At 55.7% G+C, this 56573-nt stretch carries 56 protein-coding genes (2 of these 56 cut by a window edge); 21 read left to right on the top strand and 35 right to left on the bottom strand.

All coding sequences use genetic code 11. The annotated features are described in order from the left end of the window. Nucleotides 1-850, bottom strand: partial view of a YicC/YloC family endoribonuclease gene (locus tag QLG21_RS14735; RefSeq protein ID WP_042321337.1) — the 5' portion only. Its footprint begins 14 nt before the window's first position; 850 of the gene's 864 nt are visible here — the first part of the coding sequence; it begins with the start codon at nt 848-850; its stop codon lies beyond the left edge, outside the window. A 125-nt stretch (nt 851-975) separates the two neighbouring features. Here QLG21_RS14735 and rph point away from each other — a divergent pair, with 125 nt between their 5' ends. Both rph and pyrE read left to right on the top strand, forming a co-directional pair. Beyond that, complete coding sequence (gene rph, locus QLG21_RS14730) at nt 976-1692, top strand: ribonuclease PH (protein ID WP_006177715.1); 717 nt, start codon at nt 976-978, stop codon at nt 1690-1692. Nucleotides 1693-1757: 65 nt separating this feature from the next. Further along, on the top strand, nt 1758-2399 hold the full coding sequence (gene pyrE, locus QLG21_RS14725; protein ID WP_137273050.1) for an orotate phosphoribosyltransferase: 642 nt from the start codon (nt 1758-1760) through the stop codon (nt 2397-2399). A gap of 59 nt (nt 2400-2458) precedes the next feature. On the opposite strand, the gene slmA is transcribed toward pyrE, so the two are convergent. The 3 genes from slmA to coaBC form a co-directional block, all read right to left on the bottom strand. Next, a complete protein-coding gene (gene slmA / locus QLG21_RS14720) occupies nt 2459-3055 on the bottom strand; it encodes a nucleoid occlusion factor SlmA (protein WP_006177717.1) in 597 nt (198 codons plus the stop codon). A gap of 120 nt (nt 3056-3175) precedes the next feature. After that, complete coding sequence (gene dut / locus QLG21_RS14715) at nt 3176-3634, bottom strand: dUTP diphosphatase (protein WP_006177718.1); 459 nt, start codon at nt 3632-3634, stop codon at nt 3176-3178. Further along, on the bottom strand, nt 3612-4823 hold the full coding sequence (gene coaBC, locus QLG21_RS14710; RefSeq protein ID WP_102892105.1) for a bifunctional phosphopantothenoylcysteine decarboxylase/phosphopantothenate--cysteine ligase CoaBC: 1212 nt from the start codon (nt 4821-4823) through the stop codon (nt 3612-3614). The genes dut and coaBC overlap by 23 nt, the downstream gene beginning before the upstream one ends. 172 nt (nt 4824-4995) lie before the next feature. Between coaBC and radC the strand changes: the two genes are divergently transcribed. From radC to mutM, 4 genes are all read left to right on the top strand, one after another. Beyond that, a complete protein-coding gene (radC, locus tag QLG21_RS14705; protein ID WP_006177720.1) occupies nt 4996-5661 on the top strand; it encodes a DNA repair protein RadC in 666 nt (221 codons plus the stop codon). Nucleotides 5662-5879: 218 nt separating this feature from the next. Beyond that, on the top strand, nt 5880-6116 hold the full coding sequence (rpmB, locus tag QLG21_RS14700; protein ID WP_002436699.1) for a 50S ribosomal protein L28: 237 nt from the start codon (nt 5880-5882) through the stop codon (nt 6114-6116). Between the two features lie 22 nt (nt 6117-6138). Continuing rightward, on the top strand, nt 6139-6306 hold the full coding sequence (rpmG, locus tag QLG21_RS14695) for a 50S ribosomal protein L33 (protein ID WP_003024094.1): 168 nt from the start codon (nt 6139-6141) through the stop codon (nt 6304-6306). 71 nt (nt 6307-6377) lie between these two features. Further along, nucleotides 6378-7187 (top strand): bifunctional DNA-formamidopyrimidine glycosylase/DNA-(apurinic or apyrimidinic site) lyase, encoded by an 810-nt coding sequence (gene mutM, locus QLG21_RS14690; protein ID WP_282484691.1) that lies wholly within the window; start codon nt 6378-6380, stop codon nt 7185-7187. A gap of 42 nt (nt 7188-7229) precedes the next feature. On the opposite strand, the gene coaD is transcribed toward mutM, so the two are convergent. From coaD to rfaQ, 7 genes are all read right to left on the bottom strand, one after another. Continuing rightward, nucleotides 7230-7709, bottom strand: a complete 480-nt coding sequence (coaD, locus tag QLG21_RS14685; protein WP_006177722.1) for a pantetheine-phosphate adenylyltransferase — start codon at nt 7707-7709, stop codon at nt 7230-7232. Nucleotides 7710-7712: 3 nt separating this feature from the next. Beyond that, nucleotides 7713-8483 carry a glycosyltransferase family 2 protein gene (locus tag QLG21_RS14680; protein WP_137903421.1) on the bottom strand — a complete coding sequence of 257 codons (771 nt, stop codon included), beginning with the start codon at nt 8481-8483 and terminating at the stop codon, nt 7713-7715. Then, nucleotides 8483-9757, bottom strand: a complete 1275-nt coding sequence (gene waaA / locus QLG21_RS14675; RefSeq protein WP_137903422.1) for a lipid IV(A) 3-deoxy-D-manno-octulosonic acid transferase — start codon at nt 9755-9757, stop codon at nt 8483-8485. The genes QLG21_RS14680 and waaA overlap by 1 nt, the downstream gene beginning before the upstream one ends. Nucleotides 9758-9823: 66 nt before the next feature. Continuing rightward, nucleotides 9824-10813 (bottom strand): glycosyltransferase, encoded by a 990-nt coding sequence (locus QLG21_RS14670; protein WP_101736771.1) that lies wholly within the window; start codon nt 10811-10813, stop codon nt 9824-9826. 14 nt (nt 10814-10827) lie between these two features. Then, nucleotides 10828-11925 (bottom strand): glycosyltransferase, encoded by a 1098-nt coding sequence (locus QLG21_RS14665; RefSeq protein WP_282484690.1) that lies wholly within the window; start codon nt 11923-11925, stop codon nt 10828-10830. 2 nt (nt 11926-11927) lie between these two features. Then, a complete protein-coding gene (locus QLG21_RS14660) occupies nt 11928-13055 on the bottom strand; it encodes a glycosyltransferase family 4 protein (RefSeq protein ID WP_282484689.1) in 1128 nt (375 codons plus the stop codon). Then, a complete protein-coding gene (rfaQ, locus tag QLG21_RS14655; RefSeq protein WP_282484688.1) occupies nt 13055-14122 on the bottom strand; it encodes a putative lipopolysaccharide heptosyltransferase III in 1068 nt (355 codons plus the stop codon). The genes QLG21_RS14660 and rfaQ overlap by 1 nt, the downstream gene beginning before the upstream one ends. Nucleotides 14123-14272: 150 nt before the next feature. Between rfaQ and QLG21_RS14650 the strand changes: the two genes are divergently transcribed. Further along, nucleotides 14273-15229 carry a polysaccharide deacetylase family protein gene (locus tag QLG21_RS14650; protein WP_282484687.1) on the top strand — a complete coding sequence of 319 codons (957 nt, stop codon included), beginning with the start codon at nt 14273-14275 and terminating at the stop codon, nt 15227-15229. A gap of 23 nt (nt 15230-15252) precedes the next feature. On the opposite strand, the gene QLG21_RS14645 is transcribed toward QLG21_RS14650, so the two are convergent. The 6 genes from QLG21_RS14645 to rfaD are packed head-to-tail and all read right to left on the bottom strand — an operon-like array spanning nt 15253 to nt 21454. Next, complete coding sequence (locus tag QLG21_RS14645) at nt 15253-16464, bottom strand: O-antigen ligase family protein (protein ID WP_137903425.1); 1212 nt, start codon at nt 16462-16464, stop codon at nt 15253-15255. After that, nucleotides 16452-17360 (bottom strand): glycosyltransferase family 2 protein, encoded by a 909-nt coding sequence (locus QLG21_RS14640; RefSeq protein WP_282484686.1) that lies wholly within the window; start codon nt 17358-17360, stop codon nt 16452-16454. Before QLG21_RS14640 ends, QLG21_RS14645 begins: the two co-directional genes overlap by 13 nt. 5 nt (nt 17361-17365) lie before the next feature. After that, entirely contained in the window at nt 17366-18475 is a 1110-nt protein-coding gene (locus QLG21_RS14635) for a glycosyltransferase family 9 protein (protein WP_282484685.1), read from the bottom strand. A 3-nt stretch (nt 18476-18478) separates the two neighbouring features. Next, the gene (rfaC, locus tag QLG21_RS14630) at nt 18479-19462 is read right to left on the bottom strand and encodes a lipopolysaccharide heptosyltransferase RfaC (RefSeq protein WP_282484684.1); all 984 of its coding nucleotides are present in this window, start codon (nt 19460-19462) and stop codon (nt 18479-18481) included. A 3-nt stretch (nt 19463-19465) separates the two neighbouring features. Next, nucleotides 19466-20512, bottom strand: coding sequence for an ADP-heptose--LPS heptosyltransferase RfaF (gene rfaF, locus QLG21_RS14625; protein ID WP_101736779.1), 1047 nt, complete (start codon nt 20510-20512; stop codon nt 19466-19468). A gap of 9 nt (nt 20513-20521) precedes the next feature. Then, nucleotides 20522-21454: an ADP-glyceromanno-heptose 6-epimerase gene (gene rfaD, locus QLG21_RS14620; RefSeq protein WP_282484683.1), complete on the bottom strand. Its 933-nt coding sequence runs from the start codon at nt 21452-21454 to the stop codon at nt 20522-20524. A 215-nt stretch (nt 21455-21669) separates the two neighbouring features. On the opposite strand from rfaD, the gene kbl reads away from it, so the two are divergent. Together kbl and tdh are read left to right on the top strand one after the other, a co-directional pair. Continuing rightward, nucleotides 21670-22866, top strand: a complete 1197-nt coding sequence (gene kbl / locus QLG21_RS14615; RefSeq protein ID WP_282484682.1) for a glycine C-acetyltransferase — start codon at nt 21670-21672, stop codon at nt 22864-22866. Nucleotides 22867-22875: 9 nt separating this feature from the next. After that, nucleotides 22876-23904 carry an L-threonine 3-dehydrogenase gene (gene tdh, locus QLG21_RS14610; RefSeq protein ID WP_282484681.1) on the top strand — a complete coding sequence of 343 codons (1029 nt, stop codon included), beginning with the start codon at nt 22876-22878 and terminating at the stop codon, nt 23902-23904. Between the two features lie 26 nt (nt 23905-23930). Here tdh and QLG21_RS14605 read toward each other — a convergent pair whose 3' ends face one another. From QLG21_RS14605 to gpmM, 5 genes are read right to left on the bottom strand one after another with little or no spacing between them, the layout of a single operon-like run. Next, the gene (locus QLG21_RS14605) at nt 23931-24845 is read right to left on the bottom strand and encodes a hypothetical protein (protein ID WP_282484680.1); all 915 of its coding nucleotides are present in this window, start codon (nt 24843-24845) and stop codon (nt 23931-23933) included. Nucleotides 24846-24860: 15 nt separating this feature from the next. Further along, the gene (locus tag QLG21_RS14600; RefSeq protein ID WP_282484679.1) at nt 24861-26066 is read right to left on the bottom strand and encodes a glycosyltransferase; all 1206 of its coding nucleotides are present in this window, start codon (nt 26064-26066) and stop codon (nt 24861-24863) included. 9 nt (nt 26067-26075) lie between these two features. Then, nucleotides 26076-27023: a divergent polysaccharide deacetylase family protein gene (locus QLG21_RS14595; protein ID WP_137903432.1), complete on the bottom strand. Its 948-nt coding sequence runs from the start codon at nt 27021-27023 to the stop codon at nt 26076-26078. A gap of 3 nt (nt 27024-27026) precedes the next feature. Beyond that, a complete protein-coding gene (envC, locus tag QLG21_RS14590; protein WP_233500347.1) occupies nt 27027-28286 on the bottom strand; it encodes a murein hydrolase activator EnvC in 1260 nt (419 codons plus the stop codon). Nucleotides 28287-28319: 33 nt separating this feature from the next. Continuing rightward, a complete protein-coding gene (gpmM, locus tag QLG21_RS14585; RefSeq protein ID WP_202561464.1) occupies nt 28320-29864 on the bottom strand; it encodes a 2,3-bisphosphoglycerate-independent phosphoglycerate mutase in 1545 nt (514 codons plus the stop codon). 247 nt (nt 29865-30111) lie between these two features. Here gpmM and QLG21_RS14580 point away from each other — a divergent pair, with 247 nt between their 5' ends. The 5 genes from QLG21_RS14580 to cysE all read left to right on the top strand — a co-directional run bounded on the left by QLG21_RS14580 (nt 30112) and on the right by cysE (nt 33223). Beyond that, complete coding sequence (locus QLG21_RS14580) at nt 30112-30543, top strand: rhodanese-like domain-containing protein (RefSeq protein WP_006177745.1); 432 nt, start codon at nt 30112-30114, stop codon at nt 30541-30543. Nucleotides 30544-30554: 11 nt separating this feature from the next. Then, nucleotides 30555-30806 (top strand): glutaredoxin 3, encoded by a 252-nt coding sequence (gene grxC, locus QLG21_RS14575; protein ID WP_058610502.1) that lies wholly within the window; start codon nt 30555-30557, stop codon nt 30804-30806. Nucleotides 30807-30838: 32 nt separating this feature from the next. Next, the gene (gene secB, locus QLG21_RS14570) at nt 30839-31306 is read left to right on the top strand and encodes a protein-export chaperone SecB (RefSeq protein ID WP_006177747.1); all 468 of its coding nucleotides are present in this window, start codon (nt 30839-30841) and stop codon (nt 31304-31306) included. Further along, entirely contained in the window at nt 31306-32325 is a 1020-nt protein-coding gene (gene gpsA, locus QLG21_RS14565) for an NAD(P)H-dependent glycerol-3-phosphate dehydrogenase (RefSeq protein ID WP_006177748.1), read from the top strand. The genes secB and gpsA overlap by 1 nt, the downstream gene beginning before the upstream one ends. A 76-nt stretch (nt 32326-32401) precedes the next feature. Then, nucleotides 32402-33223 carry a serine O-acetyltransferase gene (cysE, locus tag QLG21_RS14560; protein ID WP_006177749.1) on the top strand — a complete coding sequence of 274 codons (822 nt, stop codon included), beginning with the start codon at nt 32402-32404 and terminating at the stop codon, nt 33221-33223. A 23-nt stretch (nt 33224-33246) separates the two neighbouring features. Here cysE and trmL read toward each other — a convergent pair whose 3' ends face one another. The 10 genes from trmL to QLG21_RS14510 form a co-directional block, all read right to left on the bottom strand. Continuing rightward, nucleotides 33247-33726 (bottom strand): tRNA (uridine(34)/cytosine(34)/5-carboxymethylaminomethyluridine(34)-2'-O)-methyltransferase TrmL, encoded by a 480-nt coding sequence (gene trmL, locus QLG21_RS14555; protein WP_006177750.1) that lies wholly within the window; start codon nt 33724-33726, stop codon nt 33247-33249. A 45-nt stretch (nt 33727-33771) separates the two neighbouring features. Continuing rightward, nucleotides 33772-35112 carry an aromatic acid/H+ symport family MFS transporter gene (locus QLG21_RS14550; RefSeq protein ID WP_282484678.1) on the bottom strand — a complete coding sequence of 447 codons (1341 nt, stop codon included), beginning with the start codon at nt 35110-35112 and terminating at the stop codon, nt 33772-33774. 180 nt (nt 35113-35292) lie between these two features. Further along, entirely contained in the window at nt 35293-36480 is a 1188-nt protein-coding gene (gene lldD / locus QLG21_RS14545) for an FMN-dependent L-lactate dehydrogenase LldD (RefSeq protein WP_006177753.1), read from the bottom strand. Beyond that, nucleotides 36477-37250, bottom strand: coding sequence for a transcriptional regulator LldR (gene lldR / locus QLG21_RS14540; RefSeq protein WP_006177754.1), 774 nt, complete (start codon nt 37248-37250; stop codon nt 36477-36479). The genes lldD and lldR overlap by 4 nt, the downstream gene beginning before the upstream one ends. Beyond that, on the bottom strand, nt 37247-38902 hold the full coding sequence (lldP, locus tag QLG21_RS14535; RefSeq protein WP_282484677.1) for an L-lactate permease: 1656 nt from the start codon (nt 38900-38902) through the stop codon (nt 37247-37249). Before lldP ends, lldR begins: the two co-directional genes overlap by 4 nt. Before the next feature lie 275 nt (nt 38903-39177). Further along, on the bottom strand, nt 39178-39603 hold the full coding sequence (gene nudI, locus QLG21_RS14530; protein WP_058610504.1) for a nucleoside triphosphatase NudI: 426 nt from the start codon (nt 39601-39603) through the stop codon (nt 39178-39180). Between the two features lie 508 nt (nt 39604-40111). Then, nucleotides 40112-40474, bottom strand: coding sequence for a YibL family ribosome-associated protein (locus QLG21_RS14525; protein ID WP_006177758.1), 363 nt, complete (start codon nt 40472-40474; stop codon nt 40112-40114). A 57-nt stretch (nt 40475-40531) separates the two neighbouring features. After that, the gene (gene mtlR / locus QLG21_RS14520) at nt 40532-41122 is read right to left on the bottom strand and encodes a mannitol operon repressor MtlR (protein ID WP_006177759.1); all 591 of its coding nucleotides are present in this window, start codon (nt 41120-41122) and stop codon (nt 40532-40534) included. Further along, nucleotides 41119-42267 (bottom strand): mannitol-1-phosphate 5-dehydrogenase, encoded by a 1149-nt coding sequence (gene mtlD / locus QLG21_RS14515; RefSeq protein WP_282484676.1) that lies wholly within the window; start codon nt 42265-42267, stop codon nt 41119-41121. Before mtlD ends, mtlR begins: the two co-directional genes overlap by 4 nt. A gap of 102 nt (nt 42268-42369) precedes the next feature. Beyond that, the gene (locus QLG21_RS14510) at nt 42370-44277 is read right to left on the bottom strand and encodes a PTS mannitol transporter subunit IICBA (protein WP_006177761.1); all 1908 of its coding nucleotides are present in this window, start codon (nt 44275-44277) and stop codon (nt 42370-42372) included. 647 nt (nt 44278-44924) lie between these two features. Here QLG21_RS14510 and QLG21_RS14505 point away from each other — a divergent pair. The 5 genes from QLG21_RS14505 (at nt 44925) to selB (ending at nt 50459) form a co-directional block, all read left to right on the top strand. After that, the gene (locus tag QLG21_RS14505) at nt 44925-45281 is read left to right on the top strand and encodes a DUF3302 domain-containing protein (protein WP_282484674.1); all 357 of its coding nucleotides are present in this window, start codon (nt 44925-44927) and stop codon (nt 45279-45281) included. 2 nt (nt 45282-45283) lie between these two features. Continuing rightward, nucleotides 45284-46420, top strand: a complete 1137-nt coding sequence (locus tag QLG21_RS14500; protein WP_137903441.1) for an HlyD family secretion protein — start codon at nt 45284-45286, stop codon at nt 46418-46420. A gap of 89 nt (nt 46421-46509) precedes the next feature. After that, nucleotides 46510-47118 carry a glutathione S-transferase gene (locus QLG21_RS14495; RefSeq protein ID WP_088209012.1) on the top strand — a complete coding sequence of 203 codons (609 nt, stop codon included), beginning with the start codon at nt 46510-46512 and terminating at the stop codon, nt 47116-47118. Between the two features lie 102 nt (nt 47119-47220). Then, the gene (selA, locus tag QLG21_RS14490; protein ID WP_282484673.1) at nt 47221-48606 is read left to right on the top strand and encodes an L-seryl-tRNA(Sec) selenium transferase; all 1386 of its coding nucleotides are present in this window, start codon (nt 47221-47223) and stop codon (nt 48604-48606) included. After that, nucleotides 48603-50459, top strand: a complete 1857-nt coding sequence (gene selB / locus QLG21_RS14485) for a selenocysteine-specific translation elongation factor (RefSeq protein WP_282484672.1) — start codon at nt 48603-48605, stop codon at nt 50457-50459. The genes selA and selB overlap by 4 nt, the downstream gene beginning before the upstream one ends. Here the strand turns inward: selB and QLG21_RS14480 are convergent. Next, a complete protein-coding gene (locus tag QLG21_RS14480; RefSeq protein ID WP_282484671.1) occupies nt 50456-51331 on the bottom strand; it encodes an ROK family protein in 876 nt (291 codons plus the stop codon). The genes selB and QLG21_RS14480 overlap by 4 nt on opposite strands. A gap of 165 nt (nt 51332-51496) precedes the next feature. On the opposite strand from QLG21_RS14480, the gene aldB reads away from it, so the two are divergent. Beyond that, on the top strand, nt 51497-53035 hold the full coding sequence (gene aldB / locus QLG21_RS14475; RefSeq protein WP_282484670.1) for an aldehyde dehydrogenase AldB: 1539 nt from the start codon (nt 51497-51499) through the stop codon (nt 53033-53035). On the opposite strand, the gene QLG21_RS14470 is transcribed toward aldB, so the two are convergent. After that, nucleotides 53032-53994, bottom strand: coding sequence for a LysR family transcriptional regulator (locus QLG21_RS14470; RefSeq protein WP_282484669.1), 963 nt, complete (start codon nt 53992-53994; stop codon nt 53032-53034). The genes aldB and QLG21_RS14470 overlap by 4 nt on opposite strands. A gap of 119 nt (nt 53995-54113) precedes the next feature. On the opposite strand from QLG21_RS14470, the gene QLG21_RS14465 reads away from it, so the two are divergent. Further along, nucleotides 54114-54854: a MipA/OmpV family protein gene (locus tag QLG21_RS14465; RefSeq protein ID WP_282484668.1), complete on the top strand. Its 741-nt coding sequence runs from the start codon at nt 54114-54116 to the stop codon at nt 54852-54854. Between the two features lie 63 nt (nt 54855-54917). Here the strand turns inward: QLG21_RS14465 and QLG21_RS14460 are convergent, their stop codons facing one another. Then, nucleotides 54918-56573, bottom strand: the 3' portion of a protein-coding gene (locus tag QLG21_RS14460; protein WP_282484667.1) for a glycoside hydrolase family 127 protein. It continues 300 nt past the right edge of the window; only the last 1656 of its 1956 coding nucleotides appear in the window; its start codon lies off the right edge, out of view — the gene reads right to left on this strand; its stop codon occupies nt 54918-54920.

Below are 56573 nucleotides of genomic sequence, written 5' to 3'. Positions count from 1 at the left end.
GAATCTGCTCGCGCATCTGCTCGATGAGCACCTTCAGCTCAATCGCGGAGTTGGTCACGTCAGCATTAATCGACTTAGAGGCCAGCGTGTTTGACTCACGGTTGAACTCCTGCATCATGAAGTCGAGGCGACGACCCACAGCTTCTTTCTTCTTCAGAATGTTGTAGGTCTCTTTAACGTGCGCGCCAAGACGGTCCAGCTCTTCGGCAACGTCAACACGCTGCGCCATCAGGACAAGCTCCTGTTCCAGACGGGTGTTTTCGAGCTGGACTTCTGCTTCTTCAAGTTTCGCCACCAGACGCTCGCGCTGCCATTGCAGCACTTCAGGCATATGGCTGCGAACTTTAGCCACTTCGGCGCTCACGCCTTCAAGACGCTGCTCAATCATGGCTTTCAGCGCCTGGCCTTCTGTTTCGCGGGCAACGATAAAGTCGTCCAGCGTGCCGTCGAGGGCGGAGAGAATTTCAGCGGTAATGGCGTCCAGATCCTGTTCACCGGCAGCCATCACGCCAGGCCAGCGCAGGATATCCACCGGGTTGATTTCGCCTTCGTCGCTCTGCATCTTGACCCAGTTGGCTGCGTTCACCAGCTGGCGAGCCAGTTTTTCGTTAAGGATCAGCTCACCCTGAGCGCTGGCATCGGGTTCAAAACGCAGGTTGCATTCCACTTTGCCACGCGTCAGACGAGCACGAATACGCTCACGCACGACTGGCTCCAGGCTGCGGAACTGCTCCGGCATACGGAAATACGTTTCCAGATAGCGCTGGTTTACCGAGCGCATTTCCCAGGTAGCGCTACCCCAGCTACCCTTGATTTCACGCCGGGCGTAGGCGGTCATACTGCGGATCATAGACATTCCCGTTTTTAAAAGAGAGATGGGGGGATTATAGCTTTCGGGGGCTTCTCAGGATAGGAATAAGCGCCCTTTATCCGTATAATGCGCAGCCACATTCGTTTCAAGCCGGAGAATTCATCATGCGTCCATCAGGCCGTAGCGCCAATCAGGTGCGTCCCGTCACCCTGACCCGTAACTATACAAAACACGCTGAAGGCTCCGTGCTGGTTGAGTTTGGTGACACCAAAGTGCTGTGCACCGCGTCTATTGAAGAAGGCGTTCCTCGCTTTCTGAAAGGTCAGGGCCAGGGCTGGATCACCGCCGAATACGGCATGCTGCCGCGTGCGACCCATACTCGTAACGCCCGTGAAGCGGCAAAGGGTAAACAGGGTGGACGTACCATGGAGATCCAGCGTCTGATCGCGCGTGCGCTGCGTGCAGCCGTTGATTTGAAAGTGCTGGGCGAATTCACCATCACGCTGGACTGCGATGTGATTCAGGCCGATGGCGGCACGCGTACGGCGTCTATTACCGGCGCCTGTGTTGCGCTGGCGGATGCGCTGAACAAGCTGGTTGCGGCCGGCAAGCTGAAAACTAACCCTATGAAAGGGATGGTTGCGGCGGTTTCCGTGGGTATCGTTAACGGTGAAGCGCTGTGCGATCTGGAATACGTTGAAGATTCCGCGGCGGAAACTGACATGAATGTGGTGATGACCGAAGACGGACGCATCATTGAGGTGCAGGGCACCGCAGAAGGCGAGCCGTTCACCCATGAAGAGCTTCTCTCCTTGCTGGCGCTGGCCCGAGGGGGAATCGAATCTATTGTCACGACGCAGAAAGCGGCGTTAGAAAATTGATTTTAAAGGCGACCAATGAGTCGCCTTTTTTTTGCCTGTAAGACAGAAAATAAAGGAGCGAATCCATGAAACCATATCAGCGCCAGTTTATTGAGTTTGCGCTTAACAAGCAGGTACTTAAGTTTGGCGAGTTCACGCTGAAATCCGGGCGGAAAAGCCCCTATTTCTTCAACGCCGGGCTGTTTAATACCGGGCGCGATCTGGCTCTGCTGGGCCGTTTCTATGCCGAGGCTCTGGTGGATTCAAAGATTGATTTTGACCTGCTGTTTGGCCCGGCCTACAAAGGCATTCCAATTGCGACCACCACGGCGGTCGCCCTGGCAGAACATCACGATCGCGACGTGCCGTACTGCTTTAACCGTAAAGAGGCGAAAACTCACGGTGAAGGCGGGAACCTGGTCGGCAGCGCGCTGCAGGGCCGCGTGATGCTGGTGGATGATGTGATCACGGCAGGCACCGCGATCCGTGAATCGATGGAGATTATCCAGGCGAACGGCGCAACGCTTGCGGGCGTGCTGATCTCTCTGGACCGTCAGGAGCGCGGACGCGGCGAGATCTCGGCTATTCAGGAAGTGGAGCGTGATTACGGCTGTAAAGTGACGTCAATCATCACGCTGAAAGACCTGATTGCGTATCTGGAAGAGAAGCCAGAGATGGCGGACCATCTGGCGGCGGTGCGTGCCTATCGGGAAGCGTTTGGCGTGTGATTTTTTGCCCGGTGGCGCTAGCGCTTACCGGGCCTAAGGGTTACGCAGGCCGGATAACGTTACTGCAACTGCGAAGCCACTAACGGCCAGCGGGCGTCAAAATCGTCCGTTGGGCGATATTTGAATTCACTGCGCACGAAGCGGGAGAGCATCCCTTCGCAAAACGCCAGGATCTGGCTTGCCAGCAGCGTCTCATCGGTGATGTACCCTTCGCCTTCACGCATCTTCTTCTCACGCAGGACCTGGCGCAGCTGCGCCTCTATGCGCTCAAAAAGCTGATTGATGCGGCCCTGCAGACGATCCTGCTCAAACATCAGGGCGTGTCCGGTCAGGATACGGGTCAGGCCAGGATTACGCTCGCCAAAGCCCAGAATCAACTGCACAATCAGACGCAGACGCGCGCTGGTGTCTTTCTCATCTTTCAGAATCAGGTTGATACGCGTGATCAGGCTGTCTTCAATAAACTCAATCAGGCTGTCGAACATCCGGGTCTTGCTCGGGAAATGGCGATACAGCGCCGCTTCCGACACGCCCACGGAGGCCGCCAGTTTTGCTGTGGTAATGCGTTGACTGCCATCGCTGGATTCAAGCATCAGAGCCAGAGACTGAAGTATTTCTTCGCGACGATTCCTTTTCGCGGTTTGTTTTTCTGCCATGTTACAAAATACCCCTGAAAATAAGCACTTGCCAGGCTGGCATCCACACAGCGACCGCAAACTGACGTTTGCGGTTTGTTATTGCATTATGGCGCTGTGAGATGCGTGTCTAACGGGCGACTATTTACGCCCTGAATGGCCGAAGCCGCCTTCGCCACGGTCGGTGGCGTCAAAGTCGGCCACCAGGTTAAATTCGGCCTGCACAACAGGTACAAACACCATCTGCGCGATCCGCTCGCCGGGTTCAATGGTGAAGCTATCCTGGCCACGGTTCCAGACGGAGACCATCAGCTGGCCCTGGTAGTCAGAGTCAATCAGGCCGACCAGGTTGCCCAGCACAATACCATGCTTGTGGCCCAAACCAGAACGCGGCAGGATCACCGCCGCCAGCGACGGGTCAGCAATGTGAATCGCCAGACCGGTCGGGAGCAGGGTTGTCTCGCCCGGCGCCAGCGCTACGGCGTCATCGAGACAGGCGCGCAGGTCAAGACCGGCAGAGCCGGAGGTGGCATAGGTTGGCAGCGGAAATTGCTCGCCAACGCGCGGGTCCAGAATCTTAACGTCGATTTTTTTCATCATAACGGGTAACGATCTCGTCCAGTAATTGTTGGCCCAGGAGTTCCTTGCGCTCAAGCGGTAAGACTTTATCTCCATCCTGCCAGAAAAGGTGCAATGCGTTGCTGTCGCTGTTAAATCCTTGCGTGGACAGCGAGACATCATTCGCGCAAATCAAATCGAGGTTTTTGCGGGTACGCTTTTGCCGGGCATATTCTTCCACATTATTTGTTTCGGCGGCAAACCCAACAACGTAAGGACGATGGTTTTTCAGTGCGGCAACGCCGGCCACGATGTCCGGGTTTTTAACCATTTTTAGTGTTAATTCATCGCCTTGTTTCTTAATTTTGCTGTCTGCGATGGTCTCTGCACGATAGTCAGCGACGGCGGCACAGCCGATAAAAATCTGCTGATTCTGGGCGTGCGCCTGAACGGCAGCCTCCATTTCCAGGGCTGTGGTCACGTTAATGCGCTGCACGAAGGGTGGCGTCGGTAACGACACCGGGCCACTGACGAGCGTGACGTTCGCGCCGCGTTTTGCCGCAGCGGCAGCAATCGCAAAGCCCATCTTGCCGGAGCTGTGGTTGGTGATGTAGCGCACCGGGTCCAGCGGCTCGCGCGTTGGGCCCGCGGTAATCATGATGTTGAGATGTTGCAGATCGTTGACAGGCGAAAAATGAGCGGCAGCCATATCGACAATCGTCAGCGGATCGAGCATGCGCCCGGGGCCGATATCCCCACAGGCCTGGCTGCCGCTGTCCGGCCCCCAGATAAGCAGGCCGCGAGAGGCCAGCGTCTCGAGGTTATGCTGGGTGGCAGCGTTGCGGTACATCTGCTGATTCATCGCAGGCACGACGGCGACGGGAGACGGTGTGGCAAGGCAAATGGTGGAGACCAGATCGTTCGCCATACCGGCCGCGACGCGGGCGATTAAGTCAGCCGTTGCAGGGGCGAGGATAACCAGGTCTGCCCACTTGCCGAGCTCAATATGGCCCATCGCGGCTTCAGCCGCCGGATCGAGCAGGCTATCCGACACCGGGTATCCCGACACGGCCTGCAGGCTCAGGGGAGTAATAAAGGCTTTGCCGCCTTCGGTTATCGCGACCCGCACGTCGGCTCCGCGCTCGCGCAAACGGCGCACCAGCTCCGGCGCTTTATAGGCAGCAATGCCGCCGCTCACGCCAAGAACGATTTTTTTACCGGCCAGGCTCATCATGATTCTTTCCTGTTGGGTTTCACCAGAGAGCCGGCATTTTATCACAATCCCTAAAACGGGGTGATTTTGTCCGTTATCCACTTTGCGAGGCGCTACGCAGGAACGAAAAATGGGCGTCGAGCAGGGGGGGAGCTGTGGCAGCATAGTGTTAAACCTAAGGAGACAGGGCATGGATGAGGTATTATCGCTGTTACCGCGTGAAAAAATGCTGCGCTATGGCATTACGTCGCTTACTGATGCAGAGCTGCTGGCGCTGTTCTTGCGAACCGGCACTCAGGGGAAGTCGGTCTATGTCCTGGCGCGCGAGTTGATCCACCACTTCGGTTCGCTGTATGGCCTGCTGACCGCCGACATGGCGGCGTTTAAAGAGGTTGATGGCATTGGCGTGGCGAAATTTGCCCAGTTAAGGGGGATTGCCGAACTTGCCCGACGTTTCTACATTGTGCGTATGCAGGAAGAAGACCCGCTCCTGACCCCTGAAATGACCCGCGAGTTTTTGCAAAGCCAGCTGGCAGACGCCGAGCGCGAGATCTTTATGGCGATCTTTCTTGATAACAAAAACCGGGTGCTGAAGCATTGCCACCTGTTTTCGGGTACATTAAGCCACGTTGAGGTCCATCCCCGAGAAATCGTGCGGGAAGCGATAAAAGTGAATGCAGCCGGCGTGATCCTCGCGCATAATCACCCCTCTGGCTGTGCAGAACCAAGCAGAGCTGACAAAGAAATCACCAAACGCATTATCAAGTGCTGTCAAATCATGGACATTCGTGTGCTGGACCATCTGATAATTGGCCGCGGAGAGTACCTCTCTTTTGCAGAACATGGTTGGATTTAGACCATTTTACGCGATCCATTGGGATCTTTGTCTGCTCGGGACTTGAGCACACCGCCGAGTCAGCGTATACTACGCCACCTTTGAGAATCTCGGGTTTGGCATTTGGGCCTGGCAATCGAGAGTTCACTTAGAACTATGCGATGACCGGGCTGTAAAGCCTGACGAGGCGCCGATACCCCATACGAAGCTCGAGCTAATTTGATTTTTGGAGAATAGACATGTCCCGAGTCTGCCAAGTTACTGGCAAGCGTCCGGTGACCGGTAACAACCGTTCCCACGCACTGAACGCGACTAAACGCCGTTTCCTGCCTAACCTGCACTCTCACCGTTTCTGGGTTGAGAGCGAGAAGCGTTTTGTCACCCTGCGTGTATCTGCTAAAGGTATGCGTGTTATTGATAAGAAAGGCATCGATACAGTTCTGTCCGAACTGCGTGCCCGTGGCGAAAAGTACTAAGTACTTAAAGAGGAAATAAATCATGGCTAAAGGTATTCGTGAGAAAATCAAGCTGGTTTCTTCTGCTGGTACTGGTCACTTCTACACCACCACGAAGAACAAACGTACTAAGCCGGAAAAACTGGAACTGAAAAAATTCGATCCAGTTGTACGCCAGCACGTACTGTACAAAGAAGCTAAAATCAAATAATTTTAGATTCCTTGTATTGAAAAACCCCGCAACTGCGGGGTTTTTTGCATTCTGCATCCAACGGAGGAACCATGCCTGAATTACCTGAGGTAGAGACCAGCCGCCGCGGCATTGAACCACATCTGGTTGGTGCGACCATTCTTCATGCTGTTGTCCGCAATGGTCGTCTTCGCTGGCCGGTTTCCGATGAAATTCACGCGTTAAGCGATAAGCCCGTCATCAGCGTGCAGCGCCGCGCGAAATACCTGCTGCTGGAGCTGCCTGACGGCTGGATCATCATCCACCTGGGGATGTCCGGCAGCCTGCGGATCCTCACCGAAGAGCTGTCTGCTGAAAAGCACGATCACGTTGACCTTGTCATGAGTAACGGCAAAGTGCTGCGCTACACCGACCCCCGCCGCTTTGGCGCATGGCTGTGGACCAAAGAGCTGGAAGGCCATAGCGCGCTGGCGCATCTGGGGCCGGAGCCGCTCTCTGAGGCGTTTAACGCTGATTACCTGAGAGCAAAGTGTGCGAAGAAGAAAGCGCCGATTAAGCCCTGGCTAATGGATAACAAGCTGGTGGTGGGCGTGGGGAATATTTACGCCAGCGAATCGCTGTTTGCTGCCGGGATCCATCCCGATCGGCTGGCCTCGTCGCTCTCGGCGCAGGAGTGCGAACTGCTGGTCAGAGTGATTAAGGCGGTGCTGCTGCGCTCCATTGAACAGGGGGGGACAACGCTGAAGGACTTCCTGCAGAGCGATGGTAAGCCTGGCTATTTCGCGCAGGAGCTGCAGGTTTATGGCCGCAAAGGCGAGCCGTGCAGAGTCTGTGGCACACCGATTATTGCAACGAAGCACGCCCAGCGCGCCACGTTCTATTGCCGTCAGTGTCAGAAATAAGCGTATATCAGGCCCGGTAAGCGCCTCGCCACCGGGCGACGGTTACTTCAGCTTTTCCATTAACGCCTGATGCACGTTTTCCGGCAGGAAGTGAGTCACATCGCCCTGATGACGCGCGACCTCCTTCACCAGCGAGGAGGAGATAAACGACCACTCCTTCGACGGCATCAGGAATACGCTTTCCAGCTCCGGCATCAGATGGCGGTTCATGTGCGCCAGCTGCATCTCATACTCAAAATCCGCCACCGCGCGTAATCCGCGGATCAGAATGTTGGCCTGCTGGGCGCGGGCAAAGTTGGCCATCAGGTCACTGAACCCTACGACTTCCACGTTCGGCAGATGAGAAATCGCATCGGTGGCAAGCGCAACGCGCTCGTTCAGATCGAACATCGGTTTTTTGCTGGGGCTGGCGGCAATGGCCAGAATCACCTTGTCAAACATGCTTGCTGCGCGCGTGATGATATCAAGATGACCGTTGGTGATCGGATCGAAGGTACCCGGATAAATCGCTTTTGTGCTCATGGCTCACGTTTTCTCAGAGTAGCCGCGGCAGAGCGCCCACAGCTCGGTATATTTGTTGAAAGTATACTGGGCATTTACCACCGCGAGTAACCAACCCTGTTTGCCATCCAGCACGCCGCCACGCAGCAGCAGCGTTTTCAGAAACGCGCCCAGCGTGTGGGTGAAGATGCCCGTCAACGAGGCTGTCTTGCCGCGCTGGTGGCGCTCCTGCGCCCATGCGGTGGCGTAGCTCAGCTGCTTACGCTGGAAGCTGGCGAAATCGCGGCAGGTGAGGTGCAGCAGATCGCCCGACAGCGGGATAACCTGGGCGTTCTCACAGGCCAGAGACTCATGCACCAGGTTGTCGTTGTACTGATAACGGGTGCGCTCGTAAAGGCGCATAACGCGGTCAGGATACCAGCCGCTGTGGCGCATAAACCGCCCGAGGAAGTAGTTGCGACGTGCAATGCTGTAGACCGCGCCAGGCTGTGGGGCGGCCAGGATGGCCTGAATGCTCTGCTGAAGCGCCGGCGTAATGCGCTCATCGGTATCGATCATCAGCACGTAATCGCCGGTGGCGCAGGCCTGCGCGCGCTGGCGCTGGATACCGTAGCCCTGCCAGTCGGTGTCGACATAGACCTTTACGCCTGCCGCACGCGCCATTTCTACCGTGTTATCGGTGCTGCCGGAATCAAGCAGGATGATTTCATCCGCCCATGAAACGGAGGCCAGGTAGTCCGGAAGCAGGTCGGCAGCGTTTTTGGCGATCGTGACGACCGACAGACGCGCAGACATCAGTGGCTCCGCTGAGGCAGGTAAGGTTGCAGAAGCTGCAGCAAACGGGTCAACGCGCCCTGATTCTGATGCAGTACCTCAACAGCATGGCGGCCGTACCACAGACGGTAGTCTTCGTCGGTGAGCAGGGTTGAAACCTCTTTCACCACCGAGTCCGCATCCGTCACGGTAATTAAGCCATCGGCCTGCTGCAATTTCGCGCAGATATCTTTGAAGTTGAACGTGTGTGGCCCCATCAGTACCGGAATGGCGTGCGCCGCTGGCTCCAGAGGGTTATGGCCTCCGCGCTCAACCAGGCTGCCGCCGACAAACGCCAGATCGGCAATGCCGTACAGCAGCATAAGCTCGCCCATGGTATCGCCAATTACCACCTGGGTGCTGCCGGAAGGGATCTCACCGGTGCTGCGCAGGGTGAAGCTGAAACCGCCTTTCTGTACCATTTCGCGAGCATCTTTGAAACGCTCCGGATGGCGCGGCACCAGGATCAGCAGCAGATCAGGGAAGGTCTCCAGTAGCTTGCGATGCGCCTGGAGGATAATCTCTTCTTCACCGTCGTGGGTGCTGGTAGCAATCCACACCTGACGACGGGGTGCCCACTGGCGACGCAGCGTCACCGCCCGTGCCGCCAGCTCCGGCGTAACGGAAATATCGAACTTCAGGCTGCCGGTCACGGCAAGCTGATTGCGTTTCAGACCAAGCGCCGTGAACCGTGCCGCGTCTTCATCGTTCTGTGCCGCAATCAGGGTAATTTTGCTGAGCAGGCGACGCATAAATTTACCCAGCTTGCCGTAACCCTTCGCGGAACGTTCAGACAAGCGCGCGTTGGCAATCACCAGCGGAATTTTACGGGCATGCAGGGCGGAAATCATATTCGGCCACAGTTCGGTCTCCATCACGATCACCAGCTTCGGGCGAACGGTATTGAGGAAACGGTTCATGGCGCACGGGAGATCGTAAGGCAGATAGACGTGCTGCACATCTTTACCAAACGCGGACAGGGCGCGCTCGGAGCCGGTCGGCGTCATGGTGGTGACGGTGATCGGCAGGGAAGGATAGCGGTGACGCAGGGCGCGAACCAGCGGGATCGCCGCCAGCGTTTCACCGACAGAAACGGAATGCAGCAAAATACCGTCCGGGGCCACTTTATTACGGCAATAGCCATAGCGTTCAGCCCAGCGTTTACGGTACGCAGGCGCTTTACGGCTACGAAGCAATAGTCGCAGCCACACCAGTGGCTGAATGATGTAGAGCAGGGCGGTATACAACAATTCCAAGCGATTATCCGTTTTTTCAGTTTCGGCGGGCAAATTCTAAGCATTTAAGCCAGGTAAAGCTATCTCTTATGCCACATACCGCTTCAAACGGAAATAACGTCGGCCCAGGCGCCAGCGCAGTCGCGGACTTTTTGCACTTTTCCAGATAAGCTTCCAGATGCCTGTATCGAAGAATTCTTTAATAATCATCGACTTTTTCTTTTCATCCTTCATGTTATCGAAGGTATGAATAATCCCAAGCCCCTCTTTGGCAATTTGCCAGTGGCAGGCGGGGATATTTTTGATTTTGTCCGGATAGCGCTGATTAATGGCATCAAGCATCTGAAGGATTTTCATGTAATGGCGCGCGGAACGGATCAGCGTGTCGTCATTGTCTGGTGTGTGCGACACCGATGCGGAGTGAATGTAGTAGTCATAATAACGTTCACTGGTGTACTGAACCCGCTCTGCCGCGAGCAGCACTTCGGTGGTCCACGGAATATCCTGGTGGCGCAGGCCGGGTTCAAAACGAAAGCCGTTCTGGCGGATAAAGTCGTGGCGATAGATATTGAGCCAGGTGACATGCAAAAACTTGCGGGAATCGAGCGCTTTTTTCAGCCATGCCGCGCCGGTCATCACCCCCGTTGACGCCAGTTTGTCTTCCGGGAAGATAGGACGCGAAGGCTTCTTATTATTTTCCCAGACGTAGTTCCCGTTACAGGTGGCGACATCCAGGTTCTGCGTGACGGCCATCTCAAGAAGGTGCTGGTACATGCCGGGCTTGAAGACATCATCAATATCAGGGAAGGAAAGATATTGCCCGGTGGCAATGGCCAGACCGGTGTTACGGGCGACAGAGACTCCCTGATTTGCCTGATCAATCACCTGCATCTGCGGCAGTTTTTCGCGCCACTTATTGACGATCTGCATCGAACCGTCGGTGGAGCCATCGTTGACGATGATCACTTCCATATCGTCGATACGCTGATCCGTAAGGCAGGTAAAGAACTGATCCAGGAAAGCTTCACCGTTGTAAACGGCAACCACCACGCTTAATAATGGCACTGAATTTTGCATAAAAAACCTGATTATTATTGATTGTCGACCAAAGCAATATATTGCTGGCAAATAGCGTTGATGCCGAACGATGATATCGTTTCGCGATCGACGGCCGGCGGCGTGGTGTAAATATCCGCCAGCGTTTTTGCCAGTGATTCGTCATTCATCTCTGTCAGCCCGCGCGCTAAAGTTCCCGTGAGGATTTCAGCGGGGCCGCCTGGGCAGTTAGTGCTCACGGGCGGCGTCTGGCAGATGATCGCTTCAACCAGCACATTACCAAAACCTTCGCAGTCGGAACTGAGCACTAACAGGCGTGCCCCATGGATCCAGGGATAGGGATTGGGCTCGAACGGGCGGAACAGGACCTTGTTAGCAATGCCCAGTTCGCTGGCAAGCTGCTGCAGTTTTTGAATTTTCGCCTCGGAACCATTTCCCATCATGACCAGCGTGGTATCCAGGCCGCTCAGTGCGAACGCCCGCAACAGGCGATCGTGACGTTTGTGCTCATGGAAGCGGCCAACGTGGATGATGTAATCCTGCCCCTGCATCTCAAAGGGAGCGTCTGCCAGACGCTGAATTTCGGGGATATCGAACGGATTGTGGATGACCGCCTGGCGGCGAAGATCGATGGCCAGCGTCTGGGACAAATCCTTCAGTACGGCAGCCGAAACGGCGACAACGTTGCGGTTTTCATAGGTATGACGAATTTTAAAATGCTTGAACCAGCGTGACAGGCCGCTTCGATGACGCAGGTAGGAGAAGGAGAACATACCGTGAACGCAGAACCAGACCTTATCGCGCTCTAACGCACTGCAATGCGCCACGATTCGGTCAGTTTTGTGCAGATGGGAGAAAATCACATCAAATTTACCGCTGCGCTCGGCTCGCTCAACCGCCTGACCCAGCAGCCGTGAGCGGCGTGGGATCTCCGTCAGCTTGCGCCAGGGTTTGGTGCACGTATCCTGAATAACCTGAAAATCGATGCCCTCCGGAATGGCGTAGTCGCACACCTTCCGCAAAGAGAAAAGGGAGACCTGGTGCCCCATTTCTATCAGTCCGCTGGAGAGTGTGAGAACCGTTTTTTCGGCGCCTCCACCGGGTAAACCATCAATAATCATTAGGATGCGCATTATTAATCCAGTAATTTTTGATAAAGCGAAATAAGCTGGCTTGAAAGTTTTTCGGGAGTCGCCTCTTTCACGCGTTCACGCGCCGCAAGCCCCATGTTGTTATTGTTGTTCAGTGAAGGGGTGGCCGCTATCGCCTCCTTCAATGTGCTGATATCAAGTGCGTCACAGGAAAAGCCGTTCTGGCCTTGCTCAATAAATTCTGCCCCACCGCAGCTGGACGACGTGATGACCGGTAAACCGCAGGCCATCGCTTCCAGTATGACGTTAGGGAAGGGATCATACAGCGTTGGCAACAGTAAACCATCGGATAGCTGGTAAAATGGCAGCGTCTCTTTTTGCATACCCAGAAAGCGAATTTGCCCTTCACAGCCTAATGACCGGGCAAGGTCGCGATAACGACGCTCTGCTTTATCCTGTCCAACCACAATCAGCCATGCCGCGGTTCCCGCAATAGCACGTATGGCGCTGGCTAACCCTTTTCGTTCAAACCCCGATCCCACGAAGCAGAACACGGTCGCGTCAGCGGGCACCCCAAACTGCTGACGCAATACCACACGTTGTACCTCTTCTACTGGAACGAAGCGGCACGAATCAATTGAATTATAAATCACATGTATCTTTTTTGCGTCAATATCAAAGTCTTCGACGATTTCGCGCTTGATCATCTCCGCATTACAGATAACGGCTTTCAACTCGGGTGCCTGATACATTTCACGTTCGGCGTTCATCACATAGCGGTGATAGCGGTCATGCATGAGCATGTGTGCACGCCAGGCGGGCAGGATACGCGCGCGCTGCAGCAGCCAGCGCCGATGCACGCCATCGCCTGCGCGATAAATGTCACAGCCTGGAATGCGCTCATGGCTTTGAACAATATCAAACTGCTGCTGTTGCCAGAGCGCGCGCGCGGCGTGAGCAAATCCGCGTTCGCGGCTGATGCGGCCCCATTTGCGCGGGTCGCAGATGTGGATATGCCAGTCGTCCTGCTTTTCGCCCTGCCATTCGCGTGTGATGACGTTGAGTTCAAGGTTTTGGTTGCTTAACGCGGTAAGGGCTCTGGAGACGAAACGTTCCGCCCCGCCATCCGGGCGATATTTTTGGCGAACAATCGCCAGACGATGGTGTTTCATTACAGGTATCTCCTTGCCGCGGAGACGACGGCTTCCACAGGAATGGCGTCGAGGTAGCGTTCTTTGGTGTTGGTATCAATGGCGTCCGGGTTGGGGAGCGGGCCGTAATCGCCTGCCCATATCACCTCCCCTTTTACCTGCCACGGCGACCAGAACGTCAGTTTGGACGGGCCAAAAAGCGCGACACACGGCGTTTGCAGCGCGGCGGCCATATGCATCGGCACGGAATCCACGCCAATAAATAATCGAGCATGATCGATGAGGGAGGCCAGCTGACGCAGCGTTAATTGGCCCGCCAGCGAGACGACGCCGGTTTTCGGCGAGGCGGCAAGAATGCGCTCAATCATCGCCATCTCTTTTTTATCCGGCCCGGCAGTCAGCACGACGGTGTGACCATCCTGCTGAAGCGCCGTAATGGTTTGCGCCATTTTGCCTTCGTCCCAGCATTTAAAGAACCAGCGCGACGTAGGCTGAATCACGATGTAGTCATCCCCCACACCCGTTTGCGCGAGCTTTTGACGTGCGTTCTCCCAGTCTTCTGAACGGTAAGCCATGGTGACGGCCGGCTGGGGAACCACCGGTAACGGTGAAAGTATGGAGAGATTTTGTTCGACGGTGTGTAACGCGTTGTGATTTGTGACGGGGGCTAATGCAGTATGGCAAAAGCGCCAGAAGGCAGTATTGCGTTTATTGAAGGCGAACCCGATACGAACAGGTGCACCGGTGAAACGCGTTACAATCGCGCTGCGCCACTGATCGGCAAGGTTGATAACCAGATGATAATGTTGCGCTCTTAACGCGCAAAGTAGCTGCCACTCTTTTAGAAGATGCTTCAATGTTCCCAGCTGCTTCCACTTACGATCGATACCATAGATGGTACCGATGGCCGGATGCGCGGCGAGCATATCGCGGGTTTCTTCATAAAGCAGCACGTCAATCTGTGCCTGCGGCCATGCCTGGCGTAACGAATCAATGACGGGTGTGGTGAGTAACATGTCGCCATGATGGCGAAGTTTGATAAGTAAAATGCGCAAATCAGGCATGTCAGGTAAGTTATTCATCATCATCTTATCAGCGTTGTACTGTTGGCAATTCTAATAGACCTGGTAACGAGTTGCACTCTTTCTCCATAATGTCAGGAATTTCTTTGCAAGGGTTTACTCCAGCTTTGTGGCGTGCGTAACATAGCGCTAACTTATCTGTCTCACGGGTTCATTATGAAAAAACCAGCGTTTATCATCACGATTGATACTGAAGGCGATAATCTCTGGCAAAACCATCGGGTTATTAAAACGGAAAACGCACGCTACCTGGCTCGGTTCCAGTCGCTCTGCGAGCGTTTTGGCTTTAAGCCCGTCTGGTTGACGAACTATGAGATGGCGATTGAACCGGTTTTCATCGCGTTTGCTAAAGACGTTATCGCCCGCGGCGCGGGGGAGGTGGGTATGCACCTTCATGCGTGGAATAGCCCGCCGGAGCACGATCTCACCGGGGATGACTGGCGCTGGCAGCCGTATCTGATTGAGTTCCCGGACGAGGTCATGCGCGAAAAAGTGCTGTTCATGACTGAGCTGCTGGAAGAGACATTTCAGACCAAAATGCTCAGCCACCGTGCCGGGCGCTGGGCGTTCGATAGCCGTTACGCCCAATTGCTGATCGAGCTGGGTTATCAGGTGGATTGTTCCGTCACGCCGCGCGTGAACTGGCGCAATGCAAAAGGTGCCCCGCAAGGAAAGGGCGGAACGAACTATCAGGCTTTTCCTGATCACGCCTACTTCATGGACGTCGAGAACATTGCCCGGCCGGGTAACAGCCCATTACTCGAAGTCCCGATGAGCATTCAGTATAAACATCCCGCCTGGCTGAACACCGTTAAGCAGGGCTACGATCGCCTTCGCGGGAAATACCGCTCGCCTTCCGTCAACTGGCTGCGTCCTTCGGGTGGCAATGCCTCGCAGATGATTCAGGTTGCGCAGCAATGTTTGTCTCAGGGAAATGACTACGTGGAATTTATGCTTCACTCGTCTGAATTTATGCCGGGCGGAAGCCCAACGTTTAAAGACGATGCGGCGATCGAAGGTTTATATCAGGATTTAGAAACGCTCTTTACCTGGTTATCGGATAAGACCGTGGGGATGACGCTGGCTGAGTTTTATCGGCACAAAAAACAGTAATGCCCGCCAGGCGGGCATGATGATTACGGGTGCTTTGGTTGCGAGAACGGCGTGCTTAACGCGAACAGCGTCATAAAGAAAATCAACGCTTCTGAGCTCAGCAATATGACATCCGTCAGGCCATAAAGCAGTAACAGAAGCATGGTGGTTAACAGCAGGCCGTTTCTGTTTCTTAGCGCGTAAACGATAACAGAAACAAACAAAAACAGCAGGATAGCCACGCCGGGAATGCCCTGCAGCGAGTATTTCTCGATAAATTCGTTGTGCAGGTGAATTCGCAAGTACCCGAGAGCAGCCGTTACATCTGAATGACCATCTTTGACATAACTTCGTGTCCACGATTCTCTGCTATCAATAGACTGGCCCAGCGGATGTGCAACGCCGTTAAAGAATCCAACTTTCCACATAGAGAAACGGGCTCCCAGGGACGTCGCATCATGCCCTTTCTGATAATTTGTTAACTCACTTTCTGTTTGTTCAATCTTTGGTGAAATTAAGGGCTTATAACTAACGATTATTATGCCTGCAACGATGCATAAGAAGATTAATAGCGGTTTTAGATGAATTTTTCTGAAATGGAGAAGCGTTAAAACGATAGCCAAAATGAGATAAAGACCCATGGCGGCACGCGTAGCAGTTAATAAAATCAGGACGTAGGAAATTAAGACAACCACTCCCGCCAGAACGTACATCTTTACATTTTTCAGAAGGTAAAGGCTATATACAAAGGCTAATGAAAGCACAGAATAGACATAGGCCGCGATGGTTGGTCGATTAATCGCCATCTCTACGCGATTGATTCCCTGTAAAGCCTGATAAAATCCATAACTTGTCGCGAGTACAAATCCTGTTGCGGTGGCGATCAGAAAATACTTCTGGAAACTTTCTTTTGTAACGTAAAGCTTAAAGCGATCCAGATAAAAAACTAAAATACTTCCAAGGATTAATTTTTTGCACGCACCAAGATAATCACTGTAAACATTGATACCAACATTATGATATTCGTATGCGAAATACCAAATAAGGTTAAGTAATCCCACCAGTAAAATAGGAAGCGCTATACTGAAAGGCCGCCATGTAATTTTTTTATATTCAAAGGCTAAACCGATAATGCTGGCATAGACGGCTATATAAAAAAATTCTCTTTGTTTTCCTGAACTAACCAGTACTAACGCCAAAGAGATAAGGCTCAGCATGAGCGTTAAATGATAAAGTCTTAACTTTATTTTTTCCATAATGCCTCAATAACCCTTTTTTTGTAACTGAAACGAACGTCGCTGGACATGAAAAATGACAAGGAATAAAGTGATTTCACCCGCTGTTTCACAAGTTGTAATTGATGCTCTGACAATAATTTTCGATGGTTGCTGTAGATGTCAAACCAGTGACAATGAATAAGATGAGTAAATTGCTGTGGAAACGTTTTTTCCATCTGCAGCGTGCATTCAACAAGCGTAGCGATTTTACTGGCGTTAAGTTGGCTCGATAAACTGTTACGACGCTTGATGTAATAATAGTATCCCTGCCGCTGGTAAAATATTTTTTGCGATTGCATCAGCATGCCAGGAAATACGGCAAAATCTTCATAGCAGATCATCGCAGGAATCGGGTTGCTTTGGTAAAGCCTGCGGTGAATGAACTGGCCAATAAGGTGGGCCTGGAAATCTTTATGCTGTAAAAAGCGTTTTATCGCATCCTGTTGAGACAAGGCGACAGGTGAAAACCCCTGCCAGTTGGCGGTGATTTTTCGTAAATCACGAACTTCCAGCAGGCGTGTCAGCACCATATCAGGACGCTGTGCTCTCAGGAACGCCACGGCATCGCTGATACTGCGAGGCTTAAGCTGGTCGTCGCTGTCGAGCATGGTGATGTATTCGCCGGATGATAGCGAGACAGCAGCGTTTCGAACACGGCCTACGTTGCGATACTCAACTTTCCGCGATATCGCATTTGGAAATTCTGGCAACCACTTCTCAATAATATCTTGCGTGGCATCGTCTGAATGGTCATTAAAGAGAATAACCTCTACCTCATCACCCGCATCCGCAATTGCATCCCGCAGGCTGTGTAGGGTGGCGTCCAAGGTATCTTCGGTATTATGCGCTGCAATAATGATGCTGAGAAAAGCCATAAAAATTAATTTCCTTGAGCATCAATGGCATGTTCGGTTGTGCGAGCAGTCTGTAGAGTCGAAATAAAGAGTTTGAGCTGGTGCAGAGATTCTTCGGTTACCGCAAACAACTCTTCTTTTGGCTGGCTGAAGTAGTAGCGTGTTTCAAAGACGTAGGAGTTAATATTGTCGTCGTTGCCAATCAATAGCACGTTGCCCAGCGGACGCTGTTCATAGTGGCAGCAAGGCCCGAACAACAACACTACCGGCACGCCGACTGCATCTGCGATATAGATATTCCCGGAATCAGACGCGATGTAGCAATCCATTTTGGAGATTGCCCACGGCAGCTCTTCAAGGGAAATCTTGCCGATGAGGTTGATGAAGTTAGGGATTTCACCGTACGCACGCGTAATATCGTCCAGCCACTCTTGCTCACTGGGTGCACCAAACACATAAAACTCGCACGGCAGATCGGCGAGCTTATCAACAATACGCTTCCAGATGACGGGCGGGACCGTTTTCGCTTTATTGCCTGCGGCAATACTGATGCCTATACGAATGACGCCGGGTTTATCAAGGACTTCCGGATAAACGGCGGGCTTAAACAGAGGCTTTGTGGCGTGCTTTGGGGAATCTTGCCACGTTAGCGAGCGGTCGGCCAGCTTCAGGTAGTTGGTGACCGACAACGTCTTTTTGCCGTGCTCAACGGTGCCGTCGGCAGTGGCATAGAAAATACCGTGGTACCACCGGCGGGTATAGGTGCTTAAGAATTGTTTATTTTTGGCATTACAGGCAGAGGCGAAAAAGAGATTTACGCTGTTGGGCTGCAGGAGATACACATTGTCATAGTCATTCATGATCCTGCAGGCAAAGCACAGCTTACGCCACAAATTACGCTTTTGTTGCTCAATAAAAAAAATCTGATCGATAGTGTCATCATGCTTCGCCAGCGCAGCCACGCTTCGGCTGATCAACACATCGCTTTTTTGCAGGTACGCCAGAAGAGGCGTGGCATTAACAAAGTCACCGATTTTGGCTGTCTGAATGACCAGGTTCTTACCCGTGTCTTTGCGAAACAGCTTCCGGATGAGTTTCACCGGGAAAAGTAAAATCAGCAGAAATACGTAACTCATGGGTTAAATATCCCTGTTGGAAAGCCGATGGCTGCTCTGTAAAAATGAAAAAATAGCATCTGCGGTAATGTCTCTCGTCTGCTGAGTAGGGCTGACCATCTGATGTTGGTTTTTACCGTAGCCGCCAATCAGCCCGGGATCGGTGGGTCCGAATAGCGTGATGTTGGGGCGATCCAATGCCGCGGTTAAGTGGCTCAGTCCCGTATCAACGGACACGACAGCCTCTGCACCTGCCAGCTCTGCAGCAACCTTTGCCAGTGTGAGCTTAGGTAACACTTCTACGTGCGAAAAACCTGCCGCTAACCGTTCTGCACGTTGGCGCTCGTGTTCAGCGCCCCAGGGCAGTTTAATATGGATGCCGGTAGGTTGCATTAATTCAATCAATCTTCGCCAGTGCGTTTCCGGCCAGTGTTTATCGTCCCGCGTTGTGGCATGGAGGAATACCACATAAGGCGTCGCACGGTTATCCGCGTCACGCTGAAAATGCTGCGATATCGCGTAATCACCCTGCGTTTCAGGCTTGCTGTAGCCGAGGCTTTTAGCAAACAGCTCCCGGGTGCGTTCCACCGCGTGTTGTTGCTTCGGGATATGATGGCGACGATTATAGAACAGGCTTGCCAGCGGCTCGCGGGCGGTTTGCCAGTCCATCCCGTGCTTTACGCCGTGCGCCAGACGCGTGACCAGCGCAGCGCTTTTCACCAGCCCCTGCGCGTCAATAATGGCGTCGTAGCGCTGAGCCTGCACCGCGTCGCGAAAGGTGTTGCGCTCGGCCTTAACCGGCGCGGAGAACCACGCCTTGCGCCAGCGGCGAATGGCAACCGGGATCACCCGGTCAACCGCGTCATGCCAGGTCGGGATTTGCGCGAAACCCTCTTCCACCACCCAGTCAAAGCGGATGCCGGGAATGGCGCGCGCGGCGTCCGTCAGGGACGGCAGCGTGTGCAGCACGTCGCCCATTGATGAGGTTTTAACGATCAATACCCGCATCTGTTATCCTTCTTCGCTCAGCAGCAGGTCGTTAAGCTCTTCGAGGACGCGCGCGGGCGTGATGTCGATCAGGCTCTGATGATAGCCTTCTGCCGCATCGCCTTTACGCACTTTATGGTAGCCGTCGATCAGGCGAATGACCCGCGCTTTATGCGACAGCGGCGGAGTAAAGTCCGGGCTGCTTGGGCCGTAAAGCGCCACCAGCGGGCGGTTCAGCGCGGCGGCGACGTGCATCAGGCCGGAGTCATTAGTGACCACGGCTTTACAGGCGGCCAGCAGGATCACCGCCTGTTCCAGCTGTGTTTCACCGGCCAGGTTGCGACACCATGCCTGCTGTTCGGTACTGAGCGTGGCGAGAATGTCGTTGCCCGCCTCGTGGTCTTTCGTCGAACCAAACAGGACGATCTGAAAGCCTTCGTCGATCAGCTGTTTTGCCAGCTCCGCGTAGTGATAGTGCGGCCAGCGTTTAGCCGGGCCAAATTCTGCGCCGGGGCAAAAGCCGATCATCGGCCGTTCGGCAGAGAGGTTAAAGGCGTTACAGGTATGGGATTTCTCTCCCTCGCTGACCTGCAACTGCGGCCAGAGCAGCGGCTGCGGCAGGTCTTTCGCGCTGCGCATCACGCCCTTGTCGTAGGCCAGCGCCACATAGCGCTCAACCATCAGCGGCCAGGCTTCTTTATCCAGCACGCGCGCGTCGTTCAGCAGGCCGTAGCGCATTTCACCGCGCCAGCCGGTGCGGTGCGGAATGCCCGCAAAGAAAGGCACGAGGGCAGATTTGAAGGAGTTAGGCAGCACCCAGGCGCGGTCATAGCGCTTTTCGCGCAGGCTATGACCGAGCTTGCGGCGTTCGCCGATTTCCAGCGCCCCGTGGCCGAGCGGCATCGGGATCGCTTCATTCACTTCCGGCATACGCGATAACAGCGGACGGCACCACGCGGGTGCCATCACGTCGATTATCGCCTGGGGATAGCGCGCCTTGAGCGTGCGATAGAGACTTTGCGACATCATCATGTCGCCCACCCAGGACGGGCCGATCACCAGTATCTTCATGCTTACTTCTTACGCGTCGCGATTCAGCCAGGCCATATACTCCGTTACGCCTTCGGTAACGGTCTTGAACGGCTTATCGTAGCCCGCAGCACGCAGGTTAGTCAGATCGGCCTGGGTGAATGCCTGATAGCGGCCTTTCAGTTTTTCCGGGAACGGAATGTACTCCAGGGTGCCTTTCTTATGCCAGGCCAGCGCGGCGTCGGCCACGGCCTGGAAGGATTCGGCGCGGCCCGTGCCCAGGTTGAAGATGCCGGATACGCCGTTTTCCCAGAACCACAGGTTCACGGCCGCGACGTCGCCCACGTAGACGAAGTCACGCTTGAAGCCGTCGCTGCCTTCAAACAGTTTCGGGCTTTCGCCGTTGTTCAACTGGGTATTCAGGTGGAACGCGACGCTCGCCATGCTGCCTTTGTGGCCTTCGCGCGGTCCGTAGACGTTAAAGTAGCGGAAGCCAACAATCTGGGAGTTCGCTTCTGGCAGGATCTGACGGACATATTCATCGAACAGGAACTTGGAGTAGCCGTAGACGTTCAGCGGCTGCTCATATTCACGGGATTCGATAAAGTCTGACGTGCGTCCGCCGTAGGTAGCCGCAGATGATGCATACAGGAACGGGATTTCACGCTCCAGGCAGTAGTGCAGCAACTCTTTGGAGTACTGATAGTTATTGTCCATCATGTACTTGCCGTCCCACTCGGTGGTGGAGGAGCATGCGCCTTCGTGGAAGATGGCTTCGATGTCGCCTAACTCTTCGCCTGCCATAATCTGGATAAGGAAATCTTCTTTATCCATGTAGTCAGCAATGTTCAGATCCACCAGGTTCACAAACTTGGTGCCGTCTTTCAGGTTGTCCACCACCAGGATGTCGGTGATGCCTTTGTCATTGAGGGCCTTAATAATATTGCTGCCGATAAAGCCCGCGCCGCCGGTAACGATGATCATAACTGTAACCTTTGAAGTGTGGAGCCCGGGGACAATCCCGGACGCTAATATTCATATCATATCATTTGTATGGCGACCCTTCAGCCATTCACCGTTATGCAGCAGGGTTACACGTGATTTATGCTGCAAAAACGACAAGAGATACTGCGTCATCTCGTCATCAAGTATAGGTTTGGGTAATATGTGCCGAAATTTGCCGAGTCTGGAGAATTGCAATGCGTGGTGATTTTTACAAACAGTTAAACAGCGACCTGGACACCGCACGTGCGGAAGGGTTGTTCAAAGAAGAACGTATTATCACGTCTGCGCAGCAGGCGGACATCACCGTTGCCGACGGCAGCCACGTGATCAACTTTTGCGCGAACAACTACTTAGGCCTGGCGAATCACCCGGAGCTGATTGCTGCTGCCAAAAATGGCATGGACACCCACGGTTTTGGGATGGCCTCCGTGCGCTTCATCTGCGGTACGCAGGACAGCCACAAGCAGCTTGAGAAAAAGCTGGCGAGCTTCCTTGGGATGGAAGACGCGATTCTGTACTCCTCCTGCTTCGACGCCAACGGCGGGCTGTTTGAGACCCTGCTCGGCGCAGACGATGCGATTATCTCCGACGCCCTGAACCACGCCTCCATCATCGACGGTGTGCGCCTGTGTAAAGCGAAGCGCTTCCGCTACGCTAACAACGACATGGCTGAGCTGGAAGCGCGCCTGAAAGAGGCGCGTGAAGCCGGTGCCCGCCATGTGCTGATTGCTACCGACGGCGTGTTCTCTATGGACGGCGTGATTGCCAACCTGAAAGGCGTGTGCGACCTGGCAGACAAATACGACGCGCTGGTGATGGTCGATGATTCTCACGCCGTCGGCTTCGTGGGTGAGAATGGCCGTGGCTCGCACGAATACTGTGAGGTGATGGGCCGCGTGGACATCATCACCGGCACGCTGGGCAAAGCGCTCGGCGGCGCGTCCGGCGGCTATACCGCTGCGCGTAAAGAGGTGGTCGAGTGGCTGCGCCAGCGCTCCCGCCCGTATCTGTTCTCCAACTCCCTGGCTCCGGCGATTGTCGCCGCCTCCATTAAGGTGCTGGAGATGGTGGAATCCGGCGCTGAGCTGCGCGACCGTCTGTGGTCCAACGCCCGCCTGTTCCGTGAAAAAATGAGTGCGGCAGGTTTCACCCTGGCCGGTGCAGACCATGCGATCATCCCGGTGATGCTGGGCGATGCGGTTGTGGCGCAAAACTTTGCCCGCGAGCTGCAAAAAGAGGGGATTTACGTCACCGGGTTCTTCTTCCCGGTGGTGCCAAAAGGTCAGGCGCGTATCCGCACCCAGATGTCTGCGGCGCATTCACCTGAACAAATTGAGCGTGCGGTGGAAGCCTTTACCCGCATCGGTAAACAGCTGGGCGTCATTGCCTGAGGACGTGTGATGAAAGCGTTATCCAAACTGAAAGCGGAAGAAGGGATTTGGATGACCGACGTGCCGGAGCCGGAAGTCGGTCATAACGATCTGCTGATCAAAATTCGTAAAACCGCCATCTGCGGTACGGACGTTCACATCTACAACTGGGATCAATGGTCACAGAACACCATTCCTGTCCCGATGGTTGTCGGGCACGAATACGTTGGTGAAGTGGTCGGTATCGGCCAGGAAGTTAAAGGCTTCAAAATTGGCGATCGCGTCTCTGGCGAAGGTCATATCACCTGTGGCCACTGTCGTAACTGCCGCGGTGGACGCACCCACTTGTGCCGCAACACCGTGGGCGTGGGTGTCAACCGTCCCGGCTGTTTTGCAGAATACCTGGTGATCCCGGCGTTTAACGCGTTCAAAATTCCGGACAACATCTCTGACGATCTGGCCTCCATCTTCGATCCGTTCGGCAACGCGGTGCATACGGCGCTCTCGTTTGACCTGGTAGGTGAGGACGTGCTGGTATCCGGCGCTGGCCCGATCGGGATTATGGCGGCGGCGGTGGCAAAACACGTGGGTGCACGCAACGTTGTGATCACCGACGTGAATGAGTATCGCCTGTCGCTGGCGCGTAAAATGGGCGTCACCCGCGCGGTGGATGTCTCTAAGGAGAACCTGAACGACGTGATGGCCGAGCTGGGCATGACCGAAGGCTTTGACGTGGGTCTGGAGATGTCCGGTGCGCCACCGGCGTTTCGCACCATGCTCGATACCATGAACCACGGCGGACGTATTGCGATGTTGGGTATTCCGCCGTCGGATATGTCTATCGACTGGAACAAGGTCATCTTCAAGGGGCTGTTCATCAAAGGCATTTATGGCCGTGAGATGTTTGAAACCTGGTACAAGATGGCGGCGCTGATCCAGTCTGGACTGGATCTGACCCCGATTATCACCCATCACTTCTCTGTCAATGAGTTCCAGAAAGGCTTTGACGCGATGCGTTCCGGCCAGTCCGGTAAAGTCATCCTGAGCTGGGATAAGTAAGAGAAAAGGGGCCTCTGGCCCCTTTTTTACTGTTTCTTTTTCTCTTCGTCCGTCAGGTAGCGCACCTTGCGGGTGTAATCCTGGCCTTTGAACAGCAGTTTGTTATCCGGCGATTCAAGATACTTCTGCCATTCGGAGAGAGGGAAACCACCGTGCGCGCCAATCACCTCTTTTGGCACAACGGCTTCCTGCCCGCCGATCTTCTTGGAGACCGGCCAGTTCATCCAGTCACCCAGATTGACCGTTTTCACATCCAGCATGTCCAGCAGCGCGGCGAGCGGCAACTGATCGGTCGGCGGCTGCGTATCATCCATCAGCTCCCAGGTATCCTGGAACAGCGTCAACCACAGCGGGCAGATGCGTCGCCAGGTCTTTTTGGTGGCGGCAAGGAAGGCACCGTTAACGTGATCGACCAGATACGGGCGCACCGTCTCTTTGTAATACGCCGGCACTTTCTCCGCGGGTGCGCCGTTGAGTTTGGCGATCATCTTGCCCTGACGGAAGCTGGAGTAGATATGCATGTCGGCCATGCTGATCTCAGGCATCTGAAGTAAATTAAGATCGGAATCGATCATTAACACGCCCTCACCGCGCGCCTGCAGCGGGGCGTTAAGCTTCACCAGACGGCTAAGATAGATTTGCTTGTAGCGATAATGCGCTTCGCGCACGGGAAGCGTGAGCGTGACAACGCGCGTTTTTAGCGGCAGTTCGCCGAAAGCGGACTCTGGCTGATCGCTAACGATAACGATCTCGCTAACGCCGGTGGCATAACGCTCGGCGAAGGTGGCCGACAGTAAAGCCTCTTCAACAAAATCTGCGCCGGTGCAGGGGATCACGATGGAATCCACCGTAACATGGCTGCAGCTGACAGGCAGGGAGGCGTAGGGAATGTTGTGTCGCCCGGTGATATGGCGGTAGCGAGCATTCAGGAATTTAAACATGTTCATCTCGTTGGGTTATTGCGCACCAAGGACGGCTTCGACACCGTTAACATAGCTTTCGATTGCATAGGCCTGGCAAACGTTCTCATGCGCAGCCGCAGCTAGCCGGGCGCGCAGGCCAGCATCGTGCCAGATATTCTCCAGATGTTCAGCAAGCAGCGAAACATCACTCCAGGGGAACAGCAAACCTGTCGACCCGTGGTCAATCAGTTCAGCCGTCCCCGTCACCTGCGAGCCAATCACCGGGATCTTGAGCAGCATGGCTTCAAGTACCACGCGCGGTAATCCTTCGCTCTTCGAGGCCAAAATAAAGGCGTCAAACGTGGCGAGGTAATCAAACGGCGTGTTCTGAAAACCGGTGAAAATCACGTTGTGTTCAATACCCAGTTCGCTGGCCTGTGCGGCAAGCGCGTGACGCTCAGCGCCTTCGCCAACCAGCACCATCTTCCATTTCGCCTCAGGATGCTTGCGGCTAAAGGTCGCCAGCGCTTCCAGCGTATGGTGATTCGCTTTACGCGGGATCAGCGACCCTATGCTGCCAAACACAAAGGTGTCATTTTCCAGGTGCAGGCGATGGCGCATGGCAAGGCGGTCGGGCAAGGGCTGGTGGATATCGATCGCGTTATTGACGGTTGTACAAAGCTCAGGGCGAACGCCATGCTCCAGCAAAACGCGCTCGACGCCATGCGAGACGGCGATAATTTTATCGGCATGGGCATTCACCAGCTTAACCAGAGGCGGGGTCAGAACGGGTTCAATGCGGCAGTGCTGAATGACGCGCGCCTGCAGTCTGGCGCCCGCCAGATATCCCTCTTCATTGGAGCCGGGCTGATTGTTCATGTACAGCGTATCAAACCCCCCTTCCCTGAAGAGAGCCTCAATGCGGCGAACGTTAGGCTGAATGCGCCACAGCGTATCAATGCGGCGCGTAAACGCCACCCGGGCGCTGCGCGAGAAAAACAGCAGACTACGGCCCAGCTCTTTCGCCACCTTCGCCCAGACAGGCTGTTTGCGCTGAGGGATGACGATCAGGGGAATATCGATACCCTTCAGTACATGCCCAATCGTCTGGCCTTCGGCCCGGCTGTAGTCGCTGTAAAAACAACAGGTAATGTCGAACTTATCGCGATCGATACGCTTTAACAGTTCGAGCATACTGTTGGTGCCTCCGCCCCATTCTTTACCGGTATCAAGGAGCAGGATTTTATATTTTTGCGGCATCTTTCTACCTTAATTGCCTGTCACTGAAGTGTTACTACTCCAGCCCTGCCACTGGTGCTGAACATATTTCACCAGCGTGCTTTGGCTTACGCTTTCCCCGATGACCGTAAAGAAGCGGGTCGCATTGACCGGCTCAAGCGGTTTTTTCGGCGCACAGCTTTTCACGCCGCGGAACGGATTTCGCGGCGCAGGGGCGGTTTGTTGTCCGCCGTTAGGTGTGGACGTATCGACCTGCGGCTCATTGAGCAGATCGCTCGGGCGCACCAGGGTGATATCGGCAGGCAGCGTCGGCAACATTTGCTGCAAAACGCGCACCGTGGACGGATGCGGGTGGCCAATGGCGATCGCCGAGCCATTCCGGCGGGCCAGTTGCACCGCCCGGTTAAACTGTACGCGGATGTCCGCTTCGTTCTGGGTATCGTCCAGGAACACTTTGCGCTTAATCACCTTCACGCCCGTTCCCTGCGCGGCGCGCATGGCCTGACTGTTGCCAATGGTCATGCTGTCGAGGAAATAGAGATTGTAGCGCTCAAGCGACTGCATAACCTTCAGCATACCGTACAGGCTGGAGGTCATCGCGCTACCCATATGGTTGTTCAGCCCCACCGCATACGGCACTTTGTTGTAGGCGTCGCGGATGATGCGATCGATCTCATCGCTGCTCATCTCGGGGCGTAAGGTGTCTTTTTCCAGCGGCTGCTTGCTGAGCGGGGCCATGGGCAGGTGGATCAACACCTGATGGCCGCTATTGTGGGCTTTGGTTGCCATCTCCCGCGCGTGTGGCGCATTGGGGAGGACGGCAACAGAGATGGCTGACGGCATCGCCAGCACCTGGTTTTCGTAGTGTGGACGATAACCGAAGTCATCAATCACGATGGCGAGTTTGCCTGCATATACCGGTGCAGCCAGCGCCAGTGCGCTGGCGACGGAGAGAATCAATCGACGAAATTGAAGCAAAACTTATCTTCCCAACCACGGCTGTGGATTGACCGCCTGACCCTGGCGACGAATTTCGAAATAGAGTGACGGGCGGCCCTGACCGCCACTGCTGCCCACAAGGGCGATGGGTTGACCGGCGCGCACCTGAGTGCCGACGCTGACCAGCGCGCTCTGGTTGTAGCCGTACAGGCTCATGTCGCCTTTACCGTGCTCCACCACGACCACCAGCCCGTAACCCTGCAGCCAGTCGGCCAGGATCACGCGGCCATCGGCGATGGCTTTCACTTCGCTACCCTCAGACGCACCGATAACGATCCCTTTCCAACGTAGCTCACCCTGCAGCTGTTCGCCATAACGATGGAGGAGAGTCCCGCGTACCGGCCAGTAGGCCTGCCCGCGCGGGGAGCCAAGCCCACCGGTGCGAGACATCAGGGAGCGTTCGTTTTCAGTGGGTTTGTAGGTAGTGCCTTTACGCGAGGCTTCTTGCTGTTTGTTGCGCACGACCTGGGCTTCACGCGCCTCTTTCTCGGCGCGCGCTTTGGCGGCCGCTTCGGCGCGGGCGATGCTGTTGCGCAGTTTGGATTCGTTGGCGCGCATTTCGCTCAGCTGGCTTTGGCCCTGCTGAATGGAGGACTCAAGCCCGGACAGGGTTTTCTTACGCTCGTTGCGCGCCTGCTCCAGCTTCGCCTGCTGGGCCTGCTGTTCGTAAAGCAGCGTCTGCTGCTGGCTCTGCTTCTCTTCCAGCTCGGCTTTCTGGCTGGTGACCTCTTCGCGCGTCTGCTTAAGCTGGGCGATGGTCTCCTGACGGGCCTGGTTTAAATAGCCGAAGTAAGCCTGTAAACGCTGGCCGCGCTGGCTCTCTTCACCGCTGAGGATTAGCTGAAGGCCGGTGTGTTCACCCTGACGGAAGGCCGCATCAAGCTGAGCCGCAAGCGTGCGCTCCTGCGCGTCGCGCTGGCGCTCCAGTCGCGCAATCGACGCGTTCATTTCGTCGATCTGCTTATTCAACTGGGCGAGCGTGTTCTGGGTTTCACGTAGCTTACGCGCGGCGGCGGAGATAGCCTCTTCCTGCTTCTTAAGCTGGGCAAGTAAAGCGGCGCGTTGCTGTTGCTGCTGGCGTACCGCGCGCTCTTTGGCGGCGATATCGGCCTGAATAGATTTGAGCTGGTCGCGGTCATCCGCGTGGGCGGACGTGGCGCACAGCAATACGCCAGCGCTGAGCGCGCTGGCGTAAAGCAGAGGTCTGACTGATAGCCGAAGCGGCTTCACGACCCATGTGATTGAAAAAATCGCCTTTCCCCTCATGGGGAGCGATTATTCCACGATGAACAGCGGCTTACCAGTCATCTCTTCAGGGATCGGCATGCCCATCAGCGTCAACATGGTTGGCGCGATGTCGGAAAGCTTACCGCCTTCCACTGCTTTCACTGATTTATCACCAACATAAATCAATGGAACCGGCAGGTTGGTGTGGGCAGTGTGCGCCTGGCCGGTCGCCGGATCGCGCATCTGCTCTGCGTTACCGTGGTCAGCGGTGATCAACAGCTGGCCGCCAACGGATTCAACGGCTTTCGCCACCTGCTCAACGCAGTGGTCCAGCGCTTCAACCGCTTTAACCGCCGCGTCCATCACGCCGGTGTGACCCACCATATCGCCATTCGGGTAGTTACAGATGATGGTGTCGTACTTGCCGCTTTCGATGGCCGCTACCAGCTTTTCAGTCAGCTCGGCAGAGCTCATTTCTGGCTGCAGATCGTAGGTCGCGACTTTTGGTGAGTTAATCAGAATACGCTCTTCGCCTTTAAACGGCTCTTCGACACCGCCGTTAAAGAAGAAGGTGACGTGAGCATATTTCTCGGTTTCGGAGATACGCAGCTGCGTCTTGTCGTTTTTCGCCATCCATTCACCGAAGGTGTTCGCCAGCGATGCCGGTGGATAGGCGCAAGGAGCCTTGATGTCGGCAGCGTATTCGGTCAACTGGATGAAATCGAGAGCCACCACTTTCTTACGGGCGAAACCGTCGAAATCGCTATTCACGAATGCACGGGTGATTTCGCGCGCGCGGTCAGCACGGAAGTTCATGAAGATCAGCGCATCGCCGTCTTCCATCGCCGCATCGGCCTGGCCTTCAGCGCGGATCACGGTTGCTTTCACAAACTCGTCGTTTTCATCACGCGCGTAAGCCGCTTCCAGGCCTTCAACCGCGGTAGCGAACTGGAATTCACCTTTCGCCAGGGTCATCAGGTCATAGGCTTGCTCAACGCGATCCCAGCGGTTGTCGCGGTCCATGGCGTAGTAACGGCCAATAAGGGAAGCTACGCGGCCTTTACCCAGCGCAGCGAATTTCGCTTCAAACGCTTCCAGCGAGCCTTTCGCGCTGCGAGGCGGGGTGTCGCGGCCGTCGAGGAAAGCGTGCAGATAGATTTTTTCCGCGCCGCGCTCGGCTGCCAGTTCAACCATCGCCATGATGTGGTCTTCGTGGCTGTGAACGCCGCCCGCAGAGAGCAGACCCATGATGTGAACGGCTTTGCCTGCCGCGACGGCTTTATCCACGGCACCCGTCAGCGTTGGGTTGGCAAAGAAGGTGCGTTCTTTGATTTCAACATCCAGGCGGGTCAGATCCTGGTAAACGATACGGCCAGCGCCCAGGTTAACGTGTCCAACTTCGGAGTTACCCATCTGGCGATCCGGCAGACCCACTTCCAGGCCTGATGCGTCAATCAGGGTGTGGGGACGTTTTGCCCACAGCGCATCCATGACCGGGGTTTTAGCGTTGAAAATGGCGTTATCCTGGCTCTCCTCGCGATAGCCATAGCCATCCAGAATTACCAGTACCATAGGTTTTTTAGAAACCGACATTGCGACAACCTCATGCTCAAGAGACGAAAAATATGCGTAATTTTACTACAGCTGAATCGATCAAATAGCCGCAGAAGATCAAAGAAAGGAGAGGGGCAAGGCGCTTCTGGGGTCATTTTGAGGCTTTTTTTTCGTGGCATGCCGCAGAAAATCGATTAGCTTATTGTCGCTGGCTGTATTTGCCACAACGCACAGGTATACTCCTGTCCTGGTTTTTTTATCACTTAGTCGGGAGTTGTTACCCCCCATGCAAGAAATTATGCAATTTGTTAGCCGCCACCCGGTTCTGAGCATCGCGTGGATTGGCCTGCTGGCCGCCGTATTGTTCACGACCTTTAAGGGGCTAACGTCTAAAATTAAGGTGATCACCCGGGGTGAAGCCACGCGTCTGATTAACAAAGAAGATGCCGTGGTGGTCGATCTGCGTCAGCGTGATGATTTCCGCAAGGGCCACATCGCCGGTGCGATCAATCTGCTGCCCGCTGAAATCAAAGCCAACAACGTCGGTGAGCTTGATAAGCATAAAGCCCAGCCGATTATCGTTGTTGACGCGACCGGCATGCAGGCGCAGGAATCTGCCAGCCTGCTGCATAAAGCGGGCTTCGAAAACGTCTCTGTGCTGAAAGAAGGTATTTCCGGCTGGAGCGGGGAAAACCTTCCTTTGGTTCGCGGTAAATAAGGAGTTAAGTGATGGCCAATATCGAGATCTACACCAAAGCAACGTGTCCGTTCTGCCACCGTGCAAAAGCGCTGCTGAACAGCAAAGGCGTAACCTTCCAGGAACTGCCGATTGATGGTGACGCGATCAAACGCGAAGAGATGATTCAACGTAGTGGTCGCACGACGGTTCCGCAGATTTTTATTGATGCGCAGCACATTGGCGGCTGTGATGACTTGTATGCGCTCGACGCCAGCGGCGGACTCGATCCTCTGCTGCGCTAAGAGACTTTAGGACAATTAAAAAGGGTTTTTCCATGTCAGAACAAAACAACACCGAAATGAGTTTCCAGATCCAGCGTATCTATACCAAAGATGTCTCTTTCGAAGCGCCAAATGCGCCGCACGTTTTCCAGAAAGATTGGCAGCCAGAGGTTAAACTTGATCTTGATACCGCATCCACCCAGCTGGCGGATGACGTGTATGAAGTCGTACTGCGCGTGACTGTGACCGCTTCACTGGGCGAAGAAACTGCATTCCTGTGCGAAGTACAGCAGGGCGGCATCTTCTCCATCGGCGGTATCGAAGGTAACCAGATGGCGCATTGCCTGGGTGCATACTGCCCGAACATCCTGTTCCCGTATGCCCGTGAATGCATCACCAGCCTGGTCTCTCGCGGTACGTTCCCGCAACTGAACCTTGCGCCAGTTAACTTTGATGCGCTGTTCATGAACTATCTGCAGCAGCAGTCTGGCGAAGGTGCCGAACAACATCAGGATGCCTGATGAGCACTGTTAATGCTTCAATGACTGTGATCGGTGCCGGCTCATACGGCACCGCTCTTGCTATCACCCTGGCAAGAAATGGTCACGACGTGGTCCTGTGGGGCCACGATCCCAAACATATCGCGACGTTGCAACACGACCGCTGCAATGTGGCGTTTCTTCCGGACGTTCCGTTCCCTGACTCCCTGCACCTCGAAAGCGACCTCGCGACCGCGCTGGCCGCCAGCCGCAACATTCTGATTGTGGTGCCAAGCCATGTCTTTGGCCAGGTGCTGCGTCAGGTTAAGCCGCTGATGCGCCCCGATGCGCGCGTGGTGTGGGCGACGAAAGGGCTCGAAGCAGAAACCGGACGCCTGCTGCAGGACGTTGCCCGCGAAGCGCTGGGCGATGCCATTCCGCTAGCGGTGATTTCCGGGCCGACGTTTGCCAAAGAGCTGGCCGCTGGCCTGCCGACGGCCATCTCGCTGGCCTCAACCGACCAGGCGTTCTCAGACGATCTCCAGCAACTGCTGCACTGCGGCAAGAGCTTCCGCGTGTACAGCAACCCGGATTTCATCGGCGTTCAACTGGGCGGCGCGGTAAAAAACGTGATTGCGATCGGTGCCGGAATGTCAGACGGCATTGGGTTTGGCGCAAACGCCCGTACGGCGCTGATCACCCGTGGCCTGACCGAGATGTCGCGTCTTGGCGCGGCGCTGGGTGCCGACCCGTCCACCTTTATGGGGATGGCCGGTCTGGGCGATCTGGTGCTGACGTGTACCGACAACCAGTCGCGTAACCGCCGCTTTGGCATGATGCTTGGGCAAGGCATGGATGTACAAGGCGCGCAGGAGAAGATTGGTCAGGTGGTGGAAGGTTACCGCAATACGAAAGAAGTCCGCGAGTTGGCACACCGTTTTGGTGTCGAAATGCCAATAACCGAGGAAATTTATCAGGTATTGTATTGCGGAAAAAATGCGCGCGAGGCAGCATTGACCCTGTTAGGTCGTTCGCGCAAGGACGAGCGCAGCAGCAACTAGCCGCAGGGAACCGTTGTCACCCAACGATACGGCCAGCAGAGACTGGCCGATCGTACTATTACGTCTGGAGCAAGCAATGCCGTGTGAAGAACTGGATATCGTCTGGAACAATATTAAAGCCGAAGCGCGAGCTTTAGCTGACTGCGAGCCCATGCTGGCCAGTTTCTACCACGCGACGCTGCTCAAGCACGAAAACCTCGGTAGCGCCCTGAGCTACATGCTCGCCAACAAGCTGGCCTCCTCAATCATGCCGGCTATTGCCATCCGCGAAGTGGTGGAAGAGGCCTATGCCGCCGACCCGGAGATGATCGCCTCTGCCGCCTGCGATATTCAGGCCGTGCGCACGCGCGATCCGGCTGTCGACAAATATTCTACGCCGCTGCTGTACCTTAAGGGCTTCCACGCGCTGCAGGCCTACCGCATCGGCCACTGGTTGTGGAACGAGGGCCGCCGCGCGCTGGCTATCTTTCTGCAAAACCAGGTTTCCGTGACCTTCCAGGTAGATATTCACCCGGCGGCGAAAATTGGCCGTGGGATCATGCTCGATCATGCCACCGGCATCGTGGTGGGTGAAACGGCGGTGATCGAAGATGACGTCTCGATTCTGCAATCGGTGACCCTGGGCGGTACCGGGAAAACCAGCGGCGATCGCCATCCGAAGATCCGTGAAGGGGTGATGATTGGCGCGGGTGCCAAGATCCTCGGCAACATTGAAGTGGGGCGCGGCGCGAAAATCGGCGCGGGTTCCGTGGTGCTGCAGCCCGTTCCACCGCACACCACCGCCGCTGGCGTACCGGCGCGCATCGTCGGTAAGCCAGACAGCGAAAAACCGTCAATGGACATGGATCAGCATTTCAACGGCATTCACCACACCTTCGAGTATGGTGACGGTATCTGAGTCTCTGCCCGGTGGCGCTGCGCTTACCGGGCCTGCCTTAATATCGCGCCGGGATACCCAAGCTGGCGCCACGCTTCATACACCACTACCGACACCGCATTTGACAGGTTCATGCTGCGGCTGTCCGGCATCATCGGAATACGAATTTTTTGCTCGGCAGGCAGGGCGTCCAGAATTGTCGCCGGCAGGCCGCGTGTTTCCGGGCCAAACATCAGATAGTCACCGTCCTGATAGCTCACGGCGCTGTGCGCGGGCGTGCCTTTGGTCGTCAGGGCGAACATGCGCTGTGGTTTTTCCGCGTCCAGAAAGGCAGCGTAATCAGGATGGCGAACCACGGCGGTAAATTCATGGTAATCCAGCCCCGCGCGACGCAGGCGTTTGTCATCCCACGCAAAGCCCATCGGCTCAATGATATGCAGACGAAAGCCCGTGTTGGCACACAGGCGAATGATATTACCGGTATTTGGTGGAATTTCTGGTTCGAATAAAACGATGTTAAGCATGCTGCCCCCTTAATTGCGGGGGCAGAATAGCAGAAAGCAGCGGTCTTACGCGATGCCGGGATCCTGCGACCGGCAGCGCAGCAATTTAAAGACCGTAGCCGCGGCGGCCAGCAGCGCGGGAAGGCTCAGGAACATCAGGATGCTGTCCGCGTGCCACTGCAACGAAAGCAGCTGCGCGCTGGTCATCGTGCCCGCCACGCCGCCGAACCGGCCTATCCCCTGCATCCATGCGATGCCGGTTGCACGGCAGTCGGTGGGATAAAACGTGGCGGCCAGCGTCTGCATCCCGGATTGCGCGCCGTTCATGGTGATCCCCATCAGGAAAATAAGCCCGCCAAACAGCACGATGTGGTTGTGCTCCAGCCCCAGCGTAAGAATTAACACCATGGTGATGAAGAACCCGCCCGCCACCACCTTGTGCGCTTCCCAGCGATCCATCATCCAGCCTGCCAGCAGGATCCCGGCGGTGCCGCCGAAGGTAAAGAGTGAGGTGAGCCAGGCGGATTCCGCCAGCGGGTAGCCCATGCCGAGCATCAGCGTCGGCATCCAGCTCAGCAGCACGTAATAAATCACCAGGCCCATGAAATAGGTGACCCAGAGCATCAGCGTGCCGGGAAGCCAGGGCATTGAGAAGAGTTGTGCGACGCTGCCTTTTTTGCGCGCGGCGCGCTCCTCCGCCAGATAAAAACCCGTTACCGCGTCGAGCGGCGCGGCGGCGAAGCGAGCGGCAATGCGCTTGATCTGCATAACGTCTTTACCACGCTGAACCAGATACTTCACCGATTCCGGCAACAGCAGCGCCAGCAGCACGGTGAGCACCAGGGGGGCAATCGCCCCGGCCAACAGTACGCTTTGCCAGCCGTGGTTCGGGATCAGCCAGGACGAAATGGCTCCGCCGCCTGCCGCGCCCAGAGGAAACCCACAGTACATGGTATTAATGGCCCGGGAACGGCAGCGCTGCGGCGCAAACTCCGAAATCAGCGTAATGGCGTTCGGCATCGCCGCGCCCAGGCCAAGGCCGGTGAAAAACCGCCAGATCGTCAGCGAGTTAAGGCTCTGGGCGTAGGCCGTTGCCAGGCTCGAGAGGCCGAAAAAGAGGCAGGAGAAGACCAGCACGCGCTTGCGGCCAATGCGATCGGAAACCGGCCCGGCAATGAGTGCCCCCAGCGACAAACCCAGCAGGGCGGCACTCAGCACGGGGCCAAGATCCTGTTTAGCGATCCCCCACTCCGTCGAGAGCGTCGGGGCGATATAGCCCATCGCGGCGGTATCAAAGCCGTCTATTGCCAGGACCAGAAACCCCAGAACAATCAGCACCCAGTGGAGCCGGGAAAAGGGGCTGTCATCAATCACCTGCTGGATATCCACCTTGCCTGAATACGTCATACGCGACATCTCCGATGTGATGTTTTTTTTATGCTGTTGTATTTGCTTGTCTATACAACTGCGATCGGCGCAGAGATGTCAAATTAACTTATCCAAAATGTTATGCAGGTGTTATTTTGCACAAAAAAAGCGTTCAGCCGGATACCGACTGAACGCGTGAAGTGGAAAGCGCGAAACAGATCAGGCCGCGTTTCCTTGCGACAGCGGAGCCAGCGCGGCGGGTAATTTACTCAGCTCCTGTACCAGCGAATCTTTGCTGATTTCGCTAATCGATTTCGCGCCGGTCAGCGTCATGGCGACTTTCATCTCTTTCTCGATCAGGTCCAGTAGGTTCGCCACGCCCGCCTGGCCGCTGGTGGCCAGGGCATACAGATAAGCCCGACCAAGCAGCACGCTGTCAGCGCCGAGGGCGATCATGCGCACCACGTCCAGCCCGTTGCGAATGCCGCTGTCGGCCAGAATAGCGATATCGCCTTTTACCGCATCGGCAATGGCGGGCAGGGCGCGCGCGGAAGAGAGCACTCCGTCGAGCTGACGCCCACCGTGGTTTGAGACCACAATCCCGTCTGCGCCAAAGCGCACCGCGTCACGGGCATCTTCTGGATCGAGGATCCCCTTGATCACCATCGGGCCGTCCCAGAATTCGCGGATCCACTCCAGGTCTTTCCAGGAGATCGACGGATCGAAGTTATTCGCCAGCCAGCCGATGTAATCCTCCAGCCCGGTCGGTTTGCCCAGATACGCTGAGATGTTCCCCAGATCGTGCGGGCGGCCATTGACCCCCACATCCCATGCCCACTGCGGATGGGTCACCGCCTGCCAGTAACGGCGCATCGCAGCATTCGGGCCGCTCATGCCGGAGTGGGCGTCGCGGTAGCGCGCGCCCGGCGTGGGCATATCGACGGTAAAGACCAGCGTGGAGCAGCCCGCCGCTTTGGCGCGCTCCAGCGCGTTGCGCATAAAGCCGCGATCGCGCAGAACGTACAGCTGGAACCACATTGGGCGTTTGATAGTGGGGGCGACTTCTTCAATCGGACAAACGGAAACGGTGGAAAGCGTAAACGGAATGCCTTTGGCATCCGCCGCCGCTGCCGCCTGGACTTCACCGCGGCGGGCATACATGCCGCACAGGCCAACCGGGGCAAGCGCGACGGGCATAGAGAGCGTTTCGTTAAACAGCTTCGTCTCAAGGCTCAGATCGGACATATTCTTCAGCACGCGCTGGCGCAGAGCCACTTCAGACAGATCTTCCACGTTGCGGCGCAGGGTGTATTCGGCATACGCCCCGCCGTCGATATAGTGGAACAGGAACGGCGGCAAAATGCGCTGCGCCGCGGCGCGATAGTCACTGGCTGCTGAAATAATCATGCTTTGTTCTCCCTGGAAATATCATTGTCGCCAGGCAGACGGGTAATACGCGCCTGTCGGGCCTGATCTTCATCGAAGCGTTTAATGGTGGTATGTACGAAGCTGAGATGCGCCATCATCGCCTTGCGTGCGGCCTCGGCGTCGCCGGCCAGAATGGCGTTAAGCACGGCGTCGTGCTGTTCGGTTAACTGAGCAAAAACGGGCGGGACCAGATACATGCGCTGGCGGCTCTGTTTAACGGAGGATTGCAGCAGGTCAAAGAAGCCGCGCATGGTTTGCAGAAGAACCACGTTGTGCGAGGCTTCGGCAATCGCCAGGTGAAAACGCACGTCCGCCTGGGAAGCGATATCCGGGTCACGGCTTTGTGTCGCCTCAAAGCAGATTTTGAGCTTCTCTTTATCGGCCTCGGTTGCGCGCATCGCGGCATGCCAGGCGGTGCTGGCTTCGATGGCGTGGCGGGCTTCCAGGATATCGAAGCTGTAGTCCGGGTCGTTCTCCATCAGCGTTTTCAGCGGCTGAACGATATTTTGCTCGGACCAGTCGTCATGCTGCCAGCGCACAAAGGTACCGCCACCGCGACGGCTCAGCAGCACCCCTTCGCTGATCAGCGTCGCCAGCGCCTCGCGCAGTGAATTGCGCGACACACCAAGCTGGGCGGCAAGCTGGCGCTCGGCGGGCAATTTCATGCCCGCCTCCAGCTGCTGTTCTTCAATCAGCGCCCGCACGCGAGAGGCAATCTCGTCGGACAGGCGTCTGGGCATCACTATCATGGAATCATCCAGGTTAAGACATAGGCCTGCAGCGTGGTGATCACCCCCACCATGCAGGTAAATATCAGGCTGTGTTTTACGGTAAAGCGGAACAGATCCGACTCTTTCCCCACCAGCCCCACCGCGGCACAGGCAATGGCGATGGACTGCGGCGAAATCATCTTCCCGGTCACACCCCCCGTGGTATTAGCTGCGACAAGCAGGACGTCGGAGACGCCAATCTGCTGTGCTGCCGTCGCCTGCAGGGCCGCAAACAGGGCGTTGGACGAGGTATCCGACCCGGTCAGGAACACCCCCAGCCAGCCGAGGAACGGCGAGAAGAAGGTAAACGCGTGCCCGGTATGTGCCAGGGCCAGAGCCAGCGTCGACGACAGCCCGGAGTAGTTCGAGATAAACGCGAACGCCAGCACCATCCCGATGGAGTAAATCGGCAGCGCCAGCTCTTTCAGCGTGCTGGCAAACGTCTGCACCGCGGCGGCAGGCTTCATGCGCAGCCACACAATGGAAAGGATAGCGGCAAACAGGATGGCCGTACCGGTAGCGGAGAACCAGTCGAACTTGTAGACCGCCGCATACGGCGTGGCATCGTGAACCACCGGCGGCATGCGGGCGACCATCTTGTCGAGGAACGGTACAGAGATGTTAATCACCATGTCGTACAGCGCGCCGCCCGGGGCGAAGAGGGCTTTAAACGGCGGAATGCTCCACAGCGTTACGGTAGCGGTCAGGAACAGGAACGGCGACCACGCGCGAATAATCTGCCCTGGGGTATACCCCGTACGCGCCAGGGTTTGATCGACCTGGGACGCGCCCATATCGGCAAAGCGGAAAATACGCACCGGCTGCCAGCGTCTGAGGAACAGCGTCAGGCACACCAGCGACACCAGCGAAGAGATAATGTCCGGCAGCTCTGGGCCGAGGAAGTTAGAGCTAAGATACTGGGCGATAGCGAAAGAGCCGCCCGCGACCATCACCGCAGGCCAGGTCTCCTTCACGCCGCGCCAGCCGTCCATAATCGCCATGATCCAGAACAGCACGATGATGGTGAGGAACGGCAGCTGGCGGCCAACCATCTGGCCGATCTCGAAGCTGTCCAGCCCGGTGACCTGCCCGGCGACCAGAATCGGAATCCCCATCGCGCCAAACGCTACCGGCGCGGTGTTCACAATCAGGCACAGGCCAGCGGCATACAGCGGGTTAAAGCCCAGACCGACCAGCAGCGCGGCGGTAATCGCCACCGGCGCACCGAAGCCTGCCGCCCCTTCGAGGAACGCCCCGAACGAGAAACCGACAATCAGCATCTGCAGGCGCTGGTCAGGCGTGATGGAAAGAATCGACGAGCGGATAATGTCGAACTGCCCGGTTTTCACCGAGATTTTATAGACAAACACCGCCGCGATGATGATCCAGGCTATCGGCCACAGGCCGTAGAAAAAGCCATACACGACCGACGCCAGCGCGCGGTCGACCGGCATTTTGTAAAAGAACAACGCCACCAGCAGGGCGATGGCCACGGTCCAGGTTGCGGCAAGGTAGCCCTTCAGCTTGAGCTTAATCAGCGCGAAGAAGAAGAACAGGATCGGAAGCGATGCGATCAGGCTAGACAGCCAGATATTCCCGGCCGGATCGTAGTTTTGTTGCCAGAGGCTCATGCAGGTCTCCAGAGGACCACACGATCGGTTCGGCGGTGAGTCTGTGCTCATCTCTGCGTCACCGTCAGTGTAAAAGTGGTCCTGCCAATAAGGTGATGTAGGGTTAATGACAACAAATGGTTAATCAAATGTTATGTGTGAGCAATGGTTTTGTGAGCGGTAATGGCAGAAGTGTGAACCAGTGGACAGTCAAAAGGGGGATTGGTTGGGCCAATTTTGTGCGGGGTAAGGCTTGGGCTAGCTTACCCCGCACACAATAGACAAGGGGATACCCGTTAAATAAGTCCTTTTTGCGTAAAGGTGATCCGGGTCGCTTCGTTTAAGTCCATGTCTTTTAGTTTTTCAGGGGACACCCAGGTGATTTCCTGGAATTCTTCATTGAAGGTAATTTTTCGGTTAGCACTAATACAATCAAAGATAAGATAAATCATATAAATTTCTTCAGTAGTGCCGTCCTGATAGGTTTTAGTTCGAGTATCGTCACGGAATGCCCACGGTCGAATGTCAGTGATATTAAGCTCTTCACCCAATTCTTCCATGATTTCACGCCTTAGCGCGGTTTCCATCGTTTCACCCGGTTCCATGCCACCGCCAGGCAGCGCCCACTGTCCCGGAAAAACCCCACGGTCCGATGCCATTTTACAAAGCAGAAACTCACCGTTATTTTGGATAACAGGACACACGATTATTCTCTGGCGCATTTTAGCTCCTTAAAAACGTTGTTTTCTGAATTATCATATCAGAAAAAGCCTCAATATCATCAGGATGGTTACATACCATCACTCGCTGGCGAAGATGCTCTGGCAGGTTATCGAGGTATGCTGGCCGGTTATCCAAGTACTTTTCTTTTTCTCACTCGAAAACGCTTTATAGCCTTAAAACGTGAATTTCATCACTCATTAATATTACGTTAAGAGCAACATTGGCCTTATCCCTCTCGCTGAAAGAGGACCAACTCATGGATATTTGGGGAAATCGTTTTTTTGAAGTTTTATTTTAAATAAAAATACGTGTGTTGCTTTTAAAGTTATTTTTATACCAGGAGGACAGAATCGGATTTAACACAGGTGAAGTAGTTGTGCTTTTAGATGGAACGATTTTGATACTACGCGTTGGCTTTAACAGGAAGCCAGCGGGAGATGTTGAGCAATAAGAAACCCAATGCATTCTGGATGGGAATGCATTGGGTGGCTGAAGCATGCTATGAAATCAGAATGCCGTCTTACAAAAGCCCGTCATCTCTTTCAGGCCCATTTCACGGCCAAGTTCAGTCATCGGGTGAACCACCACCAGGCCACGGACGCTTTTCTTCAGCTTGCCCATGTCGGCCTGCTCTTTTTTGGTGATCGCGCGGCGGTGCGGCATATCCATCAGCTTCTGCGCTTCTTTGCTCAGCTTCTGGCCTTTAACTTCGCGCAGGCGCTCGATTTCTGCTTCCAGCTTAGTGACCTCTTTTTCCAGTTCGGCGTACTTCTCGGCGGAATCAACCAGCGAGAGGCCCGCCATCTGGTGACGGATCAGATCCAGACGGTCGCTCAAGCGTTTAATCTCGTTCTTTTCAACTTCTTTCATAACACATACTCTAAATTCGGGGGATTTACCGGGAAGGATACAACAAAGTGCGCAGGCTTACTTCTGAAACGCTTTTTTTAAGCTGATTCGTGAAATCAGCTCAGTCAGGGAAAGGACCATGGTAGAGCGAACAACTTGCTGATAACGCAGCTTTTGCATCGCATACAGCTCAGGATCGCTGTTATCGAAGTGGGGTGCCGGGGGCAGGGCGGTCACGCAGTGCAGCTCGCCGAACGGCCCGAGGATCTCATCATCGGTAAAGGCGTATTCATTACCGTCATGATTTAACTCTTCGCGCAACGCCATCAGCAGCTCGGCATCTTCATACTCGGGCCTGCTCAGCACGCCAAGACCGTAGATCAGCTTCAGGCGCACCGATAAATCGCCCAGCGGTCCGTCGCCGTCCAGTAACGGTTCTACAGCATATTTTACCGCGTAGTCGTCTTTGCGGAACACCTGAAGCACCAGGATGTTCACTGCCTCGGTCAGTAACTCGACGGCAGCAATCAGGAAGCTTCGTACGGTTTTGCCAGCATTCAGACGCTCAAGCACACGATTTTCAAAGGCCTGGGTTTGTTCCATTATTGCCTGCATATCTGACAATCTGTAATTTGGGCGCAGGCTAACCTGCGCCGCATTCTGCATCATTTGGTTGCGTTATAAGCGTTAACCGCCTCCACAACCACGTTGCTGTTGGCGTCCAGACCAGAGATCTGCGCCAGCGCAGCCTGAGGGCCTTCATCGCCAATCAGTTGCGCCAGTTCCTGTGCCTGCGGGTCCTGCTCGCTGCGATAGTGCATTGCGGCGGCAATCCCTTTCATTAGGTTGGCATGCGGCAGACCGTATTCCAGCGTGCCCAGCAGTGGCTTAATTAGACGGTCGCCCGCGCTCAGTTTGCGCAGAGGCTGACGTCCCACGCGCTCGACGTCATCTTTCAGGTACGGATTCTCAAAACGTCCGAGGATTTTCTGAATGTAGGCTGCATGCTTATCGGCATCAAAACCGTAGCGTTTAATCAGCACTGCGCCGCTCTCTTCCATTGCGCCTTTCACCACCGTACGGATGTTCTCATCAAGGATTGCATCACGGATGGTCTGATGACCGGCCAATTTGCCGAGGTACGCGGTTATAGCATGCCCGGTGTTAAGCGTGAAGAGTTTACGCTCGACAAATGCCATCAGATTGTCGGTTAATTCCATTCCCGGAATGGTCGGCAGCGCGCCTTTAAACTGGGTTTTATCAACGATCCACTCGCTGAAGGTTTCAACGGTGACTTCCAGCGGATCGTGGGTGGCCGATTCTGACGGCGGAACGATGCGGTCCACGGCGGAATCAACAAAACCGACGTGCGCCTCAACCCAGGTCTTGTCTTCGTCCGCCACGGCGGCCATAACGTGAGCTTTCAGCTGCGTGGTGCCGCGCACCATGTTCTCACAGGCGATAATGTTTAGCGGCGTTTCAATGCCCTGCTCTTTACGTTTTGCCAGGCCTTTTGCCACGGCAGGGGCAATGCGCTCCAGCACAACCGGGCCGACGGCGGTGGTGACCAGGTCAACGTGGGCGATAAGGTCGATAACCTCGTCGCCAATGCTGCTCACCGCATCCACGCCAGACACCGTCTCAACCTGTTCGTTTTCGCCGACAACGTGGACCTGGTAGCTATGACGGGCATTCAGGGCGTCGAGCACCACCTGGTTCACATCGGCGAATGTCAGCGTAATGCCTGCGTCTGCCAGCAGTTTGCCGATAAAACCACGACCGATATTACCTGCGCCAAAATGTAATGCTTTCATAGTGTTAACCTTCATTAATGTTTTTACCCGAGAGGGCTGGGGTGAGGAACTTTTCCCCTCACCCTAGCCCTCTCCCCAACGGGGAGAGGGAAGAGAACAGACTTACTTGTTCAACAGCGCCAGCACTTCTTCTACGCTGGTGGTGTTGGCCAGACGCTCGATGACGGTGTCGTCGTCCAGGGCGTTGGTCAGGCTGGTAATCACCTGGATGTGCTCGTTGTTGCGAGCGGCGATACCAATCACCAGACGGGCGATGTCATCTTCTTCTTCACCGAAGCGTACGCCCTGTGGATACTGGCAGAACACGACGCCGGTTTTCAGCACGCGGTCTTTCGCTTCAACCGTACCGTGTGGAACCGCAATGGATTCGCCGAGGTAGGTTGGCGTCAGTTTTTCACGTTCCAGCATCGCTTCAACGTATTCTGGCTGAACGTACCCGCCAGCAACCAGCTGCTCACCCGCGAAGCGAATGGCGTCTTCTTTCGTGGCAGCGGTACGGCCAAGGAAGATGTTTTCCGCGCCCAGTCTGAACAGGTGCGCATTGCTCTCGTCAAAGCTGTCCTGCAGGCTGGTACGCACTTTCACTTCATTATCTTCGTGACGCTGCGCAGCAACCAGACGTTCGGTCAGGCTGGCGTACAGGCCGCTGTCGAGGAAGTTGGTCAGCGAAATGTGCTGTGCCTGAGGCACCTGGCGCATCGCACGCTCGGTCAGATCGCGGTGCGTAATCACCAGGTCAACGTCCGGCGGCAGGCTGTTGATCGCGCTGTTGGTGACGGAGATATTGGTCAGGCCCGCATCCTGCACTTTCTTGCGCAGTACGCCTGCACCCATTGCGCTGGAACCCATACCGGCGTCGCAGGCAACGATGATTTTACGTACGTGGCTCAGGTCGTTAGAGACATCGCCAGCCGCCAGCGGCGTTGCGCCTTTGGATTCTGCTTTCATGTCATGCATACGACGGGTTGCCGCTTCGATATCGTCTTCTTCTTTCACTTTGCTGGTTTTCAGCAGGATAGCCGAGACCACAAAGGAGACCGCCATCGCCGCACAGATAGCCGCAATGTTAGCGAAGTAAGCGCCTTTCGGGGTCATCGCCAGTACCGCCAGGATAGAGCCTGGAGAAGCTGGAGAAACCAGACCACCACCCAGCACGCTCAGCGTGAACACGCCAGTCATACCGCCGAGGATAACGGCCAGGATCAGACGTGGGTTCATCAGCACGTACGGGAAGTAAATTTCGTGGATACCGCCCAGGAAGTGGATGATTGCCGCGCCGCCCGCAGACTGTTTTGCACTGCCGCGACCAAAGAACATATACGCCAGCAGAACGCCCATACCCGGACCCGGGTTCGCTTCAATCAGGAAGAAGATGGACTTGCCAAGGTCATGCGACTGCTGGATACCCAGCGGGGAGAAGATACCGTGGTTAATGGCGTTGTTGAGGAACAGGATTTTCGCCGGTTCAACAAAGATAGACGCCAGCGGCAGCATGTCGTGCGCCACCATGAAGTTAACACCTGCCGCCAGAATTTTGGACAGAACTTCAACCGCAGGGCCAATGCCGAGGAACGCCAGAATTGCGAGGATCATCCCGATGATGCCCGCAGAGAAGTTGTTCACCAGCATTTCGAAGCCGGACTTGATCTTGCCATCCACCCAGACGTCGAATTTCTTAATCGCCCAGCCGCCCAGAGGACCGGCAATCATCGCGCCGAGGAACATCGGCATATCCGCGCCGACGATCACGCCCATGGTCGTAATGGCACCCACTACGCCACCGCGATCTCCGCCGACCAGACGACCACCGGTATAACCGATGAGCAGCGGCAGCAGATAGGTAATCATTGGGCCAACAAGTTTCGCCAGCGTTTCGTTAGGCAACCACCCTGTCGGAATAAACAATGCGGTGATAATACCCCACGCGATAAACGCGCCGATATTTGGCATCACCATGTTGCTGAGAAAACGACCAAAGCTTTGAACTTTGATCTTGAAATCGGATGACATAAAACACCCCTTCTTATGTTTACGCTTAGGCTTACGGCCCGAGGTTTATCGTTAATGTGCGGCGGCAGAGGTAGCCGGGCCCTGTTCTGATGCTGTGAAATCTGGCATTGAATCGTTCAACTGTCCAGACAACGAAAATTTGTGTGATCTCAATCACGTAAATGTAGGGGGTATGCCATTTAATGAAGTGATCGCGATCACATAACGCGTGCATAAAAAAAATACAACGGGCATAAAGTAAGCAAAATACCCAGCATTTTGTGATTCGCATCACATTTGCTCGCCGCGTGTTTGTTTTGTTATTGTGATTGAATTCACAAAATATTTGCATGCAGATTTGTCCTGATGCGATCGGCCATCAACTCTGCATTCAGGTTTGCCTTAAATGGCCGATCACACCCAAAGCTAAACGAGACACTCTTTTTGTGGTATGGCGAAAAGGCGAAACCTGGATTACGCTCATAATGTAAGTTTATATGACGATTATTCAGCCTGTATTTTGACACGCTGATAAACTTGCATGGAGATATAAAAAAACCACTCCCCGGCTCATAAATATCATTTCTGAAAGTGATGTCTAATGAATTAATTTGCGTGCATACCTTTTTATTACATTAATGCGTTGTCGTCGTGTGAGTGAGGAAATTATGTTTCTCAACTATTTTGCGCTGGGCGTATTGATTTTTGTCTTTCTGGTTCTGTTTTATGGAATCATTGCCATTCATGATATTCCTTATAACATGGCCAAAAAGCGTAACCATCCCCATGCCGATGCCATCCACACGGCCGGGTGGATCAGCCTGTTTACCCTCCATGCCATCTGGCCGTTTCTGTGGATTTGGGCCACGCTATACCAGCCAGAGCGCGGCTGGGGGATGCAGAACCACATGCAGCCTCCCGAGCGGGCCCCGGATGTCGAAGCCCTGGCTAAACGCGTCGCTCACCTTGAGCAAAAACTGGCTTCAGTGCTCGTCCCGGCTGAAAAGACTACGCGGGAGCGCTAATCATGGATTTATTAATTATCCTGACTTACGTGGCATTTGCCTGGGCCATTTTTAAAATATTTCGAATTCCGGTAAATCAATGGACGCTCGCCACGGCGGCGTTGGGCGGTGTGTTTATTGTTGCTGGCCTTATCTTATTAATGAATTATAACCACCCCTATACATATACGGCGCAAAAAGCCGTTATCTCTATTCCGATTACCCCGCAGGTCACGGGCGTGGTCAATAACGTCACGGATAAAACTAACCAGCTCATTAAAAAAGGTGAGGTGTTATTTACGCTCGACCCGGTACGTTATCAGGCGCGCGTCGACCGGCTTCAGGCGGACCTGGTGACCGCCACCTACAATATCAGCGTGTTAAAAGCACAGCTCTCTGAAGCGCAGGCCAATACCACCCGCGTCTCCGCTGAGCGTGACCGTCTGTATAAAGACTATCAGCGCTACCTGAAAGGCAGCCGGGCAAAGGTTAACCCTTTCTCTGAAAGCGACATTGATAATGCGCGGCAAAATTATCTGGCTCAGGACGCGATGGTTAAAGGCACTGTGGCCGAGCAGATGCAGATCCAAAGCCAATTAGACAGCGTGGTGAATGGAGAGCAGTCGCAGATTGTGTCCCTGCGCGCACAGCTGGCTGAAGCCAAATACAACCTTGATCAGACCACCGTGCGTGCGCCGAGCAATGGCTACGTGACGCAGGTGCTGATCCGCCCGGGGACGTATGCGGCGGCGCTGCCGCTGCGCCCGGTGATGGTCTTTATCCCTGAACAAAAACGTCAGATTGTCGCGCAGTTCCGCCAGAACTCGCTGCTGCGCCTGAAGCCGGGCGATGAGGCCGAGGTGGTCTTTAACGCGCTGCCGGGGCAGGTATTCACCGGTAAACTCACCGGGATCCTGCCCGTGGTTCCCGGTGGCTCATACCAGGCACAGGGCGCACTGCAATCGCTGTCAGTCGTGCCCGGCTCGGATGGTGTCCTTGCGCTGATCGAACTTAAGCCGGACGCTCAGGTTGATGCCCTTCCCGATGGCATCTATGCCCAGGTGGCGGTTTACTCCGATCACTTCGCGCACGTCTCCGTGATGCGTAAAGTGCTGCTGCGGATGACCAGCTGGATGCACTATCTCTACCTCGATCACTGATCTTCACGGGCAGGAATGCGATACGCATACCTGCCTTTTTCCATTGATTGTTCCATACTGACGTTTTTCGCGGCATCAAGGATCAGGCAATGAAACTCGTCGGCAGCTATACCAGTCCCTTCGTGCGTAAAATTTCAATTCTCCTGCTGGAGAAAGGGATTGCGTTTGAATTCGTAAATGAACAGCCTTACAACGCCGAAAACGGCGTGGCGCAGTACAATCCTCTGGGAAAAGTCCCGGCGCTGGTGACGGATGAGGGCGAATGCTGGTTTGATTCCCCGATTATTGCGGAATACATCGAACTGCTGGGGATCGCGCCCGCGATGCTGCCAGCCGATCCGAAAGCGGCGCTGGCGATGAAGCAAACAGAAGCCCTGGCGGACGGCATTATGGACGCGGCACTTGCCTCCGTGCGCGAGCAGGCAAGGCCAGCAGCCCAGCAGTCGGAAACGGAGCTGCTGCGTCAGCGGGAAAAAATCAGCCGCAGCCTGGACCATTGTGAACAGCTGATCCGGGACGGGAAAATTCAGAATGACGATCTCAACCTGGGAACCATTGCTATCGCCTGCGCCATTGGCTACCTCAACTTCCGCCGGGTTTCGCCTGGCTGGTGCGTAGACCGTCCGCTGCTGGTGAAGCTCGCTGAGACCCTTTTCCAGCGCGAAAGCTTTGCCCGTACCGAACCGCCAAAGGCTTGATGCGGGTTATAACACTTAGCGGCCAGAGGCGTTACAATCCCTCCCATGTTAACTCCCTCTCCCGTCGGGAGGGGGGATGATATCCATTCGCCGGGCGCATCCATGACTACTCATCGTTCTCTCTACAGCCACATTCCTGCTACCGATCGGCTTCTGCGTGATCCCCACTTCTTAACCGTCGTCGACCGTTTCGGCCATACCGCGACGGTCGATATGCTGCGTCTGCTTCAGGAAGAGGTGCGGGAACATATTCAGGCAGAGAATGCCTTACCGGACTGGTGCGCGGACTGGGGGCAGGAGGCGGAACGGCGGCTGTCGGCTAACGCGCAGGGTGCTCTGCGTCCGGTGTTTAACCTGACGGGAACGGTGCTGCATACCAACCTGGGTCGTGCGCAGCAGGCCGAAGAGGCGGTCGCGGCGGTTGCTCAGGCCATGCGTTCGCCGGTCACGCTGGAGTATGATCTGGATGGCGCTGGCCGGGGCCATCGCGATCGGGCGCTGGCGGATTTGCTCTGCCAGCTCACCGGTGCCGAAGACGCCTGCATCGTGAATAACAACGCGGCGGCTGTGCTGCTGATGCTGGCAGCGACGGCCAGCGGCAAAGAGGTGGTGGTCTCGCGTGGCGAGCTGGTGGAGATTGGCGGTGCGTTCCGCATCCCGGACGTCATGCGTCAGGCGGGCTGTACGCTGCACGAAGTGGGCACCACCAATCGCACCCATGCAAAAGATTATCGCGCGGCGGTCAACGAAAATACCGCGCTGCTGATGAAGGTACACACCAGCAATTACCATATTGAAGGTTTCACTAAAACGGTCGACGAGGCCGAACTGGCCGCTATCGGGCGTGAACTGAACGTGCCGGTTATTGCCGATCTCGGCAGCGGTTCGCTGGTGGATTTAAGCCAGTACGGGCTGCCGAAAGAGCCGATGGTGCAGGAGACGATTGCGGCAGGCGTAAGTCTGGTGAGCTTCTCCGGCGATAAGCTGCTGGGCGGGCCGCAGGCCGGGATCGTCGTCGGCAAACGTGAGCTTATTGCGAAGCTGCAACAGCATCCGCTCAAGCGCGCGCTGCGTGCCGACAAAATGACTCTTGCAGCGCTTGAAGCGACGCTGCGGCTCTACCTCCACCCGGAGAAGCTGGCCGAACGGCTGCCAACGCTGCGTCTGCTGGCGCGGGATGCCGCCTCGATTCGTGCGCAGGGCGAGCTACTGCTGTCGCAGGTTGCCCCGTACTATGCCGGGTTTGACGTGCGCGTTGAATCTTGCCAGTCGCAGATTGGCAGCGGCTCGCTGCCGGTAGACAGACTGCCGAGCGCCGCGCTGACGTTTACACCACGCGACGGACGCGGCAGCCAGCTTGAGGCGTTATCGGCCCGCTGGCGTGCGCTGCCTGCGCCGGTTATCGGACGCATATACGACGGACGCATGTGGTTAGACCTACGCTGTCTTGAAGATGAAGAGCAGTTTCTGGAGATGCTGTTGAAATGATTATTGCCACCGCCGGTCACGTTGACCACGGAAAAACCACCCTGCTGCAGGCCATTACCGGCGTGAATGCTGACCGCCTGCCGGAAGAGAAAAAACGCGGCATGACCATCGATCTGGGCTATGCCTACTGGCCGCAGCCGGATGGTCGCGTGCTGGGCTTTATTGATGTGCCGGGGCACGAAAAGTTTTTGTCGAATATGCTGGCCGGGGTCGGCGGCATCGATCATGCGCTGCTGGTGGTGGCCTGCGATGACGGCGTGATGGCGCAAACCCGCGAACATCTGGCGATCCTACAGCTCACGGGCAATCCGCAGCTCACCGTTGCCCTCACCAAAGCCGACCGCGTGGATGACGCACGCAGGGACGAGGTCAGGGAGCAGGTGCAGGGCGTGCTGCGCGAATACGGTTTTGCCGATGCGCCGCTTTTTGTCACCGTGGCGACCGAGGGGCGCGGGATTGATGCCCTGCGCGACCATTTGCAGCAGCTGCCGTCGCGCCAGCGCGCGAGCCATCACCGCTTTCGCCTGGCCATCGACCGGGCGTTTACCGTCAAAGGGGCGGGTCTGGTGGTCACAGGCACCGCGCTGAGCGGCGAAGTGAACGTCGGCGATACGCTCTGGCTGACGGGCGTGAATAAGCCGATGCGCGTGCGTGGTCTGCATGCCCAGAATCAACCGGTGGAACACGCCCATGCCGGGCAGCGCATCGCGCTGAACATTGCGGGCGATGCTGAAAAAGACCGCCTTAACCGTGGCGACTGGCTGCTATCCGCTGCGCCACCGGAGCCGTCTGAGCGGGTCATTGTCTCTCTGCACAGCTTCACGCCGCTGACGCAGTGGCAGCCGTTGCACATCCATCACGCCGCCAGCCATATTACCGGGCGGGTGTCGCTGCTGGAAAACAACCTCGCCGAGCTTGTACTTGATTCCCCGCTGTGGCTCGCGGATAACGACCGCCTGGTGCTGCGCGACATCTCGGCGCGGGAAACGCTGGCCGGGGCGCGGGTGGTGACGCTGGATCCGCCCCGTCGCGGGAAGCGTAAGCCGGAATACCTGCAATGGCTGGCGGCGCTGGAGCAAGCCGACGATGATAAAGCCGCGCTGCTGACGCATCTCGAACGCGGCGCGGTAAACCTGAGTGATTTCGCGTGGGCGCGCCAGCTGAACGGTGAAAGCCTGGGGGAACTGACGCAGGAAGAGGGCTTTATCCAGGCCGGAAACAGCCTGCTCAATGCCCCGGTCGCAGCACGCTGGCAGCGTAAAGTGTTGAACACGCTTGCCACATACCACCAGCAGCATCAGGATGAACCCGGTCCGGGGCGCGAGCGCCTGCGTCGCATGGCGCTGCCGATGGAAGATGAAGCGCTGGTGCTGCTGCTGATTGAAAAAATGCGCGAAAGCGGCGCGATCAAAAGCCACCACGGCTGGCTGCACCTGCCGGAACACAAAGCCGGCTTCACCGCCGAGCAAGAGGCGATATGGCAAAAAGCGGCGTCGTTGTTCGGCGATGAGCCGTGGTGGGTGCGCGATCTTGCGCGAGAAACCCACACTGACGAGCAGACCATGCGTCAGGTCTTACGCCATGCGGCGCAGCAGGGGCTGATTGTGGCGATCGTGAAAGATCGTTATTACCGCAACGATCGCATTCTGGCGTTTGCAAACCTGATCCGCCATCGCGATCGGGTGCAGGGGTCAACCTGTGCGGCGGACTTCCGCGACCAGCTGAACGTGGGGCGCAAGCTGGCGATTCAGATCCTCGAATATTTCAACCGGACAGGCTTTACGCGTCGTCGGGGCAACGATCATCTGCTTCGCGACGCGCAGCTGTTCCCGGTACAGGGTGAGTCGCGTTAAGTGCGGTTCTGCTTTGCCAGCCAGACGGCGCCCAGGCGGCCCGCCTGATTGCCCAGTTTACACGGCAGGATCGGCACCTTGAGCGCCTCCCACTCCTCAAAACGCTGTAAATACTTATCGAGCAGGAGATAGACTTTCTCCTGCTCGCTGATGCCGCCGCCAATCAGCACCGCCTGCGGATCAAACATGGAGATCACGCTGTAGACGCCGCGGGACAAAAAATGCGCCCACTCTTCAATGGCCTCACGCAGATGAACGTCGCTATCCATACGTTTAAACAGCTCTTCACCGTGGGGCATTTCGTCTTCGCTGAGCCGTAACGCGCGGCTGCAGGCCTTCATCAGGCCGCTGGCAGATGCCACCTCGTGCATGCATTCGCCGTTATTGCCGACGGGAAGCACGCCAAATTCACCCGCCCGATAGTGCGAGCCGCGATAAAGGTCGCCTTCCATCACGATCCCGCCGCCGATACCCGTGCCGATGGTGATGCAGACGAAATGCTCGTAATCTTTCCCCGCCCCTTGCCAGCGTTCGCCCAGCGCCGCGCAGTTGGCGTCGTTTTCGATGGTCACGGGCAGGTCGGTCAGCTCTGCAAAAAGCGCACACAGGTTTTTGCCGTCAAGATACTCAAGCGCGCCTGCTTTCGCCGCTTCGCCGGTATGGTGATTGATATGGCCTGGAAAGCTCACCCCGATGCCGACAACGTCATGCTCCTGCTGATACGCTTCCACCACCGCTTTCCATTTCTGTTTAAAGGATGCTTCATCCTCCGGGGTGTCGTACTCCTCAGATGTCAGTTCCTTGCCGTTTTCATCAATCACGCCGTGTTTGATGTGGGTTCCGCCCACGTCAAAGCCAATAAATAGCTGCATCGCATCGTTCCTCATGAGCCTTTAAGCTATTAAGTATGGCTCAGCGGCAGAAACGAAACGTAAAGTACGGTAATCCGTGATACGGCTCGTAAACCCGTCACCGGCTGGCGAGAAAATAGCCAGCCGGAACTACCCTTGATGTACACCAACAGCAAGGAGACGGTCATGACAAATAATCCTCCCTCATCGCGCATTCAGCCTGGCGAGTATGGTTTTCCTCTTAAGCTAAAACCCCGTTATGACAACTTTATCGGCGGCGACTGGGTGGCCCCCGTCGACGGCGAATACTATTCCAACCTGACGCCCGTCACCGGGCAGCCGCTGTGTGAAATTGCCAGCTCCGGCAAGCGTGATATCGATCTGGCGCTGGATGCGGCGCATAAGGTTAAGGATAAGTGGGGGCAGACCTCTGTGCAGGATCGGGCTGCTATCCTGTTTAAAATCGCCGACCGGATGGAGCAAAACCTGGAGCTGCTGGCGACAGCGGAAACCTGGGATAACGGTAAGCCGATCCGCGAAACCATGGCGGCAGACGTTCCGCTGGCGATCGACCACTTCCGCTATTTTGCCTCCTGCATCCGCGCCCAGGAGGGCGGCATCAGCGAGGTCGACAGCGACACCGTGGCGTATCACTTCCACGAGCCGCTAGGGGTGGTGGGGCAGATCATTCCGTGGAACTTCCCGCTGCTGATGGCGAGCTGGAAAATGGCCCCCGCGCTGGCAGCGGGCAACTGCGTGGTGCTCAAGCCTGCACGCTTAACGCCGCTCTCCGTGCTATTGCTGATGGAGGTGATTGGCGATCTGTTGCCGCCGGGCGTCATCAACGTGGTCAACGGCGCAGGGGGCGAAATTGGCGAATACCTGGCGACCTCAAAACGCATCGCCAAGGTGGCCTTTACCGGGTCGACGGAAGTGGGCCAGCAGATCATGCAGTATGCGACCCAGAACATCATCCCGGTTACGCTGGAGCTGGGCGGGAAGTCGCCGAATATCTTCTTTGCCGACGTGATGGATGAGGAAGACGCCTTCTTCGATAAGGCGCTGGAGGGGTTTGCGCTGTTCGCCTTCAACCAGGGCGAAGTGTGTACCTGCCCCAGCCGGGCGCTGGTTCAGGAATCGATTTATGAGCGCTTTATGGAGCGGGCGATCCGGCGCGTAGAGTCGATTCGCAGCGGCAATCCGCTGGATAGCGTGACGCAGATGGGCGCGCAGGTTTCCCACGGGCAGCTGGAAACCATCCTTAACTACATCGATATCGGTAAAAAAGAGGGTGCCGATGTGCTGACCGGTGGCCGTCGTAAGCTTCTGGGCGGCGATCTGCAGGAGGGCTACTATCTTGAGCCAACGATCCTGTCTGGCAAGAACAGCATGCGCGTCTTCCAGGAGGAGATTTTCGGCCCGGTGCTGGCCGTGACCACCTTCAAAACCATGGAGGAGGCGCTTGAAATCGCCAACGACACCCAGTACGGCTTAGGGGCTGGTGTATGGAGCCGTAACGGTAATCTGGCCTATAAGATGGGGCGCGGCATTCAGGCGGGACGCGTGTGGACCAACTGCTATCATGCCTATCCGGCGCATGCGGCCTTCGGGGGCTATAAGCAGTCAGGCATTGGGCGGGAAACCCACAAGATGATGCTGGGACACTATCAGCAGACGAAATGCCTGCTGGTCAGTTACTCCGATAAACCGTTAGGGCTGTTCTAATCATCCTGTTCAGGCCGCCCGGGGGTGGCCTGAACCAGTTGCTGGCGCAGGCAGTCAAGAATGGCGTCCAGGACGTACTGGACGCGCCAGGGCTGGTACTCGCGCTTTTTGAAAATGGCGGTGAGATCGAGCCACCACTCGTCCTGGTGTGGAAAGCAGGGGACGAGCGTCCCTTGCGTTAACTCGCTTTTCAGGCTCACTTTCGGGGCAAAAACAATGCCCAGATTATTACGGGCCAGCTCCAGCGCGGTTTGGGTATTATCGCAAATATAATTGCCGGTGACTTTATAATCACAGATGTCGTTACTGCCAGGGACGCGGAAAGGCCAGATATTGGCCTCATTAACCATCATCGAATCGATGAGAATGCAGGAGTGATCTTTTAAATCCTGCGGGCTATTAATGGGATGTTTTTTTAAGTAATCGACCGTTGCAAACGCCGTAACAGAATACTTTCTCAACACCGTTGCCACTAAACTTTCATCTTTTGGTGGAGTGTAGGTAATTAAAATATCACAGTCGTCGGGAAAAGAGACACCCTCGGAGAATTCACTGCGCTCAAGATTATAGGTTTTCAACGAGAGGCGGATGTCGCCAATGCCTTCAATAAGGTGGATAACGTTGCGCGCCAGGTAGGTCACAATGCCCGTCGGGGCGTATATCGTCACTTTTCCTCGCTTCTCATGTTTATAATCAGCAATGAAATTAACGAGTTGGTTGTTCTTATCCAGTGACGCATTGATGTAGGGCAACAGCGCCTCGCCGAACGGCGTGAGCGCGAGCTGGCGCGTGGTGCGTTCAAACACCTTTAGACCAATGCGGTTTTCAAAATCAGAGAGATATTTGCTGACGTTGGCCTGCGCCATCCCCAGCAGAGCGGCGGCATCCCCAATGCTGCGCGTTGCGGCGATAATAGAAATTATTTTTAAATCTCGCGGCTTTAACTGCAGGTTAAGCATCTTGCGTATCCATTTATATCATTGCCGATATACTATTATATAATCAGTCGCGTTGCTTTGGTAAATTTGTAACCATTATTATGCGCCTCGCTTACCTGCGTATAAATGGATTACATGGAATGACTGTTAAATATAATTTACTGATTGCTGCCGTGTTATTTACGTCATTCTCCGCAATGGCTGGCGGTTTTTCTCTCGGGGCGGGGGCGGTATTTAATGAATCGCCTTACAAAGGGTATAACCAAAATACAACCGCCGTGCCGTTAATCAGCTATGAAGGCGATCGTTTCTACGTGCGTCAAACCACCGGTGGGTGGATTATGTGGAAGGACGACAAAAACGAACTCAGCCTCACTGCCGCCTGGATGCCCCTGCATTTTGATCCGGACGACAATGACGACCGCCAGATGAAACGCCTGGACGAGCGCAAGGCATCCGCTTTCCTGGGCGGCGCATATTATCGTCATGAGCGCTGGGGCAGCCTGAAACTGGCGCTCTCCGGCGACGCGATGGATGAAAGCGGCGGCACGATCGCCGAAATCTCGTATTTCCACCCGATTCGCATGGAACGCCTGATCCTGACCCCCTCCGTCGGCGTGTTCTACAGCGATAAAAGCTATAACGACTATTACTATGGCGTATCCGGCAGCGAGTCTCGCCGCTCAGGGCTGGATGATTACACCGCGAATGACAGCTGGACGCCATACGTTGGCCTGGCGGCGAAATATCAGCTGACAAAAAGCCTGTTCATCACGGCCAGCGCGGTATACACGGTCTTACCGGACGACGTCAAGAACAGCCCGATGATCGACCGCGACGACAGCGTCGCGCTGATGACCGGCGTGGCCTGGCGTTTTTGATGTCGAAAGCCGGGTGACGGTTTACGCCCTCTCTCGTGAGAGAGGGCAACAGGCTAGCGCGATTTAGCCTTCATCGACCCAAATCCGCATTTCCCCTTCTCCCCGGTTAGCCCAGCTAAACCACGGAATAAAGGTCAGCGTGCGTGGCTCACGATGTACCGGGGCGCGATCGTACTGCCAGAGCGCGTCTGAATTTGCCTGCGCGGCGCACCGCGCGATGCCCTCTGCCTGAATCACCATTTTATGGGCAAACATGCCTTTTCCTTCAAAAACACGGAATTCGCTGTCAGCGGGCAGGGACAGGTTGTGCAGCCCGGCGCCGTTGTCTGCTTCCTCTAGGCAATAGACCAGCGGACCGCGCTGCAACGCGACTTTACCCGCCTGCTGGCGAACCTGGGGATTACCGTACACCCGACGAACCGGCATCGGCAGCGTCAGCGTTAACACATCGCCCTCCAGCCAGCTGCGGCGCAGGTAGAGGTAGCCACGCGATACCTCACCCGTCACCGCTGCGCCGTTCAGCAATACTTCGGGGTTTTCGCACCAGTCCGGCAGCCGGAGCGCCAGCGTGTGGGTGACCGGGACGGGCGAGGCAATCTCAATGTTAACCTGCTCATGCCACGGGTAATTTCCGCTGATACGCAGCTGCAGCTGCTGGTCGCCAACCGGGACGGCGATGTCGTTTCCGACATACAGATTGATGAATAACGTTTCCGGATGAAGGGTATAGATGTAATGACCCAGCGACGTTAGCACGCGCGCAATGTTCGGCGGGCAGCAGGCACAGCCAAACCAGCGCTGGCGGACGGGTTTGACATGGTCATAAATATGGTTAAACGCCAGCGTTTTGGGATGCACTTCAAGCGGGTTCACGTAGAAAAAATGCTTACCGTCGAGCGCCATTCCGCCCAGCACCGTGTTGTATAACGCCCGCTCCATCACGTCGGCATACTGGCTGTCTGCCTCCATCTCCAGCATCCGGCGGGCAAACATCATCAGGCCGATAGAGGCGCAGCTTTCTGCATACACCGTATCGTTAGGCAGATCGTAATCGCTGCTGAAGGCCTCGCCGCTGCTTTGCGAGCCGATCCCGCCCGTGATGTACAGCTGGCGCTGGGCCATATTTCTCCACAGCCGCAGGCAATCCTGGCGTTTGCCGTCGTCGTTACTCAGGCGAGCCAGATGCGCCATGCCCGCCATCAGGTACACAAAACGCACCGCATGGCCGATAGCCGTTTGCTGTTCTGAAAGCGGCTGGTGGGCCTGGCTGTAGGCTTTGTCTTTGACCATCCAGGCCGGGCCGTAGTTATGCCAGTGCGAGGTTCTGCCGCGCTTCTCGTATTCGATATCATAGAAATGGGGTGTCGTGCCGCGCGCCTCAATAAAGTAATTCACCAGCGCCATGTAGCGCGGCTCTTGCGTGACGTCATAGAGCCGCATCAGCGCCAGCTCAATTTCCGGATGGCCAGGATAACCATGCAGCTGGTTTTCCCCTGGCCCAAAGACGCTGTCGATATGGTCCGCCAGCTTACAGACGACCTCCAGCAGGCGGCGCTTTCCGGTACCCTGAAACCAGGCCACGCCCGCTTCAATCATGTGTCCGGCGCAGTAAAGCTCGTGGCATTCGGCGAGGTTGGTCCAGCGCTCGCCGGGGGCTTTGACCGTAAAGTAGGTGTTCAGATAGCCGTCCTCGCACTGCGCCGCTGCGACAAGTTCGAT

Source organism: Enterobacter sp. V87_3, from assembly GCF_029967835.1.
Lineage (GTDB): Bacteria > Pseudomonadota > Gammaproteobacteria > Enterobacterales > Enterobacteriaceae > Enterobacter > Enterobacter cancerogenus.
This window is presented reverse-complemented; position numbering and strand designations above follow the sequence as displayed.

Bases quoted from the DNA above. Each gene is read 5' to 3' on its own strand.
- rfaC (WP_282484684.1), bottom strand. From the start codon at position 19,462: ATGCGGGTATTGATCGTTAAAACCTCATCAATGGGCGACGTGCTGCAC.
- lldR (WP_006177754.1), bottom strand. From the start codon at position 37,250: ATGATAGTGATGCCCAGACGCCTGTCCGACGAGATTGCCTCTCGCGTG.
- lldP (WP_282484677.1), bottom strand. From the start codon at position 38,902: ATGAGCCTCTGGCAACAAAACTACGATCCGGCCGGGAATATCTGGCTG.
- coaBC (WP_102892105.1), bottom strand. From the start codon at position 4,823: ATGAGCCTGGCCGGTAAAAAAATCGTTCTTGGCGTGAGCGGCGGCATT.
- QLG21_RS14500 (WP_137903441.1), top strand. From the start codon at position 45,284: ATGGATTTATTAATTATCCTGACTTACGTGGCATTTGCCTGGGCCATT.
- QLG21_RS14465 (WP_282484668.1), top strand. From the start codon at position 54,114: ATGACTGTTAAATATAATTTACTGATTGCTGCCGTGTTATTTACGTCA.
- secB (WP_006177747.1), top strand. From the start codon at position 30,839: ATGTCAGAACAAAACAACACCGAAATGAGTTTCCAGATCCAGCGTATC.
- tdh (WP_282484681.1), top strand. From the start codon at position 22,876: ATGAAAGCGTTATCCAAACTGAAAGCGGAAGAAGGGATTTGGATGACC.
- QLG21_RS14600 (WP_282484679.1), bottom strand. From the start codon at position 26,066: ATGCCGCAAAAATATAAAATCCTGCTCCTTGATACCGGTAAAGAATGG.
- QLG21_RS14680 (WP_137903421.1), bottom strand. From the start codon at position 8,483: ATGTCTGCGCGTCTGTCGGTCGTCACGATCGCCAAAAACGCTGCCGAC.
- QLG21_RS14510 (WP_006177761.1), bottom strand. From the start codon at position 44,277: ATGTCATCCGATTTCAAGATCAAAGTTCAAAGCTTTGGTCGTTTTCTC.
- QLG21_RS14495 (WP_088209012.1), top strand. From the start codon at position 46,510: ATGAAACTCGTCGGCAGCTATACCAGTCCCTTCGTGCGTAAAATTTCA.
- QLG21_RS14650 (WP_282484687.1), top strand. From the start codon at position 14,273: ATGAAAAAACCAGCGTTTATCATCACGATTGATACTGAAGGCGATAAT.
- QLG21_RS14665 (WP_282484690.1), bottom strand. From the start codon at position 11,925: ATGCGCATCCTAATGATTATTGATGGTTTACCCGGTGGAGGCGCCGAA.
- rpmB (WP_002436699.1), top strand. From the start codon at position 5,880: ATGTCCCGAGTCTGCCAAGTTACTGGCAAGCGTCCGGTGACCGGTAAC.
- selB (WP_282484672.1), top strand. From the start codon at position 48,603: ATGATTATTGCCACCGCCGGTCACGTTGACCACGGAAAAACCACCCTG.
- aldB (WP_282484670.1), top strand. From the start codon at position 51,497: ATGACAAATAATCCTCCCTCATCGCGCATTCAGCCTGGCGAGTATGGT.
- lldD (WP_006177753.1), bottom strand. From the start codon at position 36,480: ATGATTATTTCAGCAGCCAGTGACTATCGCGCCGCGGCGCAGCGCATT.
- QLG21_RS14470 (WP_282484669.1), bottom strand. From the start codon at position 53,994: ATGCTTAACCTGCAGTTAAAGCCGCGAGATTTAAAAATAATTTCTATT.
- rph (WP_006177715.1), top strand. From the start codon at position 976: ATGCGTCCATCAGGCCGTAGCGCCAATCAGGTGCGTCCCGTCACCCTG.
- rpmG (WP_003024094.1), top strand. From the start codon at position 6,139: ATGGCTAAAGGTATTCGTGAGAAAATCAAGCTGGTTTCTTCTGCTGGT.
- coaD (WP_006177722.1), bottom strand. From the start codon at position 7,709: ATGAGCACAAAAGCGATTTATCCGGGTACCTTCGATCCGATCACCAAC.
- selA (WP_282484673.1), top strand. From the start codon at position 47,221: ATGACTACTCATCGTTCTCTCTACAGCCACATTCCTGCTACCGATCGG.
- QLG21_RS14605 (WP_282484680.1), bottom strand. From the start codon at position 24,845: ATGTTTAAATTCCTGAATGCTCGCTACCGCCATATCACCGGGCGACAC.
- QLG21_RS14580 (WP_006177745.1), top strand. From the start codon at position 30,112: ATGCAAGAAATTATGCAATTTGTTAGCCGCCACCCGGTTCTGAGCATC.
- QLG21_RS14525 (WP_006177758.1), bottom strand. From the start codon at position 40,474: ATGAAAGAAGTTGAAAAGAACGAGATTAAACGCTTGAGCGACCGTCTG.
- slmA (WP_006177717.1), bottom strand. From the start codon at position 3,055: ATGGCAGAAAAACAAACCGCGAAAAGGAATCGTCGCGAAGAAATACTT.
- nudI (WP_058610504.1), bottom strand. From the start codon at position 39,603: ATGCGCCAGAGAATAATCGTGTGTCCTGTTATCCAAAATAACGGTGAG.
- QLG21_RS14550 (WP_282484678.1), bottom strand. From the start codon at position 35,112: ATGACGTATTCAGGCAAGGTGGATATCCAGCAGGTGATTGATGACAGC.
- mutM (WP_282484691.1), top strand. From the start codon at position 6,378: ATGCCTGAATTACCTGAGGTAGAGACCAGCCGCCGCGGCATTGAACCA.
- rfaD (WP_282484683.1), bottom strand. From the start codon at position 21,454: ATGATCATCGTTACCGGCGGCGCGGGCTTTATCGGCAGCAATATTATT.
- QLG21_RS14635 (WP_282484685.1), bottom strand. From the start codon at position 18,475: ATGAGTTACGTATTTCTGCTGATTTTACTTTTCCCGGTGAAACTCATC.
- pyrE (WP_137273050.1), top strand. From the start codon at position 1,758: ATGAAACCATATCAGCGCCAGTTTATTGAGTTTGCGCTTAACAAGCAG.
- QLG21_RS14505 (WP_282484674.1), top strand. From the start codon at position 44,925: ATGTTTCTCAACTATTTTGCGCTGGGCGTATTGATTTTTGTCTTTCTG.
- mtlR (WP_006177759.1), bottom strand. From the start codon at position 41,122: ATGATGCAGAATGCGGCGCAGGTTAGCCTGCGCCCAAATTACAGATTG.
- radC (WP_006177720.1), top strand. From the start codon at position 4,996: ATGGATGAGGTATTATCGCTGTTACCGCGTGAAAAAATGCTGCGCTAT.
- gpsA (WP_006177748.1), top strand. From the start codon at position 31,306: ATGAGCACTGTTAATGCTTCAATGACTGTGATCGGTGCCGGCTCATAC.
- gpmM (WP_202561464.1), bottom strand. From the start codon at position 29,864: ATGTCGGTTTCTAAAAAACCTATGGTACTGGTAATTCTGGATGGCTAT.
- grxC (WP_058610502.1), top strand. From the start codon at position 30,555: ATGGCCAATATCGAGATCTACACCAAAGCAACGTGTCCGTTCTGCCAC.
- QLG21_RS14645 (WP_137903425.1), bottom strand. From the start codon at position 16,464: ATGGAAAAAATAAAGTTAAGACTTTATCATTTAACGCTCATGCTGAGC.
- cysE (WP_006177749.1), top strand. From the start codon at position 32,402: ATGCCGTGTGAAGAACTGGATATCGTCTGGAACAATATTAAAGCCGAA.
- QLG21_RS14670 (WP_101736771.1), bottom strand. From the start codon at position 10,813: ATGCAAAATTCAGTGCCATTATTAAGCGTGGTGGTTGCCGTTTACAAC.
- QLG21_RS14660 (WP_282484689.1), bottom strand. From the start codon at position 13,055: ATGAAACACCATCGTCTGGCGATTGTTCGCCAAAAATATCGCCCGGAT.
- trmL (WP_006177750.1), bottom strand. From the start codon at position 33,726: ATGCTTAACATCGTTTTATTCGAACCAGAAATTCCACCAAATACCGGT.
- QLG21_RS14480 (WP_282484671.1), bottom strand. From the start codon at position 51,331: ATGCAGCTATTTATTGGCTTTGACGTGGGCGGAACCCACATCAAACAC.
- mtlD (WP_282484676.1), bottom strand. From the start codon at position 42,267: ATGAAAGCATTACATTTTGGCGCAGGTAATATCGGTCGTGGTTTTATC.
- rfaF (WP_101736779.1), bottom strand. From the start codon at position 20,512: ATGAAGATACTGGTGATCGGCCCGTCCTGGGTGGGCGACATGATGATG.
- dut (WP_006177718.1), bottom strand. From the start codon at position 3,634: ATGATGAAAAAAATCGACGTTAAGATTCTGGACCCGCGCGTTGGCGAG.
- QLG21_RS14640 (WP_282484686.1), bottom strand. From the start codon at position 17,360: ATGGCTTTTCTCAGCATCATTATTGCAGCGCATAATACCGAAGATACC.
- rfaQ (WP_282484688.1), bottom strand. From the start codon at position 14,122: ATGATGATGAATAACTTACCTGACATGCCTGATTTGCGCATTTTACTT.
- kbl (WP_282484682.1), top strand. From the start codon at position 21,670: ATGCGTGGTGATTTTTACAAACAGTTAAACAGCGACCTGGACACCGCA.